Genomic DNA, 54,027 nt, shown 5'->3' with positions numbered 1-54,027 from the left:
CTTTCCGGCAAATAAAAGTAATAGATCAAAATTGGCGATTACCGTCAACCCCACCGATGTCATCAATACAAAAAACCTGTGTAAGATCACACTATTTTTAAATCAGAAATACGGTGCGGAATGACGGTTCCATTTCAACTAGAAACAGAAAACGGATAAAGGAGGTGCCGTCTGGTGCAACCCACTGATGAACTTTCAGCAGTGCTTGCGGCTTAGCCTGAATACCGGTTTCTTCCCATAATTCGCGTTCCGCCGCTTGTAACAATGTTTCACCAGCCTCAAGATGACCAGCGGGTTGATTCCATACTGCTTTGCCATTAATTGTCTCTTCAACTACCAGGAATTTATTCTGGGCATGGACAACACAGGCAACTGTGATGTGGGGGCTAAACAAAATTGATCTCCTTCCATTCACCGGGTTTCATCTTGCCTAATTGTAAGTTTCCCATACTAGAACGAATCAGCCGAAGTGTAGGAAAACCGATATGTGCTGTCATTCTGCGCACTTGACGATTTCGGCCTTCATAAAGTGTTATTTTTAACCAGCTTACCGGAATATTTTTACGTTCACGAATCGGTGGATGGCGATTCCAGAGCCATGTCGGTTCATGAACTAACTCGACACCTGCGGGTAGGGTAGGCCCATCTTTTAATATGATGCCATTGCGTAACTTATTGAGAGAGATTTCATCTGGAACGCCTTCAACTTGCACATAATAAACTTTGGCTGTTTTTTTATTCGGTTGGGTTAGCTGTGCTTGAAGTTTACCGTCATTCGTCAGAATTAATAATCCTTCACTGTCACGATCTAAACGCCCGGCAGCATACACATTAGGGAACGGGATAAAATCTTTTAACGTTGTTCTGCCCATTTCATCAGTGAATTGGGGTAAAACATCATAGGGTTTGTTAAATATCAACACTCGACGAGGTACTGTTGGTTTTTTGACAGAATGCGATATTTTTCTTTGGCTGAATCGGTTAAGTTTGTGTTTTTTAATAGCGAAATTTGTCATCATAGATCACTGAATAAAATGGAAGGGGTATTATACATTAGTCTGCTATCAATTGGCGTTCGCAGAATATTCAAGTAGTATTGACACGTCCCTTACAAAAAATTAACAAGGTATTACGCTTACTTGAAAGGAGAGGTTAATGGAAAGCAAAGTAGTTATTCCGGCGGAAGGTAAAAAAATAACAGTCGACGCTAAAGGTAAACTGATTGTTCCGAATAACCCGGTCATCCCTTATATCGAAGGGGATGGGATTGGTGTCGATGTTACCCCTGCAATGTTGAAAGTTGTTGATGCAGCGGTTCAGAAAGCTTATCAGGGTGAGCGTAAAATTTCCTGGATGGAAATCTACACCGGTGAAAAATCGACTCATGTATACGGTAAAGATGTTTGGTTGCCGGATGAAACGTTGGATCTGATCCGTGAATATCGCGTCGCCATTAAAGGTCCTCTGACAACGCCGGTTGGTGGCGGTATTCGTTCTCTGAACGTAGCATTGCGCCAGCAATTAGATCTGTATGTCTGCCTTCGTCCTATTCGTTATTACCAGGGAACGCCAAGCCCGGTCAAACAACCTGAATTGACCGATATGGTTATTTTCCGTGAAAACGCGGAAGATATTTACGCCGGTATTGAATGGAAAGCGGGGTCTGCCGAAGCGGATAAAGTGATTAAATTCCTGCAAGAAGAGATGGGCGTCAATAAAATCCGTTTCCCACAGCAATGTGGTATCGGTGTGAAACCCTGTTCTGAAGAGGGTACTAAACGCTTAGTTCGTGCTGCCATCGAATACGCAATTGATAATGACCGTGAATCTGTCACTCTGGTTCACAAAGGCAACATTATGAAGTTCACCGAAGGTGCTTTCAAAGACTGGGGTTATCAGCTTGCTCGTGAAGAGTTCGGTGGTGAACTGTTGGATGGCGGTCCTTGGGTGAAAATTAAAAATCCGAAAAACGGTAAAGAGATCATTGTCAAAGATGTTATCGCAGATGCGTTTCTACAACAGATTCTGTTGCGCCCTGCCGAATATGATGTTATCGCCTGTATGAACCTGAATGGTGACTATATTTCTGATGCACTAGCTGCTCAGGTTGGTGGTATTGGTATCGCTCCGGGAGCAAACATCGGTGATGAATGTGCTCTGTTTGAAGCAACTCATGGTACAGCACCTAAATATGCCGGTCAGGATAAGGTGAATCCAGGTTCTGTGATTCTTTCCGCTGAAATGATGCTGCGTCACATGGGGTGGACAGAAGCCGCAGATCTGATCGTTAAAGGTATGGAAGGCGCGATTGCCGCGAAGACTGTGACTTATGATTTCGAACGTCTGATGGAAGGTGCTAAGTTGCTGAAATGTAGCGAATTTGGTGACGCGATTATCCAGCATATGTAATCTTATCATCTTGCAAAAACTTCACGGTAGCTAATGCTTCCGTGAGGTTTTCTAACTGCTATAGAGGGTCACTTCACTACGGAGCTTTCTGTATAACTGCCATAAAGGCAATTTTATGTATTTTTTTTCCTAAATAGAGCTTTAGCTGGTTTTTTTATCCTATTTTCAGGTGGTTATCTGTCGTTTTTACCTTTTTATGCTTTATAGCCTTAATTGGAAAATCTCAAGTACTTAAAGGTATATACCCAATGGATTTCAAGATGGATCGCGACGGCAAGGGAGCGAATCCCCGGGAGCATAGAGAACTATGTGACCGGGGTGAGTGAGTGCAGCCAACAAAGAGGCAACTTGAAAGATGACGGGTATATATTGTTGTTTTATTAAGCGTAAAATTTTGCAAGTCATGTATGGCAGAGTGTATACTGAGGTTAATATTCGTTCTGTCTGATAGGGAGAGGGGGTAAAAGATGAGTAGCTCAGATGATAAAAAAATAGAGTTTAGTACGAGTGATGTACTGAATGCTCTCTTACATCGCGGGCAGAATATGCAACATCTTGCAACTCAGGAAAGTGTGGATAATCTGCGCCGTGAGACCGAGGTTAACTTTGCATCACTTGATAAACGCTTTGAATCTATTGATAAACGCTTTGAATCTATTGATAAGCGATTCGAATTAATAGATAGACGCTTCGAATCTATTGATAAACGTTTTGATGTTATGGATAAGCGTTTTGAATCCATAGATAAGCGTTTTGATAAACTTGAAGGTAAATTTGATCGACTTCAATGGTTTATTGTTGCTGCGGCGCTGGCGTTGCTATTCAAAGAATATATTTTTAAGGCGGTGGCTGTTATCCAGTAACTTGCAACCTCTTGCAAGCAAGTTACTGCTAACTCATTCTTCTATCCATTATTTCCTCCCTTTTTCATTGCCTTTTGCTACGGTGTTTTCCAGCTCATACTGAAATGGTCTGAGCTATGCTGAATTCCTTTGCTCGGATGATCAACTTTTGGGGCAGTGCAGAACCGCGCGAAAGCTCGTTTAAAGCTTGAATATAAGGCAGCGTGGAGGCATATCATGGATCCGTATTGGATCCTACTTCTCATTGGCTAAATGCTGCTCGTGCTAGTTCTCATCGAGTGCAATTCGCAATCTTCTAAATTTGTAGAGAATTGCGAACTTATGGCAAATATTTGGCCATTTTTTTCCAATAATCCGATGAGAGTTTTCATGCCAACCAAAGTAGGAGACTTAAGATTTCTATCTTGAGAAGGAGTTGGATGATTAGCTTGGTTTGATGAACGATAAGTAGATATGAGAAGTTAAAACTGGATAGTTAATTTAATAGCGTGTAAAAATCTTTATTATTGGTGTATTTAGGCAAAACCGCTAACGGGAGTTTGTTCTCCCGCTGGTTTTATAACTGTAAATAAAGTACTTACTGTATAATATTTGAAATATTATTATTTAGTTATTGTTTTTCCTTATTAAGAATTTTTTCATATTCCTCCCAAACGACAGATAATGGTGAACTTAAACAACAAATGGATATTGAACCTCCTGATGGAGGGTGATATTCATATTTAGATCTCCCACGATAGACTCTTATAGGTAAATTGTTATCAGTGGGATTCTTCCTTTTTCTTCTTAACATCATTCATAACCTCAACGTATATTGTTTAAATTATGCATTTAGAATAAAAGTGAGATATTTATACAATATTAACTTCATAAACATATTTTTTTTGTAAAAGATAACAAATGAAAATATTAGCAGTAGATAATAAAAGATCCAGTTTTATGTTGCATATGAGAGAAGTTTTTTCATATTTTTCACAATATAGTTTTAATATGAAATAATATTTTAATGGAATTAAAACATAATGTTAATATAATGTAAAGTAAAAGTTGGTTTTAACTATGTATAGTTGGGTTAAGCCTGTTGTTTTTATAGTCTAATGAGATGGCGATTTATCATGTAACTGTGTTGAGAGGATTTTGATGTTTATACCCGTTATCTTTCAAGTTGCCTCTTTGTTGGCTGCACTCGCTCACCCCGGTCACATAGTTCGCTATGCTCCCGGGGATTTACTTCCTTGCCGTCGCGATGCATCTTGAAATCCATAGGATATATAGGTATTCAATGAGTTATTGTAACAAAATGATAGGCGTGATTTGGGTTAAACTGTCTCTAACTGACCATCACGGTAAATTGTCAAAGTTAAGCCTTGCGTTTTTGTGATTTATCCAAGACATCTGTGCTTGTAGTATCCGGTCTTAGGGAAATTTAAAGTGGTAATATCATTGTAATGATTTTAGTTTGCAGTGTACCCGATTTTACTTAGAATTCTGTTGCTCATTCAGCAAATTTTCTACAAATTTTGTTAAAGGTTTGGCCTATCTGGCAGGTAATCAAAGTACTGCTCGATCTTTTATAAAAAAGGATCTTATTATCTCGGTTTTATTGTTGTTTTATTTTAATCCGCTTGTGGAAATATTAGACAATCATCTTATAGAGAATAAAATAATGAGAACGATTAGATATATATTTGAATATATTCAGAGAATAGATAAATAAGCAGAAATGTATTCGTTATAATAAAATAAAGAAGTAGTGAACATTCGTTAAAAACTTTTTAATGTTAATGATAACTTAACACAAATAGCTAAGAGAAAAATATCATTTGTTCTTGTGACTGAGGAAGCCTACAGATAAATGTCAGATATAGGTTGAGATGTTTATTCGTTTTTTGCATGTTATGTTATTTATTGGGATGATATTTTCTACATTGAGTATACGTGTTGGTATTTCATTGTGATCCGATAAGAGAGTTTTTTTATCTTTTTGATTTTTAATGTTTTATGTGATAAATGTCACTATGCGAAATTTTCTAAATTAATGAGGTTTTTTTTGTTAAAGCTGATAATCTGCTCACAAAATTAATCACAATATCTTATTTTTGAATTTTTTTTCTTGATATTAATGGGTTGTTGATTTAATTAACAAGCGGTTCATTGGTAGAACTTCTTTTACTTGTGTGAGGGCTAGAGTAACGGGTTTCATATATGCAGTTGTTGTGAGTCACAGCTTGTTGTGAATCACTGATAGGAGGCATAGCCAAAAGTGTATGAAGTGACTGACGGGCAATAGTCGATTGAATGACATATCTATTAACTATCAGTCAAAAACAGTACACCAAACATTCATTTAATCTGATGGATAATGTAAAAAGGTCAGTAAACATTACACATTAATTTCAAACTTGTGTTACATTCATAGCGTTTTTCTGACCAGTATCTCTGTGTTTTTTTATACAGCATTGTGTTACTTGTTAATTATAAAGGCATATTAAGCGCAATGAATTCTGCCGGATACGATTTTATGGTCAGACTGGGTTTACTAATTTAAGGGGAAAAATATCTTGACGGAACTAATTAGCTTTTTTAACAGTATCCTTTGGGGCTCCGTATTGATTTATCTTCTTCTTGGGGCTGGTATTTACTTCACTATACGCACAGGTTTTATACAGATTCGTCATTTTGGGCACATGTTTTCAGTATTGAAAAACAGTAAAAAATCTGACAGTGCGGGTATTTCATCATTCCAGGCTCTGTGTACCAGCTTAGCTGCACGGGTTGGTACCGGTAACCTTACTGGTGTGGCAATCGCCTTAACGGCTGGTGGGCCTGGTGCCATTTTTTGGATGTGGATGGTTGCTCTGATTGGAATGGCAACCTCTTTTATTGAGAGTACACTTGCCCAGCTGTACAAGACAAAAGACGATAAGGGGAATTACCGCGGTGGTCCGGCCTACTATATGGAAAAGGGGCTTGGAGTACGCTGGATGGGCGTTATGTTCTCCATATTTCTTATTATTGCTTTTGGTCTGGTATTTAATGCTGTTCAGGCAAATTCCATTGTTCAGGCTGCTGCTTTTGCATTTAATTTTGATCCTTTGTATGTCGGCATCGGTTTGGTGATTCTTAGCGGGGCCATTATTTTTGGTGGCTTGCGCTCTATTGCTCGGGTTGCAGAATTAGTTGTCCCTTTTATGGCGATAGCTTATCTGATTTTGGCGTTCTGGGTCGTCGGGCATAACTTTGAACGAATGCCGGAAGTGTTTGCATTGATTTTCAAAAGCGCATTCGGTTTGCAGGAAGCAGTTGCAGGAACCGTTGGTTATGGTGTTGCTCAGGCGATGACACAAGGTGTTCAACGCGGGTTGTTTTCAAATGAAGCCGGGATGGGGTCAGCACCCAATGCTGCTGCTTCTGCTTCTCCATATCCTCCTCATCCAGCATCTCAGGGTTATGTGCAAATGCTAGGTGTTTTTATGGATACTCTGGTTATCTGTAGCGCTACTGCTGTTATCATCCTGTCATCGGGTGTGCTTGATGGCAATATTTCAGGAATAAGTGGAATAGAATTGACTCAGCGGGCATTGTCTTCCGCTGTCGGTGATTGGGGATCTGAATTTATTGCACTGGCTATCTTCTTTTTCGCATTCACATCAATCATTGCGAATTATGCTTATGCTGAAAGCAATATCGTATTCCTTGAACGTAATCATACTGCGGGCTTGATGATCTTACGTCTGGCGGCGTTGGGTATGGTAATGTTTGGTGCGTTGGCTGAATTGCCTTTAGTTTGGAAAATGGCTGATTTGTCTATGGCATTGATGGCAATTACCAATCTGACCGCTATCTTGTTGCTTTCTGGCGTCGCATTTAAACTCGCAAAAGATTACAACCAACAGAGACGTGTCGGTAAGTTACCGACATTTGATATTAATCAGTATCCTGAAATTCAGAAAAAGGTCGAAGTCGGTATTTGGGAAGAAACGGCAAATCTTGCTAAATCGAACCAAGCGGCTGGTCACAAGTGAAATGCTAGAACAAAGTATATACCCTATGGATTTCAAGATGGATCGCGACGGCAAGGGAGAGAATCCCCGGGAGCATAGGTAACTATGTGACCGGGGTGAGCGAGTGCAGCCAACAAAGAGGCAACTTGAAAGATGACGGGTATAGTTAGTACTATTTAACAACATAGCGGCTAATAGCCTTTCACGTTTCATTTGTTATTTTTGCCTTATTTCCATCTAAGTTATGGGAATAAGGCATCTTCATTTGTGCTTTATGTCAAGAACAAAACCGATAGTTTTATGAAAAAATCATGTAAAACATAAATTTTATTTTGTATTCATTTGATTTCTTTGTGTTATTATATTGCTTTCAATTAATAGGTGGGACAGGGAAATGATGAAGAAGATCATATTGGTTGGCTTATTTATGCTATTGGCGGGGTGTTCCAACCTGGAAGATCGGGGCGCTTATAAAGTTGATAGCTCTTTTCCTTCGCAAGGTCAAAATGACAGAGTAAGGTTTTTGGTGTTCCATTATACCGCTGTTGATGATAAAGATTCTTTACGTATACTCACTCAGGGTGGTGTTAGTGCTCATTATTTGATCCCATCGTTACCGAATTATGTGAGAGGAAAGCCTGTTATTCTACAACTGGTTCCTGAAGATAAGAGGGCATGGCATGCTGGTGTTAGTGGATGGAATGGTCGGAAAGACTTGAATGACACTTCGATTGGCATTGAAATTGTTAATAAAGGATTTACGGAAATGCTACTTGAGAAAGAGTGGTATCCGTTTAATGAGCAACAGATCGATCTATTAACGCGTTTGGCGAAAGATATTATTCAACGTTATGGCATTGAACCTATTAATGTCGTTGGTCACAGTGATATTGCACCTTTGAGAAAGTATGATCCAGGCAAACTTTTCCCTTGGAAGAATTTGGCAGAGCAAGGTATTGGTGCATGGCCTGAAGATGCAACCGTTGAAAAATATATGGCTGGCAGAAAATGGCATGATGGTGCTTCTGTTGAGTTAATCCAGAAGACATTGGCTAAATATGGCTACACCATTCCACAAACGGGTGTGCTTGATGAAGATACCCGTAAGACCATCAGTGCATTCCAGATGCATTTCAGGCCAGATGACATCAGTGGTAATCCTGATGCACAAACTGAATCAATAGCTCTGGCTCTGGTTGAGAAATATAAAAAATAGTTTTCACTATCTTGTGAGATCGTGCCATAGAAAGAACTTTATTGGAGTGACTTTTATGGCATGGTTTTTCTCATAAACTCTATAAATTTTCATGATCTATTCTTCGAACTTTTCTTCACTTTGTTTTAACTGTAGTAACAGCCTTACCTCGGCAGTTGTTGATCATATCTTTCCAACTGTTGCTATTTTAACGCACGATTGCTTTCGATATATACCCAATGGATTTCAAGATGCATCGCGACGGCAAAGGAGTGAATCCCCGGGAGATGTTACCGGGATGAGCGAGTGCAGCCAACAAAGAGGCAACTTGAAAGATAACGGGTATAGTAGATTGTGGTGAGAAATAGCAATAGAAGTAAGGTGATGGCTAAGTAATAAAATATCCAATGTATATAAATAATCGTCGCTTTATTTTATAATGACTATTACTATTTTAAGTAATAGTCAGATTAAATGAAATTTTTGCGATATGGAGAAAATATTACTCTTTATTATGATTTTTTCCTCCTGGCAGAATAAATGCAAGAATAATCCCAATTAGGCTGATAAAGGGTGAATACATTATTATTTTGTCGGGAAAATAGTTTGGTAACACACTGCACAGGTAAATAAAAATAGAGATTAGCCAGCCATATAACCCCACGTCATTGAATCTGTAAGCTGTTTTTATGATTAAATAGTAAACCGTAGCGAAGGAGCACATTGCCCATAGGCCAATAGAGATCATATACAACCACACTGATAACTCATATTTCATGTGGGTGGCATAATTGTTTTCTGCTAGGTAACCAGAGAGAAAGATTAATATTCCGAAAATAATCGCTATTTTAATAAAACTAATAATATAATCTTTTCTACTCAATTTTTGGCTGAAATAGCTTTTTATTGAACCAGCTAGAGAATCGTTCATAAATAATAGTCAGGTAAATAATAATGGATCAGATAATAACTGATCTAATGATAGTATGAACAGAAAAATATCAGTCAGATTTTAGATGAAAATATTTTAAACGTAATTCTATGATTAAATATGTGGAAATAGGGTGATGATTGTTAGATTATATGATATAGCCGTTATCTTTCAAGTTGCCTCTTTGTTGGCTGCACTCACTTATCCCGGTCACTCCGGTCACATAGTTATCTATGCTCCCGGGGATTCGCTCCCTTGCCGTCGCGATGCACCTTGAAATCCATAGGGTATAGTTTGTGTTCTTTATGATCTTTTCGGCGCTAAAACCATTCTTTGAGGACTTGACAAATGATTATTCGCTTATCTAAGACTTTGATGATTTTTGCAATAGCTTTGTTTGCGACATTAGCGGCTTTTGGCAATATCACAGACTATGCTACTAATTTCGCATTTGTACAGCACGTATTTATGATGGATACCATTTTCCCAGATACGACTATTACCTATCGTGCAATTCATTCACCAGTGCTACATCACATTGGCTATATTATGATTATTTCTTTAGAAAGTTTAATGGCAGTGTTATGTTGGATTGGCGGTATCTATTTACTGGCGAATTTAAAATCTAATGCTGCCATTTTTAATAAAAAGAAAGCTGTTGCAATAGCGGGTCTGACCTTGGGATTCTTGACTTGGCAGGTGGCATTTATGTCAATTGGTGGTGAATGGTTTGGGATGTGGATGTCTAAACAGTGGAATGGTGTATCTAGTGCTTTCCATTTTTTTATCACTATCATTCTGGTACTGATTTATTTGATTCAGTATGACAGAGAACTAGAATAAGAATAAATATGGGGATAGATGTGAAAGCAAGGATAGAACAACACAAAGCGACCCTGTACGGAATATTGGCGATTGTATTGTGGAGTACAATCGTTGGGTTGATAAGAAGTGTGAGTGAAGATTTTGGGCCTGTAGGTGGCGCAGCGCTGATTTATACAGTTGGATCGATTTTTCTGATTCTGCTAATCGGCTTCCCAAAAATTAGCGCCTTTCCCAGAATCTATTTGTGGCTTGGGAGTCTATTGTTTGTCAGTTATGAAATCTGTTTATCGCTTGCATTAGGTTTTGCCAATAATCGTGCTCAAGCAATTGAATTGGGTATGGTTAACTACCTGTGGCCAGGTTTTACTGTTTTACTTGCCGTGATTATTAATAAGCAGAATGTGAACTGGTGGTTATATCCTGGTTTATTATTGTCTATTCTGGGGATCGGTTGGGTGATGAGTGGTAATAATGGCTGGTCACTCAGACAGATGGTAGGAAATATCCAGAGCAATCCATTAAGTTATGGTTTGGCTTTTGCGGGGGCAATTATTTGGGCGGTGTATTGTAACATTACAAAAATAATGGCGGCAGGTAAGAATGGCATGTCGTTGTTTTTTATCCTGACGGCTTTCGCATTATGGGTGCAATATTTCTTCACATCACCTCCTGAAATGGCGATAAGTCTGCGTAGTGTCAGCATATTATTGTTTGCTGGCGCGGTTATGGGGGTGGCGAATGCCGCCTGGACCGTTGCGATCATCAGAGGACATGTTGCATTATTGGCTACACTATCTTATTTCACGCCGATTATATCGACGGCTTTTTCATCATTGCTTCTTAGCACCGCACTCTCTTTTTCATTCTGGCAAGGGGTGCTAATGGTTACCATAGGATCAATTATCTGTTGGTTAGCGACTAAAGCCAGATGATACCTGTTAAGTGAAGGTATCAAGGATGAGTGTGAGATGGCGTCCTTTGTGGCAACGCCATCGTTGTTTCTTCCTAAATATTTGAGGGGGCATTTAAGGTTCTCTGGTTACCGTGTCACGAACAGTTAGTCGTGAAATGAAGAGGTAATTTAACTTCGAGCTCAATCTCTGGATTCTGCCGGAAATCATAGGGAGTTATGCCATACTCTTTGCGGAACATATAAGTGAAATGAGACTGAGAGCCAAAGCCGAAATCTAAGGCGATATCAAAAATAGGCAAAGCGCTGTTTCTTAAAAGATGAACAGCGCCGGCCAGGCGTCGCTGGCGGATATATTTACCAAGAGAAATTCCGGTGACTTCCTTGAATATTTTCTGCATGTGCCAAAGCGAGTAACCGGAGTAAGTTGCCAGTTCTTCCAGATGGATTACCCGGCCAAGGTGATTCTCAATCCATTTGCTGAGAGCACATACAAGTGCTAAGTGATTATCCTGTGGCATTAACAATTTTGTTCTGGTTGAAAGTGAAAGGAAGTATACACAACTTTTTCTAAAGATGACAAAGCCTTGACATAACGATTTAAATTGTAACTGAATGTGACAATTGATTTTTTTGTTATAATGAATAGAATCCACATGGTTAGTATTTGTTTAAATGCGTTCTGATTACATTGTTAGCATGCATACTGTTGCCGGTTCGATTTTTTCACAATGAAAGCACAGGATGAATATTTTTCTTGTTTCATTGTTGTAAAATATCATTTTTCAACTTTATTCTTAACGTATTGCGTTCTGACCGAACTTGAAGGAAATAGAATTGGACATAAAAAAAACCATTGCAATCTTAGTATTACTTGGAATATGTCTGTTCTTGTACCTGTTAGCTTTGGATAGCTATTGTGATCAGGGGGAACAGTTTGATTCAGGTATTTGTTCTGTGACTCGATATCTGCCTTTCTGATTAGTTGTTGATACTCATCAGCCATTTTCCCATCATATATCTGTGCTAACATATATCTTCGATATCCACCCTTTAAAGCTAGTGTTTTGTTTGCTTTGAATAAAGCAGATAAGGGGAAGCGGTTGTTTTCCCACTAATAACAAGATAGAAGTTGTATCAAGAGGACAAGATGGCAGGACAATCGCAGCGGTCAACACTTAAACGCGGTTTAAAAAACCGGCATATTCAACTTATTGCTTTGGGGGGGTCTGTCGGGACTGGGTTGTTTCTCGGTATTGCACAAACTATAAAAATGGCAGGTCCCTCCGTAATTTTAGGATACGCTATCGCAGGCTTTATTGCATTTCTGATTATGCGTCAGCTAGGAGAGATGGTAGTCGAGGAGCCAGTAGCGGGGTCGTTTAGTCATTTTGCGTATAAATATTGGGGCGATTTTCCCGGGTTTTTATCAGGCTGGAATTATTGGGCGATGTTTACTCTGGTCGGAATGGCTGAATTAACGGCTGTGGGAATGTACATCCACTATTGGTGGCCTGATATTCCAACCTGGGTTTCTGCAACCGTCTTCTTTGTTTTAATCAATACGGTAAATTTAATTAATGTCCGGTTATATGGTGAAACAGAATTTTGGTTTTCCATCATTAAAGTGACCGCAATTATCTGTATGATTGTTTTTGGTTCTTACCTGTTAGTCAGCGGAAATGGCGGGCCTCAGGCCAGCATTACTAACCTTTGGCAGCATGGTGGCTTTATGCCTAATGGGATCTTCAGCCTTATTATGGCAATGGCTGTAATCATGTTCTCTTTTGGTGGATTGGAACTGGTGGGTATTACCGCAGCAGAAGCGGAAAATCCACGTATCAGCATTCCTAAGGCCACCAATCAGGTGGTATACAGAATATTGATTTTCTATATTGGTTCTCTGACTGTGTTATTGTCGCTTTATCCGTGGGGCAATGTCGTTGAAGGTGAAAGCCCATTTGTTATGATTTTTCATAACCTGGATAGTTTCTGGGTGGCTAACATTCTGAATATTGTTGTCCTAACAGCCGCATTGTCCGTTTATAACAGCGGTGTGTATTGCAACAGTCGGATGCTGTATGGTTTAGCAAAACAAGGCAATGCTCCTGGAATGTTGACAAAAGTTAATGAAAGTGGTGTTCCTATCAGAGCCATTGTCATGTCTGCTTTGGCAACATCCATTGGCGTATTGATTAATTATGTGATGCCGGGTAAAGCATTTGAGTTATTAATGGCGTTAGTGGTAACAACGTTGGTGATTAATTGGGTCATGATCTGTATGGCGCATTTAAAATTCCGGGCAGAAAAAGTTAAACAGGGGATAGAGCCGTCATTTAAGGCGTTTTGGTATCCATTTGGTAATTATCTGTGTCTGGTTTTCCTTGCTTTTATACTTGTCATTATTTTGATGATGGATAGCATCCGTATTTCAGTTATCTTGATGCCATTCTGGGTGGGGGTGTTATGGATCGGGTTTTTAATGTCCCATTCTCGCCGTAATAAAATGAAAACAGAGGATCAGGGATAATATCTATACCCTATGGATTTCAAGATGCATCGCGACGGCAAGGGAGTGCAGCCAACAAAGAGGCAACTTGAAAGATAACGGGTATACTTGGATTATCACTATAAAAATACCAGGCTGATGTCACGCAGCCTGGTATTTTTTATCCGGTTACCACTGCCAACGTAACCAGGCGAAGAGTACATTACCGTTGTTATATGTGCCGGGAATATACGTTCCTTGAAACGATAACCGATCATATTCTATGGAGAATAACGGTAATGGGAGTGGAATAGGGACATAATAATAATCATGACGAGCTGTAACGCTCAGAGTGAAACCAATTCCCATTCGGAAACCATCTAAATCACCGGGTATCCACATCTTCTGAAATCCATAGCCAACGATGGGTTCCAAACGGTTATGAGAATCCATAAAAGCCATTGCATAAAGGGAATGCCAATCGTTGTCTTCGTCGTAACGATATTTACCATAGCCGAAACCCCAGGGCCGCTCATTATATTTATCGGTTTTCTCTTTATCGTAGGTATGTCTGTTATGCCAAGTAATTACCGGCAGATAAAGTTCATTGTTGGGTGCATCCCAGGTGAGAGCGACATTATTGTTGAATTTTTCCCATAAACTGCTTGAATTGTTGCCATAACTGATCGGAGTGTGAGATTCAGTGGTTGCTAATGATTTGTTAGCAGTATCTGCCGTTGTTGCAAACACTGTCCCTGATGAGACTAAAAGAGTGGCTGATAGGGTACAGGCTGCGGTTAAATCAAATTTCATTATTTATTGCTCCAATTTCCCGACAACATAAATTGGGAAGATCCTTTGTATCACGTAAAATATGACAAACGTCTAAATTCAGGAATTCTACTCTTGCTATTTTCAATAAAAGTTAAACGAAAAATTAATATTAAGATGTAATAGGTATTAACTGGGTATATTTAATACTAATATTTTAGTTAACTAATATTGGGAATGTGTTGATTTTTTCTTTCACTCAAACAGTAGAGATTGGTCTCTATGACCGTACTATAGATATAAAAAATCTAATAATAAGACAGGCAAAATAAATTAGGATTATTTATGTTATCTGGGGTTTTGTTGAGTGGATAAACTGTAAGCTAATTAGGATAACCTTGGTTTTTCAAATTTTTGCAGCTATGTTAAACAATAATTGTTGTTAAGAATTTTAAATATGTGCGTTAGCTCCATAGCTGATAAAAAATGGCTTGCCATCATATTAAGAATATGTGATAAATCGTTCGGGTAAACGAGGTATGGTTCTGTTATACAGCTCTGTTAATAGCAGCAACTTGCTCTAGTTTTTATGTTGCGCCGAACGGCGAATTAGAATTAAGTGATCCGAAGGAAATTCTTAAAATGGCAAAAATCACTGGTACTGTAAAGTGGTTCAACGAATCTAAAGGTTTTGGTTTTATTACTCCGGCTGATGGTAGCAAAGATGTGTTTGTACATTTTAGCGCTATTCAGAGCGAGGGTTTCAAGACTCTGGCCGAAGGTCAAAAAGTTGAGTTTGAAATTCAGGACGGTCAGAAAGGTCCTTCTGCGGCAAACGTTACTACAGCATAACTTCTTTTTGTCAATCATTTTGGATTGACGAAGTAAATTTGTTGTCTGTTTGATTTTTTATTGGCAACAATGATATACCGATATCACCCTGTTAGTTATCTGATAGGGTGTTTTTGTTTTGACTCGGGGTGCTCTTCACAGAGCTGAGATGAACCCGTAATACCTGATCTGGATAATGCCAGCGTAGGGAAGTCGAGGTGTCTTTTCCTGATATACCCTATGGATTTCAAGATGCATCGCGCGGCAAGGGAGTGAATCCCCGGGAGCATAGGTAACTATGTGACCGGGGTGAGCGAGTGCCGCCAACAAAGAGGCAACTTGAAAGATAACGGATATACTTGCTTTCCTTTTGCTGGTTGGAAGGGGTACCTATGATGAGAATCAATTCACTGACAATTGCCGGTACTGATCCTAGTGGCGGTGCTGGCATTCAAGCCGACTTAAAAACTTTCTCCGCACTTGGTGCTTATGGCACAACAGTAATGACCGCGCTTGTTGCGCAAAACACCTGTGGTGTGCAATCTGTTTATGATATCGATCCTACTTTTGTTGCGGCACAGCTTGAATCTGTGTTGTCAGATATCAGAATTGATAGCGCTAAGATAGGCATGTTATCCAATGCGGCCAATGTTGCCGTCGTTGCCGACACAATAAGCCGTTATGCCGTTCCTTATGTTGTATTGGATACGGTAATGATTGCGAAAAGTGGCGATCCGTTGTTGGCGCCGGAAGCGGTTTCCGAGGTTGTTGAACGATTGTTACCGAAGGTTTCGTTGATTACCCCAAATTTGCCGGAAGCCGCAGCGATATTGAAATGCTCTGTAGCAAAAACCGAAATGGACATGCAAAAACAAGGGCGTGAACTATTATCGCTAGGATGCGAAGCCGTTTTACTGAAAGGCGGGCACCTTACAGAACATGAAAGCCCTGATTGGCTATTTACTGTTGAGGGAGAATGGCGTTTTACTGCGCCCAGAATCAATACTCGTCATACTCATGGAACAGGATGTACGCTCTCCGCTGCACTGGCTGCTTTGCGTCCGCGTTATTCGAATTGGCAGACAACACTGCCTGTTGCCAAAGCATACCTCCAGGCGGCGTTAGAACAGGCGGACTCGTTAGATGTAGGAAAAGGAATCGGGCCTGTGCACCATTTTCATCAGTGGTGGTGAGAGTAGCTGATTGGTGTTTTCAGGATTTGGTGAGAAAGTGATAATGAATTAGGTGATTATGCTGTGAGAACAGGATAACTCAACGTTGGTAGCGACTTACTATCTATACCCTATGGATTTCAAGATGCATCGCGACGGCAAGGGAGCGAATTCCCGGGAGCATAGATAACTATGTGACCGGGGTGAGCGAGTGCAGCCAACAAAGAGGCAACTTGAAAGATAACGGGTATATTCATTATCACCGGCGACAAGCTTTATTTACGCGATAGTCACTTGCTTATCCAGATAGACATCTTGAACCGCATTAATCAGCTCAATACCCTCTTTCATGGATTTTTTGAAAGCTTTACGGCCGAGGATTAACCCCATGCCGCCTGCGCGTTTATTAATGACGGCAGTACGAACGGAGTCACTTAAATCATTATTACCGGATGCACCACCTGAGTTAATCATACCGGCGCGACCCATGTAGCAGTTAGCTATCTGATAACGGACCAGATCGATAGGATGATCGGTAGTCAAATTAGTGTAAACACGTTTATCGGTATGACCAAAGCCAATCGCCGTATAGCCGCTGTTATTTTCGGCCATTTTTTGTTTAACGATATCGGCACCGATAGTGGCTGCTAAATGGTTAGCCTGGCCTGTGAGGTCTGCACTGGAGTGATAATCTACCCCCTCTTTTTTGAAGGCAGAATTACGTAGGTAGGCCCACAATACCGTTACCATGCCCAATTCATGCGCCCGTTTAAAGGCGGCTGAAATTTCCTCAATTTGACGCCGTGATTCGATAGAGCCAAAGTAAATTGTTGCTCCAACGGCAACAGCACCCATCTCGAATGCTTGTTCAACACTAGCATATAAAGTTTGATCATATTGAGCGGGATAGCTCAGTGTTTCATTGTGGTTCAGTTTAACCAGAAATGGGATCTTATGAGCATAACGACGAGAAACAGCGGATAACACGCCATAAGTAGAGGCAACACAGTTACAGCCGGCTTCAATAGCCAGTTCAACGATATTTTTTGGATCGAAATAGAGCGGGTTTGCTGCAAAAGAAGCGGCAGCAGAATGTTCTACACCTTGATCCACCGGCAAAATAGACAAATAACCCGTACCTGCAAGGCGACCATGATTTAACAATGTTTGCATGGAGCGCAGAACCGTATTGGGTCGGTTATTGTCGATCATTACGCGATCAACAAAGTCGGCGCCTGGCAGATAAAGATTTTCACTCGGAATGGTATTGCAACGATGTTGCAATAAACTGTCCGCATCTTTGCCTAACAACTTAGCGATATCAGTCATGTCTTACTCCAGTTATGAAAAGATGCTATCGATTGTCATTTATCCTTTTTAGGATAACAAGTTATATTGGGAGGGAAGTGGTAGTGGATCGCTTCAGGTAGGATTTTAAAGAGAATTTTATTACCAGGAAAGTGGCTATTTAGTGTAAGAGTGACATAACCATTCTTTAGATGATTGATATGGGTGTGAAATAGTTAGCTATGCTCCCGGGGATTCACTCCCTTGCCGTCGTGATGCATCTTGAAATCCATAGGGTATATACCCGTTATCTTTCAAGTTGCCTCTTTGTTGGCTGCACTCGCTCACCCCAGTCACATAGTTATCTATGCTCCCGGGGATTCACTCCCTTGCCGTCGCGATGCATCTTGAAATCCATAGGGTATATATATGGATATTTTTCTTTCAATTATGATCAGATTGTCTGAATTACTTTAAATTCATATAAGTAACGGTTATTATTTGTAATAAATAACCTATTGATTAATATTGAATTATAATATTATTTCTATAACTTAATTAACCGATAAATAAGAATGTTATTTATAGCTTTCTCTTGTCTATCGTTAAACTGATTATTTTATTATATGAGTTTTTTGTAAAGATTTAATATGTTTTTATATCGTTTAAATAAGTTTTATACCCGTTATCTTTCAAGTTGCCTCTTTGTTGGTTGCACTCACTCACCCCGGTCACATAGTTATCTATGCTCCCGGGGATTCGCTCCCTTGCCGTCGCGATGCATCTTGAAATCCATGGGGTATATAAGGCTGAGTATTCATATTTTTTGAACGCTATTAGATATAAATTTTATTGATTTTAATTATTTATGTGAATAATTTTTTATTTTGTCAATTTATTTATAACTATGTTGCGCCATTATATGGTAAATAGCCATTTTTGACGTCAATATTCTTAAATCTATATAATCCTGTAAGCAACAGTCAATATAGTTATTTATTCTTTCGTAAAAGTGATAATAATACAAAATAATAATTATACTAAATTTTTAGTTTTGATTGTATTCATCAATCAATTAGCTGATTGATGAATACATCAATATAGTTTGATTTTTTCACGGATGAAAAATTTCTCATGTTTCTATTGCGAATAGTGATATTTTGGTTTTCTTCCATTTACCAAAAGTAATTTATTATTACGTTTTCTCTTTAGTAACTTGTTTGCAAACGATTTTTTATAAAGTCATTGGACCTGTTGATGTAAGCTGAGTTTGATAGATGAAAGTTGACTGTTTATTACTGTTATTTGCTAAGCTGATTTTTCTTGATGTTATTGTTAGATGATATTTTTCACGCTGATCCGGTGTAAAAATGCGTTTCTATTGTCTTTTGGTTTACTAAGCAGCTCCTATTGCGGGATTAAACTTCATTTCTATGAGGGGGTAACAGGTACTGCGCTGTCGTTTATCAGCTTTGGGGTGATTTGGCTATTTTACCCTTATTTATATTGTGGATATATGAAACAAAAGCCGTTTTTTTGGGTTATTAAGTCGATATAGTCAGGTAAATGTTGAACTAATAGTTTTAACAATAAGTAAATTGTAATTATCTGTTTTCATAATCTTTACCTGATTAATTCTATCAAATTGTATAATATTTGGTCTAAATATGATGGATTTCCTGAATTATTAAACAGTGGAAAATTTTAATTACATTTCTTTAGATAGTGTGATATTTCAATAAGTAGAAATATTTTCTTATTAATATTCAGGGTATCAGAAACACATGAATATAAACATTCATTGATTTAATAGTTAAATTTATCTATTTAATTAATCGTGTGAATGAATTCTGTAACTTGTTGATTTTATTTCCCGGAGCGAAAAAGAAAAGGCCAGCTCAAGGGAGATTGAGCCGGCCAAGGAGGTGGTTCCTAGTCTTACTGTAAAACTTTTTTAATTTTTTATTTTTCACCAACAATACTACGGTAAATAAAATAGTATTGATGTGATCTGTTTCTAAAAAAAGAAATATATCATCGTGAAGAGGGGATATTGATGATTATTTGTCTGAGTCTCGGTTCGTTTGAGGATATTGAGAATTAATACCATTTAGATTACGTATTAATAAGGCGTAATTAATATCAATTTGTTTAGGAATTGGTAAATAGGCAATATACCCATCCCCAGGCGCAACTTCCATTGGTTGGCCTTTTTTATCCTGCATTGCTTCCAGTGTAAACTGGATATTGCCTGATGGTGTCATTAATTCGAGACGGTCTCCGATCATGAATTTATTCTTGACAGCAACTTCAGCCAATCCGTTGACTCGCTCACCTGTAAATTCACCAACAAATTGTTGGGTATCGGATATCGAGTAACCGTATTCATAAGTCTGATAGGCATCATGGGTATGACGGCGCAAAAATCCTTCGGTATAGCCGCGATGAGCAAGTCCTTCTAACGTTGTTAGCAGCGTTGGATCAAAAGGTTTCCCTGTAACGGCATCATCAATGGCTCGGCGGTAAACTTGTGCTGTGCGAGCGCAGTAATAGAAGGATTTTGTTCGTCCTTCGATTTTCAGAGAGTGGACGCCCATTTTAGTTAATCGCTCAACATGTTCAACTGCACGTAAGTCCTTGGAATTCATGATGTAAGTACCATGTTCATCTTCGAAAGCTGACATATATTCACCAGGGCGTTTTGCTTCTTCGAACGTAAATACTTTATCTGTTGGAGTGCCTTTTCCCAATGTTGGTTCGATACTTTTTGTCGGTATCGGTTCATGCATATGCACAATATTACCGATATCATCTTCTTTGCCTTCTTGGACATGATATTCCCAACGGCAGGCATTAGTGCAGGTTCCCTGATTGGGATCTCGTTTATTAATATAGCCGGATAATAGGCAACGACCGGAATAAGCCATACACAACGCGCCATGTACGAAAACTTCCAGTTCCATATCGGGAACTTGCTGGCGAATCTCGTTAATTTCATCCAGTGAAAGTTCACGGGAAAGAATGACCCGAGTTAGTCCCATTTGTTGCCAGAATTTTACTGTCGCCCAGTTAACCGCGTTAGCTTGAACGGAAAGATGAATTTCCATTTCAGGAAAAGCTTCACGAACCATCATAATCAGTCCGGGATCAGACATAATGAGGGCATCAGGTCCCATATCAATGACAGGCTTTAGATCACGGATAAAAGTTTTCAATTTGGCATTGTGAGGAGCAATATTAACCACAACGTAAAAACGCTTACCAAGTTCATGAGCTTCTTTAATGCCGAGTGCCAGATTTTCGTGATTAAATTCATTATTGCGAACACGCAGGCTGTAACGTGGTTGACCAGCATATACGGCATCTGCGCCATAGGCAAAAGCATAGCGCATATTTTTCAGTGAACCGGCAGGGGAAAGTAATTCTGGAGTAAACATGGTTAAAAAATTCTCGGTTTGAGTTGAGATGAATTTTCACTATAAAAAGTAAGGATAAGGCCGGGGATTCTAACGCTTAATTTGTTGGGGATACAAATTTATTAGCACGAAACGTTCTGTTCTGTTGATCGATGAAGAGCGCCTTATCAATTGACGATAGTTTTCAACTGATAAGGTGCGGTTTATCATGAAAAAATATTATTCTGACTTTGTCAGATCTCGAACATTGACGCTAGAGCCATGTTTAATTGCAGATTGAATGCCTTTTTTGACTGCCACTTCGTTATCGTAAGACTCGCTGATGCCGATAACTTGGTAGTTTCTCGCTTTCAGCACGAAATAGGACTTGCCAGATTTGTTTTCTCTGATTTCGAAGTTTTTTTCTGCCGGTGAATTTGCTTGGACAGAACGAATTCCTTTATTCGCTGCTGCCTTGGTAGTATACATTTCACTGGTAAGGATAACTTCACCGTTCGATGCTTTTAAATTGAAGTAATACTGCTTGTTTTTTGTTCTCTTAAGATCATAATGACCTACAGCCATAAGAAATTCCTCCAATTAAAGGTAAGTATTTTTAATATAGCTGAATTTCTGACCGGTGAAAGGTTGAAAGAAATTTAATTCAGTTAAAGTGTGACAGTTATAACAAACGGCATATATCCGCTTCCCATCGGTAACCAAGTCCATAAATAGAACGAATGAATGTTTTACTGTTATCCAATTGTTCCAGTTTACGGCGTAAATTTTTAATGTGGCTATCAATGGTACGGTCTGTCACGATTCGGTGATCGTCATATAGATTATTCAATAGCTTATCGCGGGAAAATACTTGCCCAGGGCGACTTGCCATCGTTTTTAATAACCGGAATTCAACTGGGGTCAAATCCAATATTTTATCGCGGTAACGCGCTTGAAAACAGGCTTCGTCAATTTGTAGATCGCTTTGCTTGACAATATCTTGTGGTCGGTAACAGCGACGAAGAATTGTTTTAACTCGCGCGACAATTTCACGCGGGCTGTAAGGTTTACAAATATAATCATCTGCCCCGATTTCCAATCCAAGTAAACGGTCAATTTCTTCCGTCTTGGCGGTGACCATAATAATCGGTACGTCAGAGAAGCGGCGAATTTCCCGACAAATAGAGATGCCATCACAACCTGGAAGCATTAAATCCAGCAAAATAATATCTGGATTGTGTTGCTGTACATGGGAGACCGCTTCATCACCTCGCAGTAGCCATTGGGTTTCGTAATCAGCCGCCCGCAAGTAATCAACCAGCAATTGCCCAAGCTTTGGCTCATCTTCAACAATCAAAACAGTATAATGCCCAAATTCTGTACTCATAACGTTTCGTCGTCGAGGGATTCAGTTAGCGGCAATTCTACGATAATTCTCAGGCCGCCTAAAGGTGAGGGTTCGGCATGGATCGTACCGTTATGTGCTTCAACGATGTTATTGCAAATGGCTAACCCAAGTCCTGATCCACCACTGGCACGGTTTCGTGAGGATTCACTGCGGTAGAATCGTTCAAAAACCTGTTGGCATTGCTCTGGTGACAAGCCGGGCTTGCTGTCCTCCCAATTCAGAATGAAGTGGTTATCGTCAGAACAACCTTTAATGATCAATTTTCCATTATCAGCGGTATAGCGAAGACTATTTTCCAGTAAATTATGAAATAGCTGAGTCAATCTGCTTGGGTCAGCAAACACCATAATAATTTCAGGAAGTTTAACATCCACTTGGATTTGTTTATCAAGGAAACGTCCATGATAAGATGCGATAGCAACCTGAATTAACTCACTGATGTTGATAAATTCTTTCCGGTATGCCAGCGCCCCGCGATCGGATAGAGATAGCTGGTGTAGATCATCAACCAGTTTGGTCAATGTGGTAATTTCAGCCAATAACGAATTGAGTGTTTCTGGCGTTGGTTTGTGAACACCATCCTGTAACGCTTCTAATTCACCACGCAATATAGAAAGGGGAGTGCGCAGTTCATGAGAAATATCCGCCATATAATCGCGACGCATCTGCTCGTTTTTTTCCAGGGTACTGGCGAGCTGGTTAAAATTGTGGGCAAGCTGACCAATTTCATCTTTACTTGATGGTGTGACTCGGGCACTGAAATCACCGGCTGCCAGTTTATGCGTCCCTTCAACCAAACGTTTAACGGGTTTTAACATACCGCGGGATAATAATAGCGTGGCTATCATTGCTAGCAAGGTAGATAAACCGGCAATTATCCAGCTTGTCAGTTGTTGTTGGCGATCAAAACTGATATCCGCTTGACGGGTAATTTTATCTGATGTGCTAACAATGACCCAGCCAACGACTTGATGATGATAGATGATCGGTTTGCGATAAGTCTCTGACGGGATTTTACCTTCGTGACCGACCAGCGGTTTCATGTCACTGTCCACCACCCAAAATTGAGTTCGCCAACCGCGAGGTGGTGGACCTTGATGGCTTTCACTGGTTTGCTCAATGGAGCGGATGATTTGAAAAATTACCCGGTCATTCCTTTTTAAGAATTTCCAGCTGCCATATTGTTGATATTGTTCGGCCAGTGCTTCGGCTAACATGGCAGTACGTAACTGGATATTTTGTTTTATATAACCAATAAAACCATACTGGAAGCTGCTTCTTACGCCCCAGTGCATGGTGATGAGTACTAGCATGCAAGTGGCGAAAATGGCCATAAACAGTTTACCACTGATGCTAAGTTTCATGATTGCTCCATAATTTGCCTGGTGGTACGCCGTTGTTGCCATTTTTCCCTTAGTCGATCAAAACAGAGATAGACAACCGGTGTGGTATACAGTGTTAAAAGCTGGCTCATAACCAAACCACCCACAATGGTTATTCCTAAGGGTTGGCGTAATTCCGTACCGTCGCCACTACTCAAAACCAGTGGCAGGGCACCAAACAAGGCGGCCAGAGTGGTCATCAGAATCGGACGGAAACGTAACAGGCTGGCTTGGAATATCGCATCACGGGCGTGAATATTATCGTTACGTTGAGCTTCAATAGCAAAGTCCACCATAATAATGGCGTTCTTTTTCACGATACCAATCAATAACATGATGCCTATTAATGCTATCAGGCTGAATGGTGTGTCAAACAGTTCCAATGCCAGCAGGGCACCAATACCGGCGGAAGGCAGGGTAGAGAGAATAGTCAATGGATGGATATAACTTTCATACAGGATCCCTAGCACCAGATAGACGGTAATAATGGCAGCCAGAATCAAGAATAATTGTGATTTCAGGGTTTCCTGGAAAATCTGGGCGGTGCCTGCAAAAGTGCCACGAACCGTTGAAGGTACGCCAAGTTCGGTTATGGTTCTTTCAATCGCATTGATAGCATCAGAGAGGGTATAGCCTTCGGATATATTGAAAGCAATGGTTGAAGCAGCAGAAAGCCCCTGATGATTTACACTGAGTGGCGCGTTAGCCGGTTGCCAGTGAGCAAAATAGGAGAGCGGAATGGCTTTTCCTTGATTGTTAATCACAAACATTTTTTCCAGTGCGCTGACATCCTGTGTATATTCTGGTGCAACTTCCATCACCACCTTGTACTGATTAAGTGATTGATAAATAGTGGATATTTGTCGCTGACCAAAAGCATTATTTAGCAAATTATTGGCTTCACTGACATTAATGCCCAGACGAGACATGGTATCGCGGTCATAGATTATTGCCATTTCAGCTCCTTTATCCTCCTTATCTGAATTCACGTCGACCAGTTGTGGCAATTGCCCTAATGCTTTACGTATAACAGGCTCCCATTTGCGAAGATCATTCAAATCATCTGCCAGCAATGTGAATTGATAGCTGGCATTAGCCTGGCGGCCGCCAGCCCTGATATCCTGTACCGGAATGAGAAATAGATTTGCTCCCGGCTCATTAGCAAGTTTAATTCTCAGGCGTGAAATAACCTGTTCAGCGCTTTCTGAACGCTCTTTCAATGGTTTCAGAGAGATAAACATAAAGCCATTATTTACCCGTCCACCACCGGTAAAACCGATAACGCTGTCTACCGTAGGATCTGCATTGATTGTCTGCATGAAATTTTTCATTTTTTCACGCATAGATTGGAAAGAGATACTTTGATCTGCCCGAACAAACCCTAGCAACCGACCGGTATCCTGCTCTGGGAAGAAAGTTTTAGGGATATTGATATAGAGCCAAACATTTAGGGCAATGATGCCAGCCAAAATTAACAATACCCAACGGCTATGATTAAGAACCCACATCAGGGAGCGTCCGTAAATTTGCTGAATTTTCAGTAGAACTTTACCGAATCCTCGTATTTTCTTCTGTGCTTTGGGGCGCTGAGATTTTAGTAAATGAGCGCACATCATTGGCGTTAGTGTTAGAGAAACTAATAGTGAGATGCTGATTGATGTGGTTAGGGTAATGGCAAATTCACGGAACAGCCGACCAACCAATCCATCCATGAGCAGAAGGGGGATAAAGACTGCTACCAGCGAAATACTCATCGAGAGGACCGTAAAACCCACTTCCCGGACACCCTGTAGGGCCGCTTGCATAGGTTTTATGCCTGCTTCAAGGTGGCGGGAAATATTCTCCAGTACCACAATCGCATCATCTACCACAAATCCTGTGGCAACCGTTAGCGCCATTAAGGAAAGATTGTTCAAACTGAAACCGCACAGATACATAGCGGTAAATGTGCCAATGAGTGAAACAGGTACCGCAATGGCAGGGATCAATGTTGCGCGACCAGAACGCAAGAACAGGAATACCACCAGAATGACCAGCCCGATAGCAATCACCAATGCTCGTTCTACTTCCACTATTGAAGCACGAATAGTTGGTGTGCGGTCTTGAGCAACTTTAAGTTGAATACTGGCAGGAATAGATTCACGTAATGCAGGTAATTGTTCACGGATACGGTTTACTGTGGCGATAATATTCGCGCCAGCCTCACGGCGAATGATCAACAAAATAGCTGGTTTACCGCCAGACATTCCGGCTGCTCTGACATTCTGAACAGAATCTTTTACATTTGCTACATCCTGCAATCGCACTGGTGAATTGTTGTTGTAGTGAACGATGATCGGGCGATAGTTTTCGGCTGTTTTTAACTCATCATTCGTTTGAATTTGCCAGTGTTGCTGATCGGAATCCACATATCCTTGTGGGCGGCGAACATTGGCATTGCTGATAGCTTTGCGTACCGCATCCAGCGAAACCCCCTGATGAAACAGGGCGCCAGGATTCAATTCAACTCTGACTGCGGGTAATGAACTTCCGCCAACAGAGACTTCACTGACACCTTCAACTTGGGCGATTTTCTGAGCCAGTTGTGTAGACGCAAAATCATAAAGCTGCCCCTGATTATAGGTATCGGAAGTCAATGTGAGGATCATGATTGGGGCATCAGACGGGTTGACTTTGTAATAATGCGGCCTGCTCGGCATACCGGAAGGCAACAGACTTTGAGCGGCATTCAGCGCTGCCTGTACATCCCGTGCTGCACTGTTAATATCACGATTGAGATCAAATTCAAGCGTGATATTGGTATTGCCAAGGGAGCTACTGGACGTCATTTCATTGACTCCGGCAATTCGTCCTAAGGCGTGCTCCAGTGGAGTCGCAACCGATGAGGCCATTGTTTCCGGCGAGGCGCCCGGTAATGAGGCGTAAACGGAGATCACCGGAAAATCCACTTGTGGTAAAGGAGAAACCGGCAACAGGGTAAATCCCAATACCCCACATAGGGTTATGGCTAAACTCAATAGCGTGGTGGCAACAGGGCGTTGGATAAATAAGGCAAAAAATTTCACCGCGGCTCCTGATGATCAATAGATGAGGTGTTTGAAACTGAGAGCTGGCGATTGCGGCGATAGTGGGCCAGACGGTCAAACAGTAAATAGATCACTGGCGTAGTAAACAGTGTCAGGATCTGGCTCATAATCAATCCACCTACCATACAGATACCCAGAGGACGACGTAATTCAGCGCCTACACCGGTGCTAAGCATCAAGGGGAGTGCTCCAAGTAATGCGGCCATTGTGGTCATCAGAATCGGACGGAAGCGCAATAAGCACGCTTGATAAATGGCTTCGTAAGGCGATAATCCCTGTTCACGCTCCGCTGACAGCGCAAAATCGATCATCATGATGGCGTTTTTCTTCACAATACCTATCAACAAGATAATGCCGATGATCGCAATGACATCCAGTTCATGACCTGCCATCATCAGCGCTAATAGTGCACCCACTCCTGCTGTCGGTAATGTGGAGAGGATTGTCACCGGATGGATGAAGCTTTCATACAGTATGCCTAGCACGATATACATGGCGATAATGGCCGCCGCGATTAGCCACAATGTATTGCCCAGCGCGCTTTCAAATGCCAGTGTTGTTCCCTGGAATTGTGTGGAAATGTCTTTGGGCATTTTGATCAATTGTGCGGTATCACGAACAGCATTGACCGCCTGTTCGAGAGAAGCATCCTCGGCAACGTTGAAAGAAAATGTTGCTGAGGGAAATTGAGCCAGATGATTGATTGCCAGTGGGCCAAATCTTTGTTCAATAGTTGCAATAGTTCTGAGAGGTACGACATGGCCGTCAGTTCCGTTAAGGCGGATGTTATCAAATGCTGCCAGCCCTGGAGTCGATGTCACATCATGTTCCAAGATGATCCGATACTGATTAGCCTGCGTATAAATGGTTGAAATCAGCCGCTGGCCGAACGCGTTATAGAGTGCGTTATCTATAGCGGCCATTGAGATGCCCAATCGGCTGGCAATGTCTCGGTCTACTTTAACGTAGGCGATCAGCCCCTGATCTTGCCAGTCACTGCTGATATCAACTAGCTCTGCTCTCTGCTTTAGTTCAGCCAGCAATTTTGGCACCCAGATACTCAGTTCATCCAGAGAGGTTGCCTGCAAAGTGAATTGGTATTGGGTACGGGTAACCTGAGTGTCAATCGTCAAATCCTGCATCGGTTGCAGATAGAGCTTTATGCCGGGTATAGCGGCAACTTTTTCCTGCAAACGCGGAATAATGTCAACGATTCTGTCATCACGCTGATTGAGTGGTTTTAGTGTGATTTGCAGTCGCCCGTTATTCAATGTTGGGTTACTGCCATCAACGCCTACAAAAGTGGTGACATTTTCTACTGCCGGGTCTTGCAGTAATAAGGATGAAACCTGCTGTTGTTTATTCACCATTGCAGCAAAGGAAATGGATTGCGGCGCTTCCAGTGTTCCCTGAATCAGCCCATTATCCTGTGATGGAAAAAATCCTTTTGGAATCATCAGATAGAGCAGGGCAGTTAGCACCAATGTGCTTAGGGCGATGCTAAAGGTGATCCACGGATGGTTCAGTGCTCTTTTTAGCCATACAGCATAACCGGCAATCATTTGTTCAAAAAAGCGTTCACTGGCTTGTTCAAAACGATTGTGTTTTGTCTGTGATTCCGGTTTCAATATTCGAGCGCACATCATGGGGGTTAATGTCAGTGAGACAATAGCTGAAATCAGAATTGCCACGGCCAAGGTAATTGCAAACTCACGAAACAGGCGGCCAACGATATCGCCCATAAAAAGCAGCGGGATCAGTACCGCAATCAAAGAGAAAGTCAGGGAGATAATGGTAAAACCGATTTCACCCGCACCTTTTAATGCTGCTGTCATCGGTTTCTCGCCTTGTTCTATATAACGGGAGATATTTTCAATGACCACAATGGCATCGTCTACGACAAAACCGGTGGCAATGGTGAGCGCCATTAGCGTCAGATTATTGACGGAGAAACCGCAGAAATACATCACTGCGAATGTACCGATCAGTGAAAGAGGAACGGCGATACTGGGGATAAGTGTTGCGATACCGTTACGTAAAAACAGATAAATCACCATAACAACCAGTGCAATTGCCAGTAACAGCTCAAACTGAACATCTTTCACTGAGGCACGAATGGTTGTCGTGCGGTCGGTCAGGATTTTCATATCGACGAACTTTGGCAAGCTGCTGATAAGTTCCGGCAACATCTGACGAATGTTATCCGTAGTTTCAATCACATTGGCGCCTGGCTGGCGCTGAACATTAATCACAATGGCTTGTTTGTTATTTGACCATGCACCTAGTTTGGTGTTTTCAGCGCCTTGTTCAATGGTTGCGACATCTTGTAACCGTACTGGTGAGCCGTTTTTATAGGCAATGATCAAGTTGCGGTAATCATTTACTGACTTCATCTGATCGTTGGCCGAAAGCGTGACAGAGCGAGTCGGGCCATCAAGGCTACCTTTGGCGGAGTTAACGTTAGCATTGTTGATAGCGGTGCGGATCGTTTCGCTATCCAATCCCTGTGCAGCGACCGCTTGGGCGTTTAGCTTCACTCTGACGGCTGGTCGCTGGCCGCCGGCGAGTGTCACCAATCCTACACCGTTGACCTGTGAAATTTTCTGTGCAATACGGGTTTCCACCATATCCTGAATCTGTGTCATCGGCATTGCATCGGAGGTGACTGCTAGCATTAGAATCGGTGGATCAGCGGGATTAACTTTGCTGTAGATAGGGGGATAAGGCAGGTCATTCGGCAATAAATTACTGGCTGCATTGATAGCCGCCTGCACTTCCTGTTCGGCGACATCTAACGGCAAAGTTAGCTGGAATTGTAATGTGATAACGGAAGCCCCGCCGGAACTTTGAGATGCCATCTGTTTAAGGCCAGACATCTGTCCGAGTTGGCGCTCCAGTGGTGCGGTGACTGCCGAAGTCATCACATCGGGGCTTGCACCGGGGTAGAGTGTGACCACCTGAATGGTGGGATAGTCCACTTCTGGTAATGCAGACACGGGCAACATGCGATAGCCGATAATACCTGCCAGTAGGATTGCTGCCATAAACAGCGTGGTGGCAACAGGTCGCAAGATGAACAGGCGTGATGGTCCGCCTCCTGGGATTGGGGAGCTTACCTGCATCAGGAATTCTCCGTTTTATCGTGTTTTTGTGGCTGAGGCATATTTGCCATCGGTGTGACAATATCCACCTTAGCGCCATCTGTCAGGCGATCGATACCATCAGTGACCACTTTATCACCTGCTGCTAAGCCGGTACTGATAACAACGCGTTTTGTATCCTGCAATTTGACCGTGACCAGATGTTTGCTGACTTTATTCTCTTTACCTAACATCCAGACAAAATTCCCTTCATTACCCATTTGCAGGGCAGCATTTGGGATCACCACTGCGTTTTCCAGTGTATCGACTTTAATACGGACATTAACAAACTGATTTGGGAATAAGATGCTATCTTGATTGGAAAAACGGGCTTTCAGCTTAATTGTGCCGGTAGCGGCATCAATTTGATTATCAATGCTCAACAGTTTTCCTTCGGCAAGTTGTTGCTGGTTATTGCGATCCCAGGCACTAACAGCGACGTTATGATTCGTTTTCTGAGCTTGTAAAACAGCATTGATATCGTTTTCAGGGAGTGAAAATAGCACATCTACTGGATCGGTTTGGGTAATAACCACGATAGGAGAGCTGTTACCACTGGAAATAAAATTTCCTACATCGATCTGCTTCAAGCCCACTTTACCGGAAATGGGAGCGGTAATACGGCTGTAAGTGAGTTGAAGTTTTGCGCTATCAATTGCTGCTTGATCAACTTTCAGACTGGCTTCGTGTTGGCGGACAAGTGCACGTTGATTATCCATTTCTTGTTGGGAAATCAGGTGAGTGTTTGCCAATTTTTGGTAGCGATTGAGATCCTGACGGGCATTCGCCAATATTGCTTCATCTTTAGCAAGCTGGCCTTTGGCTTGTGCTAGTTGAACCTGAAAAGGGCGTGGATCAATTTCTGCCAGTAAATCCCCTTGTTTAATTTGTTGTCCTTCCTGAAAGTGCAAAGCGATAAGCTGACCTTCAACCCGGCTGGTTACCGTGGCAGTATTGGCGGCCTGAATGGTGCCAAGCCCGGCCAGAAAGCGAGGGACTGCCTGCTCTTTTGCTGTGGCAACCTGTACAGGGGGTAAAGGGGAATGTCTTAAACCAGAGGATTGATCAGATGGGCTAGATTGTTGAGGGGTTTTAAGTTGGTACCAGAAAAATATAGCGGCAGCAATGGCAATAGCGGCCAGTGCTGCACGGAAAAGGAGGGTACGGTGTTTATTATTTTGATTCATTTCTTCGACATTCTCTCAAACGCAAGGCCAAGGTATTGCTTGATTATGTCCGACTGAAATATCGGTTTAATCACATGCTATTAGTTTAGACAGTGAGGATAGGCTAAAAAATGGAGAAAATGTGGAAAATATGTCAAGGAAGCGCTTTTTAAGGCAAATTAAGGCGTTTTTTGTCAGTTTTTTCGAGCCGGCTCCAGAAATTATGCAAATGATGCTGCCTCTGTTATACCCAATGGATTTCAAGATGCATCGCGACGGCAAGGGAGTGAATCCCCGGGAGCATAGCAAATTATGTGACTGGGGCTATTTAGCACATATTTCTGCGAATTGTTTATTGGTGGTACATTGTGAAATAGAGCACATATTGGTTATCTATCTCTGTGCACATTGTTTTTTTAATTCTGGAAAAAGGTCATGTGACTTTTTTTTGGCGGAACTTATAGACTAATGTAAGGAATATGATAAAGGGAAATAGGCTATGAGACATTTCATTATTGATACAGATACGGCTTCCGATGATGCAGTTGCATTACTGATGGCGCTCCGTGAACCCTCAGTTTTTATTGAAGGTATTACTATTGTTTCAGGTAATTGTGCTGTTACTCAGTGCAGGAAAAATGCATTGGTTAGTATTGAAAAAGCAGGAACATATATTCCTCCGGTATATGAAGGGATGAGTAAACCATTATTTAGAGAGCACTATGCTTCATATCATATTCATGGAAAAGATGGTATGGGTAATATGAATTTACCCGAGTCTTCGTTAATAGTAGAAGATAAACATGCAGTAGATGCAATTGTTGATATCGTGAAAAAATTTCCTGGTGAGATAGAGATAATCGCTTTGGGGCCATTAACAAATATAGCAATGGCTGTCTTAAAAGAGCCGGATTTATATAAATTTGTTAAAGTGATTTATATTATGGGAGGTTCTGGATTGAAGCCAGGTAATATTACGCCATTAGCTGAATTCAATATCTATTCTGATGCTGAAGCAGCACATATAGTATTGAATTCTGGATTGCCTCTTATGTTTTGTGGATGGGAGTTAGGTATGGAGGAGGCTTTTATTAATGAATTCGATATGGATAAATTAAATTCTTTAGGTGATCTTGGTCAGTTTGCAGTGAGCTGTAATAGAACATTGATTGAATTCAATGCGGGAAGAACGAATAGAAAAGGATTTGATCTGCCTGATCCTATAACAATGGCTATTGCTTTATATCCGAATGAAGTGATTGAGGATAAATTAGAGGTGTATGGTTATGTTGAATATCAAAGCGCACGTTCATATGGGCATTTAGTGATTGATTCAACCGATCTTCTCAATCATCCTCATAATATGAGTGTGGTGACTAAAATCAAGGGTAAGGTATTTAAGAATAAACTATTTACATTATTATCGTAATTTTAGTCATATAGGCGAATAAAAGATGAATTTTAATCCTGATTTACTGAGAAAGGTAGAATTACATACGCATCTTGATTGTGGGTTGAGTTATCATTTCGTTAAAAAGCTTATTCCTGATATTACCCATAAGTCATTTTGTGAAAAATATATTGCCCCTGAAAAATGTCATGATTTAGGTGATTTTTTAAATAAAATCATTCCTTCACTGGATTTACTACAAAAAAGGGACGTAATAGCTGATGCTGTAGAAGATCTTTTTATACAATTAAAAAGCGATAATGTAGTTTATGCTGAAATTAGATTTGCACCTTTACTTCATCTTCTCTTAGGATTAAATGAGCGCGATATTGTAGAAATTGTTTTGGAGGCAATGAAAAATTCTTCAGTCAAATATGGTATAGCAGCAGGTTTAATATTATGTACATTGCGGCATTTTTCAGAAGATCAAAGTTTGAAAACCGCATATCTTGTCAATGAATATTCTAATTACGGTGTTGTTGCTCTCGATCTTGCTGCCGATGAGGCAAGATATCCACTTAATGCGCATTTGAATGCGTTTAGAATAGTGTTAGAAAATGGTGGAAATGTTATTGCGCATGCAGGAGAAGCGAAAGGGGCTGAAAGTGTGCGCGAGACTATCAATAAATTAAATATTTCTCGTATAGGTCATGGTGTCAGAAGTGTTGAAGATCGAGATGTTATTGGTCTCCTTATAGAGAGAAATATACATTTAGAAATATGCCCGACGTGTAATATTATTTGCGATATTTATGATATCTATGAAAACCATCCAGTTAATTTTTTAAAAGAGATTGGTGTCAATATTGGGATTAATACGGATGCCCGGACAGTGGCAAATATCACCTTGTGTGAAGAATATTTGAAGATTAATCGATACTTTGGTTGGCAATATAGTGATTTTATTGAAACAAATTTGAATGCATTACAGGCTTCATTTTCTAGTAATGAATTGAAAAGTCGATTGGAAAAGGAAATAATGAAATTGTCGTAGTGAAAAATTGCATTCTATTTATCTTTTTATATAATTGGAAAAATTATATTAAATCTGTATTAGATATGTATCGGGATAAAGAGAATAAATTGAAATATTATATTGATAAATATCATCTAGATAGCATTTTTCCAGCAGAGTTTATGACAAAGTTAGATGTGGTTGAAGTGAAGAAAAATAGCTATCTTACACATCAGTCATCAATTTTTACTCATCTCTATATTTTAGTTGAGGGTAAACTAAAGGTTGAGTTTTATAATATTAATGGAAAATTTTCTGTTTTTGCCTTTGCTACTCCTCTTTTTCTTATTGGAGATTTAGAACTTTTTCATTCCCAAGGCGATAACATAATTAATACTGTCTTTGCTCAGGAGCGATCAGTACTGCTATCAATTCCGTTAGAGACGGTAAGAATATTTGGATTAACAGATGCTGTATTTCTTCAATTTGTTTGTAAACAACTCAGTAATAAGCTTTTTGAGTCTTCTTTGTTTCGAACGGGAATGTTTTTAACTGTTGAGGATAAGTTAAAGCGATTTCTTTACTATCATTCGAAAAGAAATGGAACTGTGTTGGTATTAGAGAAAAGGGAAGATTTAGCATCTGTTTTAGGTGTTTCAGTCAGGCAATTAAATAGAGCTATTAAGAGTTTAAATGAAAAAGGAATAATTGTATCAAAGAATAAGAGAGTTGAAATTATTGATTATGATTTTTTAAAAAAGGATATTGAGTTTCAATTTGATGCCAAGTGATGGAAATAAAAAATTCTATTTTTTATTTCCAAATAGCTGCATTATTAACAGAATAAACAATGCAGCAATCAATATAATGGTTAAATTACGATATGAAATTAAAGTAACCCGATTCTGAAAAATCTTTGCCAGATTCTTTGAAACGCTCTTTCGGTAGTGGATAACCCAAAGAGAGATATTTTTCAGCGAAATATAATGAACTTTGATGGGTTAACCCGATAGAATTAAGGTTGTCAACCATGCTTCTCGGTAGATTGCATTTAATATCTTTAACGTAATCAACGATAGTATTTTTTACACCACTGCCATCTGGCATTCTTATTTTTGGCCTGTCAATGATATATTCGGGTATTTTTCCTCTGAATGCTTCGCGTAAAATATGTTTTTCTATCCCATTATTGAGTTTGTAAGAAAAATCCAAGCTTAAAACATAAGGCACTAGTGCTGAATCCATAAAGGGAACTCTTGCTTCAACAGTATTTCTCATGCTTGCCCGATCAACTCTTTGTAAATCAGTCCTATAAAGATTATTTAATCGATATAGGGAGAGGTGATGGGGGTCGGGGTATGTTTTAAATAAATCGTAACCAGCAAAAATTTCATCACTACCTTCTCCACATAAAGCAATTTTAAAGCCAAGGCGGTTAGCAATATAATAGCCAAAGTGAGCAATAGTTGAATCAATCGCATCGATTTGTTCGAAAAATTCACCATAATAGATAGCATCTTGGATATTATTGATTAATTCTTCCTGAGTAAATGTATATATAATATGCTTTATATTATTCTCAGAACAATATCTTTGGGCAATTTCAATGTCTTTTGAACCCGGTAATCCAAATGAAATCGCCGTAATATCGTGGTGATATTTTTTTGCAAGATAAAGTACGATGGTACTGTCTATGCCGCCGCTAAACATAATTGACACAGGTAGGTCTGTGTCAACTCGCTTTCTGACGGCATTATCTAACAGTGAATAGACTTTTTCTTTTGCCTGTTCGAAGTTATCGCTGCTTGCTGGGATAGTTGTGTCGTAGCTAATATATTTCTCACTAGTAAATCCGTCGAAAATTGAACCGGGTTCAACAGGTTTAATTTCTGAGTTAAACTCGATCAATGATTTTATTTCTGATGCTACATACCAGTTACCCTCTTTTTGGGTGTAATAGAGAGGTTTTATACCGACGTGATCTCTGCCTAATAAGAATTTATTATTCTTATTATCAAATAGAATAAAACTAAACATGCCATCTAATTTTTTAATAAATGACTTGCCATAGCAAATGTAGGCAATTAGGGCAACTTCTGCATCGCCACCATTTTTAAATTGATAACCTTGTTTAATTAATTCATTTCGAAGAGATTTGTAATTATAAATTTGACCATTCAGAACAAGATGAAGATCATGTTCCTGATTTGATATGGGTTGATAGGCTGAATCGCGTTCGACAATAGCAAGCCTGTTGGTTGCGATTGAAAAGTTATTTCTGACAATCTTCTCATTAAATCGAGATGGATCGCCCCGATGTGCTATTTTTGACATTATCGTCTGTAGCTTATTCTCAATATCATCAATAAGCCTATTTTCTGTATTAAAAACACCACCAATTCCACACATAGTGAATTCCTTCGGTTAAGAGTTATCAATGATATTTAAACGTCTTCTGGTATAGGGCCAGAATATTTTAATTCGTTCACATTGGCGCCTAATGTGGATATTTCGGCGAAATATTCTGGATAGGTCTGACCAACATGATATGGCTCACTGATAATGAGGGGCTCATCACAATGTAAACCTATTGTTGTGAGTGCCATGATTAATCCATGATCGTAATGACCATCAACAATAATGCCGCCTTTATATCCATATGGATTGCCATAAATAATTAATTGGTCTAGCTTCTCTTCTGATCTAATCCCTATTTTGTCTAATTCCCGTCGAAAATCAGAAATTCTGTCTGATTCTTTATAGCGGATATGTTCAATGTTATAGAAAACGCTTTTACCGTCGGCAAACGCAGCTAATGCAGCAAGTGCTGGTACCGCATCTGGTGCCAGTGAACCATCGAAATCCTGCGCTTTTAGGATTCCGCCAGATCGAATATTGAGACAATCATCCCTGATGAAGCTGATTTTCGTTCCACTGTTAATTAAATAATCCACCACCGCGCCATTACCTAATTCTTCCTCAAAGAAACCGTTTAGGGTGACATCAGAATTCAGTGAGGTACAAAGTGCAAGGATTGCCGCCGTGCTGGCTGGATCAGCGCCGACGCTAAATTCTGATGGAATAAATCGATTTTTTCCTGTCGTAAAGAAATTGCGGAATTTATCATCATATTCGATATTAATGCCCGCTTTGCGCAAATTATTAATTGTCGTGTGAACCATCGATGGTGCGGTAATTGTATCGATGACTTTTATTTGCAGGTCTCGTTCACTAATGGCACCTAAGTAAAGTAGTCCACTCAGGAATTGAGAGCTCTTTCTGCATGAAATTTCAGTGTAACTACCGATGTTTCTATCTGATTTCATGCTTATCGGCAAAAGTGAATCAGGCCCAACAGAGGTGCACTGAATATTGAGTAATTTTAATGCATTGACCATTTCTGATTGTGATCGTGTACCCAGGGAGTAACTGTATTCTGTAATAAATTCAGTATCAGGTAAATAACCGGCTACTCCCATTAATAGCCTTAATACAACGCCAGAATTACCTGGGTTAAAGATGATTTTTTTATCAATTTTTCTGATATCTATGCCTTCTACGATTGTCCTTGTAATATCACTATTAAATGATGCCCCTAAACGGGAACAGTTTAATTTCATTGCTGTTGTATTGTTCCCTGATGCCATGTTATTTATTTTACTTGTACCTTCCGTTAATGATGCAGTCAGAATGGCGCGAGTTGAAGAACTTTTGGAGGCAGGTAAGGTTATTGAGCCATTTAATGATTTTGTTTTGTTTATTTCGATAAATGGCGGATGATTATTACCATAATAATTCATATTTTTGTCTCGCTTTTATACTGTTAGCTAACTTATTTTAGCTCCGAGAGAACTTAAGGATTGGATAAATCCAGGAAAACCATCATCTAATTTATGTATATGATTAACCGTTGTTCGTTCTCTTGCCCCTAGTGATGCAATAATATTGGATGCGCAAATCCGATGATCATAATAACTGAATATTTCGACGCCTCCGTTTAATGGTCCGTTACCGTTGATCCTTATTTTGTTGAAAGCCCCAGTATCATCAAAAATTAAATAACTTTTCCCGCCCATCATGCGTATATTTTCGTTGATAATAAATGCGCGTTGACATTTATGATTGTTTATAGCATTAAGACCGGAAAATGTAATATTTCCATTGCCATTAATCGCTGCCGCGATAATGTTAGTAGCAACGGAAGGAAGTTCATTTAAGTAGATTTCATCTGTAATGGTGTTATGTTCCTCCTCCAGGCTGATATTAAGTTGATTCTTAATTGGGTTATATTTTAAATTCATACCAAATTTTTTATATATGTCAAATAATACTCTTTCGTTAATGGTATTCCCCAAATAATAACTTCTGATGGTGACTTTGCTTGGTCGATTAATACTTAATATTGACGAAGCAATGTAGCTTAGTGATGTGAAATCAGAGGGGATGCTAATAGTAATATCCCTTGGTTGATATTCAGTTGAAATAAATGTGCTGCCTATTCGAGTGATTTGACTTCCCAATAACGCCATCATGTTAATTGTTATATCGACATATCCATTCTTAGTTTCGCCATTGTTGTTAATGATAATACTTTTCCCTTTCATAAATGGTGAAACAAGAAGAGAGAATGATAGGAATTGAGTACTCTTATTGAAGTTTAATGGCGATTGTGATGGATATATTCTTCTGGAAATAATGACAATATTTTCTTCTCGCTTTTCTGCAAATACATTCAGGTATGAAAAAAATGATTCATCATACAGACTTTCTCTGTTAAACAGTGAATCATTGCATTTTATATAAACTTCCTTTTCTGTTAGTGACGCTAAAGCGACACTGATTCTAAATAACATGCCAGAACCATTAGCATTAATGATCCCATTACAATGATAGATTGGATGTGCTCCTTTCAATATGATGTGGTTTTCACTTCTGTCCAGAATTTGCAGACCAAATTGTTGTAAAGCAATAAGGAGATCTTCGGTTTCGGTACACCACGATATATTATTTACGGTTGTTGTTTCTTCATTCAATAGTGCTAATAGTAGCGCTCTTTGGATATGAGGCTTAGATGATGGTATGACTATTTCCCCGTTAAGAGTGGAGCCGGGGAGCACGCTAATTTTATTCATGCCAAGCCTCCAGGTAGATCAATTACCATTGGTATTATTCTTTAATTTAACTATTTGCTATCGATAGCAATAGTTGTAATTTCAACGTAATGTTCTGGCTTTACCATCGATTTAACGGCAATAGTCGTATTGACCGGGCGTATATCGCCAAATTTCTCATTAAATGCTCGACAATAATCATCAAAATGTTGGAAATCTGTTAAATGTGTTACTGTGCTGACAACGTCAGTCAGTTCTGCATCAAGCTCTTTTAAATATTTCTCAATTTTTTCTATGATAAATAGAGTTTGCTCGTAAGCATTTTCCCCCATAACATTTCCATCACCATCTGAAGCGACACATCCTGCAATAAATATCTGATTGCCAACTCTTTTTCCTCTTGAGTATCCCATTTTATTTTCCCACGGAGAGGGGCTGAATACTGTTTTTCTAATTTCATGAGATGACATAAATACTCCTATAAATGAAAATATATAAGAAGAAGATTTGGGAACAATAAATTAATTTAAACAATTTATTCCGTTAACTAAAAAATATCCGTAAATCAATGTAGTATTAATAAAAGTATATAAAGTCTGATATGTCAAATAAAGTTGATTATTAAATTAGAATAATTGGGTGTTTTTTTATTTTAAAAATGAATAACTATTTTATTTTTGGCGAAAAAATTATTTTTATGAAAAAATTCTTTTTATTATTTAATTGGTTATGTATTAAATAGCTGAATCTGGTTGTATTCTGGCGGTTTTTTTATTTGAAAGTCATCTTAGTTGGAACTATACATGATGATTAGGTTGTCTTAATTTTAATGAAACTTTTTATTATTAAGTAAAATTAGATGATTTCAGGAATGAAGAAAGCGTCATAAATTAATAAATATCAACTAACGATGGGGTCGATATGCGTGTTTTTATTTTTATTGAAGCAAGACCGGTTGAATGCTCGGCAATTGATTATATTAGAGATTTGGGATTTTCTCCTGTGTTATTGACTTCAATGGAATCAATGAATAAAGGATTATATGATGATTTAAGAAAGGAATTATTTGATAATATTTATTATGTTGATACGAGAAATAGTACAGATATCATTAATTTAATTAAAGATAACCGTATTCCTGTTGCTGCAATTTTAGGTTGCTATGATGATTTTATGATTGTGGCGTCTGAAGTAGCGTTAGAATTCGGTTTACCTCACCCGGATATAGATGGTTTGAGGAATGCATTTAGTAAGAAGAATGTCAGGGATATCTTAGCACAACATGGTTATGAGCAACCTGCTTACGAGGTTTTTTCTTATAATAATATTCCAGAAAATCCTAAGGTTCCTTTTCCGTTTGTGGTTAAGCCACTTCGTGATGCAGGGGCTTATGGGGTATCACTTTGTAAATCTCAAGATGATTACCACCATGTGGTTTTAGAAATTTCATCTAATGGCACAATGTCAATGCTCGGTAAAGTTAATGAAGAGTTCTTGATAGAAGAGTTCCTGCAAGGAAATTTTTATGGGGCAGAATTAATTTATAGTCATGATGAATGGCATTTACTTGGTATCAATAGAATTTTCGTTTCTCCTGATGATGACCTGTGTATGATCGGCTTATCTCATCCTGCTGAACTGTCTGAATTTGAGTTTGCAATGGCTTGTAAGTTTGTTAAGGAGTGGGTAGCCGCTTTGGGATTACGGGGTGGTGCAATAAATGTAGAATTTGTTTATACCTCTCGTGGGCCCGTATTAGTTGAAATCAATTTGCGCATAGCGGGTGCTAGAGCGGCTCAACAGATCTTCATGACTTCTGGGATTAATATGGTCAAATACTTAGTCGATTTTGTTTGTGGTATCGAAAGTTCTATATCACCAGCGTCGGAAATCGTTTATCCATTTGTCGCTGATGCATTTGTTTTTTATCGTGGTGAGGGGGTTGTCAATGATATCAGAATAGATGCTGATATCCCTTATTTCATTTCCGCAGGGTTTAAAAAAACGCCTTTTACTATTTTATCGAAAAGTAAAAATTCATCAAAAAATAAAAACTTTGGTTCTATTGTCGGTTATGTTCTGGCTTATGGTAATAGTTGTGAGGAAGCGATGGAAAATGCGACACGTATTGCTAACCGCGTACAGTTAAAAACAAATTAATAAGAGATTATCATTATGGCTATTCTGATGGGGTTGATTTCAGCATTGTGTTGGGGAAGTACTGATTTTTTGGCAGGGCAAGTCGCAAGAAAATTCGGCGTTGCTAAATCTTTATTCTACAGTCAGCTATTTGGTTTTTTTGTTTTATCGTTGTTGCTGTTTTTTTATTTTGAGATGTCGTTTGTTAATGCAAGCTTTTTTCAACTGACCATCTGTGTTGTTGCTTCGGTTTGCAATTTAATGGCAATGGTGTTTCTGCTTAAAGCATTATCAATCGGCAAAGCCTCGATTGTCGCGCCGATTGTTTCGCTTTATGGTGCCGTTACCACGATTTTGTCACTGATAAATGGGAAACCAATGACCGCTTTGGTTTTGTTTAGTCTATTTATTTGTGTTGTTGGGGCTTGTCTAACCAGTATACCGAAATCAAAAGATGGACAACGAGAATCATCTGGTTCAATTTTCTTTGCACTTTTGTCTTCACTGATGTTTGGTTTAGGCTTCTGGTTGCAAGGGGAATTTGCTGTTAGAGATCTGGGTGTTATCAATGCATTATGGGTTTACTATTTAACCGCTGTGGTTGTTTTATTTCTCACTCTATTAAAAAAAGGAAATTTATCATTACCGCCGATTTCAATTATTGCTCTGGTTTTTTCAATTAGTTTCTTTAGTCTGATCGGGTTTGCTTCATTAGCTTACGGTTCTGCAACGGGACATGTTGCTGTTGTTACTGTTCTGAGTTCATTGGCAAGTGGAATCACCGCTTTATTAGGCTTTTTTATTCGTGGAGAACGGTTAAGTCGAATTCAGTGGATTGGTATTGTGATAATAATAGCGGGTGTCGTTCTTTTGAAATTATGACATTTATAATAGCTTGTTTCCCCGAAGAATTCGGGGGAACAGTGAGGTAATGATATTGATTAATGATAATCTGCAATAAGTTGATTATTTCATTTGATGATTTTCACCTTTCTCTATTATGACCTTTTTATTTTGTTGATGATGTTCTAATGCCGCTATGGATGAGTAAATGAAACGGCCAAATAAAATCAGAAAGCTGATAAGTAAAACCAATTTAATTATCTGAGATCGCTTCTTTTTTTTCATGGTTTGGTATCTTTATATTGATTCCTCGGCTATTTCTAATTGCCAACCCGTAACGTTATGCCAGTAACCTTGCTCTTTTTCCAGATCAAGCTGCATCAGGGTGTTTTCTGATAAATAATTGTAAGGCAGGTAGAGCGCCCAATGGCTATCATCAGTAACCAGTCTGAGTGATTCAGGAATGGTTGTGGATTGGCGTTGATTATTGAGTAAAGTTGCCAGACGTAGGATTTGAATTAATGGTAGATACTGTTTTTTCTTGAATAAATTGAATCTTGGCAAATCATCCAGTTTTATTGTCTTACGATGACAGCGAACCAAGGTTGCCAGCAGTAATTGCTGTTCCTGATTAAAGCCGGGTAAGTTGGTGTTTTGCAGAATATAGGCAGAGTGTCGCTGTAATCCGCTTAAGTTAATACTTAATCCAACTTCGTGTAACATTGCCGCCCAGTGTAAAATCGCTTCGAGTTGAGGTTGCACTAGTTTAGGGTTCTGGATTGCCCACTGTTGGTAAAGTGTTTCAGTCGTATTAAGTACACGCTTTGCCTGTTCTCTGTCGATATTATAGTGTTCAGCCAGGCTTTTTGCGGTTCTCTGGCGGATATCTTGATGACGGAAACGGCCTTCCATTTCATATAAAACGCCTTCACGTAGCGCACCATCTGAGAGTTGTAATGCTTTTATATGCAGGGTATCGAATATACCGCATAAGATTGCTAAACCAGGAATAAAGAAGTGTTTACGATCATCCGATAGTCCGGGTAAGTCGAAGGTTTTTAATTTCTTGAATTTGAGTATTTCTTTGACCAACATCTCCAGCCGTTCAGGGGTGATTAATCCGTCCTTTTCCCCCATTGCGACCAGTACTTCATACACCGCTTTAATGGTCCCGGATGCCCCAAGTGCTGAATTCCAGCCAGTGATGCGGTACTGCCATGAGAGATTTTCCAATTTTTGTGCAGCTTCAAGCCGCGCTCGGCGGAATTTTTCTGCGCTAATTTCGTCATCGGGAAAGAATTGGTGGGCGAAACTAATGCATCCCATTCGGCGGCTTTCTACTAATAATGGTTCAAAATTTTCACCAATTACCAGTTCAGTGGAGCCGCCGCCAATATCAATCACCAGTTTACGGTTTTTTTCTGGTTGTGTATGTTCTACCCCCATATAGATCAGACGAGCTTCTTCATGGCCGGAAATAATTTCAATCGGGTAGGGGATAACGTCTTTAGCGCGTTTGATAAATTCTTTGGCATTGCTGGCTTCACGTAAGCTGTGAGTGCCCACCAGACAAACGTTATCAGCAGGAAAGCCTTGTAACCGTTCAGCAAATAAAGCCAGACAGGCAAGACCGCGTGTTATTGCTTCTTCGCTTAATAGATTGTTGTTATCAAGACCGTCGGCAAGATGGACCCGTTGTTTTAAGCGACCTAAAATCTGAAATGCGTCGTTAACAATTCGGGCAATAATCATATGAAAACTGTTTGAACCCAGATCAATAGCCGCAATTTCTATTGGCCTGGGCGTCGGCTTGTCATGTGTTAGCGGCATAAATTAAGCTCTTGGTTCAGGTTGTTCGAGGGCTTTTATATAGTCATAAATAGCGAGTTGTGCCCGGATTTTCCGCTTATTACCCCGTGGCACATAACTATTGCTCAGCTCTTTATCGACGTAACGGGCTTTTACCGTATCGTTGAATTGTAATTCGAGAATGTCCAGTACCCGTTGTTTCAATTGTGGATCAAGTAGGCAAACCGCAACTTCAATTCGGTAGTCGATATTACGGGTCATCCAGTCAGCAGACGAGAGAAAGACTTTTTCGTCTCCGTCATTAGTGAATACGTAAACCCGATCGTGTTCGAGAAAACGGTCAACGATACTGGTGATCTGAATATTTTCGCTAAATCCTGGCTGGTTGGGCACCAGTGAGCACATACCACGTATCAGTAGGCGTATTTTTACCCCTGCCTCCGAAGCGTCATATAGGCGGTCCACCAGCTCTTTATCAACCAGATTATTAATCTTTAACGTAATACCTGCGGGCTTATTCGCTCTGGCGTTGGCGATTTCCTGTGAAATAAGCTGGTTGAGCATTGCGCGGGAATTTTGCGGCGAAACCATCAGATTTTCAAATTTGACCGGGCGGTAGGGATTCTCAATAAAGTTGAATACCCGGCGCACTTCGTTAGTAATTTTGGGATTTGCTGTCAGCAAGGAGTAGTCGGTGTAGAGGCGAGCGGTTTTTTCATTAAAATTGCCGGTACCAATATGGGCATAGCGAACAATTTCTTCACCTTCCAGACGGGAAATAAAAAACAGTTTTGCGTGAATTTTTAGTCCCGGTGCTGAGAAAATAACATGTACACCCGCTTCGGTTAGCCGTTTGGCCCAATGAATATTGGCTTCTTCATCAAATCGAGCCTGTAATTCAACCACGACGGTCACTTTTTTACCGTTATGGGCAGCATGGATCATGGAATCAATAATGCGGGAGTCTTTTGCTACCCGATAAATATTGATCTTGATGGAAAGTACACTTGGGTCGAAAGAAGCCTGACGTAATAATTCCAGCACATGTTCAAAGGTGTGGTAGGGATAATAGAGCAGCACATCTTGTTCACGAATCGCATCAAAACCATTACGGAAATTATCAAACCAAGTGTGCCGTAATCTCGGTAAAGGTTTATTGAGTAAGTTTCTCTTCCCCTCATTGGGGAATTTAATGAAATCTTTAAAATTGTGATAGCGTCCGCCGGCAATCACCGAATCATTGTTTGACAAGCCAAGTTTGCTACGCAGTAACCCCACCATTTCATCTGGCATTTCTCGTTGATAAACGAATCTTACTGGTTCCGCTGTCAGCCGTTGTTTCAGCGTGGATGACATTAGTTCGAGCAAGCTTGATTCCATCTCTGTTGCTAAATCATATTCAGAATCACGGGTCATTTTCATTGAATAGGCGTTCAGTGAATCATAATCGAAAAAGCCTTTGAAAATTTCATCAAGACAATAACGCATAATATTGTCTAGCAGGATCATTGATTTGCGGCGGTGTGGCATTTCAGGCGGCAAGTTAACAAAACGTGGCACCTTATCTGACGGAATTTCCAATAGTGCATATTGAATATTCTGGCCGTGAACAATTTCAACTGCCAGATAAGTGTAGTCATCTTTTAGAAATTCAACCAGGTTGGTTTCTGGATTGATCAGAATTGGCGTAATGTGTGGCCGCAGATGTTGACGAAAATATTGACGTAACCAGATTTGTTGATTTGGTGAAATTTGTCGTTCATTGATGAGAAAAATTTGATTGCGAGCTATTTCTAGTAGCAATTCATTATAGAGCACATCAAATTCTTGATCGGTTTTAGCCACTTTAGCTTGAATTTTTTTCAACACATTTCGAGCGCTGGTGGCTGATCCTCGTTCTTCATTGATTAATATTCGCCGTTTCACATCAGCAAAACGGACTTTGTAAAATTCATCCAGATTATTGGAGTAAATACCAAGGAACCGCATCCGTTCTATTAATGGATTGCTCTTATCCGCTGCTTCTTGAAGCACACGTTCGTTGAATGATAACCAACTCAGTTCTTTCTCGGTATAGAGCCTGTCTTGGGACATTGTTACTCCAGGTGTTGAGGTAAAAGTATTGAAACTTTGAATACGACGGGGCGTCGTTTGTCGCTATCTTATCTTCAGTAGCTGTTGACTCATTTTTTCATCTTCCTTAGATGCAAAATATTGATGTTGGAAAACGCACATGCGAATGGCTGTACGGTAACTGCCATTAATAAAGAATTCGTCTATTAATTCGCCCTCAGTATAGAAACCTAGTTTATTATAGATGTGAATGGCTTTAACATTCTCTTTATCAACAATCAGGTAGAGTTTATACAGATTAAGTACGGAAAATGCATATTCCATTGCCAGTTTTGCCGCTTTGGTTGCATGGCCTTGGCCCTGATAGGCGGGATCGATAATAATCTGAAATTCTGACCGGCGGTGGATATAGTCGATTTCGACTAATTCAACCAAACCCACTTTGGCGTCAGAACTTGCGATAATAAACCGGCGCTCGCTCTGGTCGTGAATATGTTTGTCATAGAGATCGCACAGTTCAACGAAAGCTTCATAAGGTTCTTCGAACCAGTAACGCATGACGCTAGCATTGTTATCTAATTGATGGATAAAAGGCAGATCTTCCCGCTCAAGGGGGCGTAACCTAACAGGTGGAGTATGAGAACCACCAGACATTTGACACCTCAGTGTTTTTAATAAAAAAGGAGCATATACCCGTCATCTTTCAAGTTGCCTCTTTGTTGGCTGCACTCGCTCACCCCGGTCACATAGTTACCTATGCTCCCGGGGATTCTCTCCCTTGCCGTCGCGATGCATCTTGAAATCCATAGGGTATAATTAATAATAGTTCGCAGTGCTGGATATGTTACCACAGCACTGTAATTAGTCGTTAATAATAGATTATTCTGCGGCATAGCCTTCTGGAGGGAGGATCTTTCCATCCAGATACGCTTTGCCATTAACCATATTTAGGCGCCCTTCGATAAACCAGTTGATAACTAATGGATAGATGTTGTGTTCCTGAGTCTGAACCCGTTTAACAACCTCATTTTCCTGATCTCCGGCAAAAATAGGAACTTTAGCTTGCAAGATCACCGGGCCGCCATCCAACTCTTCTGTTACAAAATGGACGGAAGTGCCGTGTTCTGTATCTCCATTTGCTATCGCTTTGCGGTGAGTATGCAGACCAGGATATTTGGGTAACAGAGAAGGATGAATATTTAACAGCCGGCCAAGATAGTGCTGAACAAAATCTGGCGTCAGAATACGCATATAACCCGCGAGGACCAGCAAGTCTGGTTGATACTGATCAATCACGTGTTTTAGCGCTTCATCATAAGCCTGACGATCTACATAGTTTTTCGGGCTAATGACATGGGTGGGAATATCTGCCTGTTTAGCGCGTAACAGACCGTAAGCATTTGCGGTATTACTCAATACCGCGCAAACCTGCCCATTGATTCTGTTCTGCTGGCAGGCGTCAATCACCGCCTGGAGATTGCTGCCGCTGCCAGAGATGAGTACAACGATATTTTTCATTTAATGATAACCTGTTGTTCACCCTCTTTCAGTGTCGCGATAGTGCCGATTTGCCAGGCTTTTTCACCGGCAGCAGTGAGTAATTCAATCGCGTGTTCAACGGCTGTTGGTGGTAATGCAATCACCATTCCAACACCACAGTTGAATGTACGGTACATTTCATGACGGCTGACATTGCCTGTCTGTTGCAGCCAGTTAAATATGGCCGGCCATTGCCAACTGGATTCGTTAATCTGTGCTTGGGTATTTTCAGGCAGAACACGCGGAATATTTTCCCAGAAACCGCCACCGGTTAGATGAGCAATAGCGTGAATATCAACCTGTTCAATCAAGGATAAAAGGGATTTCACATAAATTTTTGTCGGGGCGAGTAGGTGATCTGCCAATGATTTACCTTCAAGCTCTGTTGCTTCTGGATCGGTGTTGTTGACGGCCAGAATTTTGCGTATCAGAGAATAGCCGTTTGAGTGAGGGCCACTGGCGGCGAGGGCAATCAAGGCATCACCCGCCTGAACTTTACTGCCATCAATGATTTCTGATTTTTCAACCACGCCGACGCAGAAGCCGGCAACATCATAATCTTCACCGTGGTACATCCCCGGCATTTCTGCGGTTTCACCACCAACCAGAGCACAGCCGGATAATTGACAGCCTTCTGCGATACCGCTGATAACGCTGGCAGCCGTATCAACATCCAGTTTCCCGGTTGCATAGTAATCAAGGAAAAACAGGGGTTCTGCACCTTGAACAACCAGGTCATTGACACACATTGCAACTAAGTCAATGCCGATAGTGTCATGACGTTTGAGATCCATTGCCAGACGCAACTTGGTGCCGACACCATCAGTACCAGAAACCAGAATTGGCTCGCGGTATTTTTGTGGTAATGCACATAAAGCGCCAAACCCACCTAAACCGCCCATAACTTCTGGACGACGGGTCTGTTTTACAACACCTTTAATGCGGTTGACTAAGGCATTACCGGCGTCGATATCGACACCGGCATCTTTATAACTGAGAGAGGTTTTGTTGGTCACTCGAAGCCCCCAAGGCGGTTGCGTTTGATAAATTAAGACAGAATAGTAGCAATTCTAACAGTCTAAGCAAACGTTTGCGAGACTCTTGTTTCGGATTTCTGTTCTCGGTAATTAGGGCTATGTTTGATGAAAATCAACGGATTGGTGGTGGTGTTATGGGTAAAAGGCGGTATAATCTCGCCGTTTTTTTGTCTGCTGGCGACATGACATACAGTAGGAGAGGTCCATGAAGATCGTTGAGGTGAATCACCCACTTGTTAAACATAAACTCGGCCTGATGCGAGCGCATGATATCAGCACCAAACGCTTTCGTGAACTGGCCGCAGAAATTGGAAGCCTTCTGACTTATGAAGCAACCGCTGATTTAGAAACAGAAAAAGTCACTATTGATGGCTGGTGTGGTCCGGTGGTAGTTGAGCAGATTAAAGGTAAAAAAATAACTGTCGTACCTATTTTGCGTGCGGGATTGGGGATGATGGATGGTGTATTGGAGAATGTTCCCAGTGCCCGGATCAGCGTCGTAGGGGTTTATCGTAATGAAGAAACCTTAGAACCTGTCCCTTATTTTCAGAAATTGGCTTCCAATATTGATGAACGTATGGCGCTGTTGGTTGACCCCATGTTGGCAACCGGTGGTTCCATGATTGCAACTATCGATTTACTGAAAAAAGCAGGCTGCCAGTCGATTAAAGTGCTAGTTTTGGTGGCTGCTCCTGAAGGTATTGCCGCGCTGGAAAAAGCCCATCCTGATGTGGAACTGTATACAGCTTCTATTGATGAGAGACTCAATGAACAGGGATACATTGTGCCTGGCTTGGGGGATGCAGGCGATAAAATATTTGGTACGAAATAATAAGTTAGCCGACTTTTGAGTCGGCTTTTTTTGGTTCTGACGCGATAATATTAAGAGGATAAATAAGATGACCCGTCGCACTATTGGAGTAGATGAGCGGCCTCCTTTTTTACAGACCATTCCACTCAGCTTCCAACATCTTTTTGCTATGTTTGGTGCGACGGTATTGGTGCCGATTTTGTTTAAAATCAACCCGGCGACAGTTCTGCTATTTAATGGTATCGGTACATTGTTGTATCTGGTGATTTGCAAAGGAAAGGTTCCGGCGTATTTGGGATCGAGCTTTGCTTTTATTTCACCGGTCTTATTGTTGTTGCCTCTGGGATATGAATTAGCCTTGGGTGGTTTTATTATATGTGGCGTGTTGTTTTGTCTGGTTTCACTGATGGTTAAGGTGGCAGGGCGAAGTTGGATTAATGCGCTGTTTCCACCTGCGGCAATGGGGGCGATTGTTGCTGTTATCGGTCTGGAACTTGCCGGTGTTGCGGCTGATATGGCGGGTTTGCGTCCGGCGGAAAGTGCCGATGTTGATTCAACAACATTGACCATTTCTCTGGTAACACTGGCGGTAACCGTTCTTGGTTCAGTTATGTTCCGTGGATTCTTGGCTATCATCCCGATTCTCATTGGCGTGTTGGTAGGTTATGCGTTGGCGTTCCTAATGGGCGTAGTTGATCTGACGCCGGTACGTGAAGCGCCGTGGTTTGCATTGCCAACTTTTTATACACCACGTTTTGAATGGTTCGCTATTATGACTATCTTGCCTGCGGCGCTGGTTGTCATAGCTGAACATGTTGGTCATTTAGTTGTGACGGCGAATATTGTGAAGAAAGATTTGCTAAAAGAGCCGGGTTTGCACCGTTCTATGTTTGCAAATGGTTTTTCAACCGTGATTTCCGGTTTCTTTGGTTCAACGCCAAATACGACTTATGGCGAGAATATTGGTGTCATGGCAATTACCAAAGTTTACAGCACCTGGGTTATTGGCGGTGCCGCGGTGCTGGCGATTTTGCTCTCCTGCGTCGGTAAATTGGCGGCAGCAATTCAGGCCGTACCAGTTCCGGTCATGGGAGGTGTCTCGCTGTTGCTTTATGGCGTTATTGGCGCATCAGGTATTCGAGTGCTGATTGATTCAAAAGTAGATTACAACAAAGCACAAAATCTTATCCTGACTTCCGTGATTCTTATCATCGGCGTCAGTGGGGCGAAAATTAATATCGGTGTTGCTGAACTTAAAGGCATGGCGCTGGCAACGATCGTAGGTATCAGTATGAGTTTGATTTTCCGTCTGGTCACGGTTTTCCGTCCCGAAGAACGATATATTGAATCTTCCGTTGAATCTGTTAAGCACGGTAAATAATAGGGCAATAAACTTGGGCTGATTTGCCCGCTTTGAGTAGTTTTCATTATGAAAAGGTGGGGATGATGGTCATTATTTTATTCGTAAGAGAGGCAGGAAAGCAAATGTTCGCCACCAATGAGAAGAATGAGTTTTAGCAGAACTTCATCGTGAAGTCCAGGTTCTGACTCAGTGATGAATTTCACTTTGCATTGCCGCCAATCTAGAGTTTGGATCAAAGTTGTTGCTACTATGCAAGGTTGTTCCAGATTAGTGACAGGTACTTCTGTAGGTGCTCCTCTTATACTGGTGCTAATAGGACAACAGATAACTAATCCAGTTAGTCGGTTATAGGTTTCATGCGATAATATGAGTGTTGGGCGATATTTGCCAATTTCTTTGCCTTTTGTTGGTTCGAAATCAAGCCAGCAAATATCTCCACGTTTAAGAACAAACATCAGTAATTGAGTTCCTTGTGATTCGGAGCTGCCAGTTCATCAGCATGCGCAGTATAAGCGGATAAGCCATTTAATAAATCAGACTCGGTTAATCGTTTCTTGACGGCTTTTTGAATAATTAATCCTTCTTCACTGATATTAATGTTTACGATATCACCTGCTTCAAAATTAGGTATCTTTTTCAGATTTCCCGATAATCGCAGAGCAATACTGTTTCCCCATTTTTGCAAAACTGCTTGAGTGCGCATATCTATGCCTCCATAAATGTCTCTTCATGTCTAGTAAGTAACATTATAACCGTATGAGTATCTACTAAGTAGATACAAAAGGAAGTCATTATCTAGGGTATCAGATTTGTTTATTGTGGAGTAAAAAAGGAGCGAAAAGCTCCCTTTAAAGTTTATCGGACTACGTACCAGTTTCGTTTTCCATTGAGATACTGAATAGTACCCTCTCTTTCGGATTTTTTTAGGGCGCTGTAAGCAGATCTCATTCGTTCAGCTTTTTTAGCTACCGCTTTTTCGAGTTCAAGCTTTTCTTTTTCAGCTTGTTCGATATGTATGACATAACCCCTCCCGTTTGGATCTAACTTATCTATCATGGTAAAGCCGTTTTGTGTCACAAATCGATTAATATACCGCTTATAGACCCTGTTCAGTCGCTTATCCGCAGCTAGTAAAATGTATCCACTAGGGCTGACCGCATTATAGTGCTCATTAATCAGCCTTTCAACTGTGTACATAATCTCTATCATCTGATTATGGTTATTTGTAGGATGCCTCTCAAATAGCGTGTTATTGTTTATACCCGTCATCTTTCAAGTTGCCTCTTTGTTGGCTGCACTCGCTCACCCCGGTCACATAGTTTGCTATGCTCCCGGGGATTCACTCCCTTGCCGTCGCGATGCATCTTGAAATCAATAGGGTATAAATTGTTTTTTGCATCAAATGAAACTTCAAAAAAATTATTTATATCGAAGCTGTAATTTTCAGGCAAAACGACAGAAGAATCTCTCTTTGAAATAATCTCCATTATAATCAAGGTATATTCCACGCCAGATACCTCAAAATCTGCGATATGGGCTTCGCCATATCCCAGGTTTTCTATTTTAAAAGGCATAGAATTTCTCAAAATTTAAATGTGTTGAAACTGTTATTTTCAATATTCTTCAATCAATTGATTTCAGCGCAGTATAATACAAAATCTCTTATTCAAACTTAATGTGAAAGATAAATGCGTGCGGCGCCGCAAAAAAAAGAGGTTACAAAGTTAGTTAGCGATATCTATTAGTCAGAAGTAACAGATATCGCTTTAATTTTATGCTTGTTCTGATTTCAAATTAACTAATCAGGTACCGCTTATTCATTGAAATTGCGGTAGATAATCACGGTTTATTGTTAATACGTCATCCAATAGTGGTGAAGCAATGTCTATATCGGCAACCAGTGGGTTGGTGATCAGTGCCAATAGTGCAGCATTGCGATCACCATGAATCGCTGCTTTGATCGTTAAGCGTTCATAGGTTTTTATCTGTTGTGTCAGAGCATACATACTGTCAGGTAGGCGGCCGAACGTCAGCGGGTGGGCGCCTTCTGCATTAATAATACAGTTGGTTTCAATGACAGCATCGTCCGGTAAACCTCGAATAGCACCGTGATTTGTGGTATTGACTACCAATTGGCTATCGAGATTGTTATGAATGGCGCAAATCAGATCCAATGCAACCTCAGAATAGAATGCACCACCGCGGAAACTGAGTTGTTCTGGCTTGTGATCGAGTTCTGGATCAGCATACAGTTCAAATAGTTCCTGTTCTACTTTCATGACCTGTTCTGCTCGTGTGCCTTGTTCGAACGCAGCCTCGCGCTCTTCCTGTAACATATTGCGGGCTTGGTAGAAGTAGCGGTGATAAGGGCAGGGGATTGCGCCTAGAGCCTTGAGCAGTGGTGGAGGCCAGGGCGCCTCTTGAATATTATTCATGGTTAAGACTGCGCCATTGCATAGCATATCAAGTACCTGTTGAGTTTTATCCTGACCTGCAACCAGTACTTGATGTACCCAGACCATATGATTCAGCCCGGCAAAGCGTAACTGCACATCCTGATAAGGGCGTTGTAGCATATTAGCTATCATGTGGTGCATTGTGACCGGGACATTACATAGGCCGATAATTTTTGCTTTGCTATAGCGGGAAATCGCTTCGGTAACGATCCCGGCTGGATTGGTGAAGTTAATAATCCATGCGTCTGGTGCAAGTTTTTCAACTTTATGGGCAATATCCAGCAAAACGGGGATGGTACGTAATGCTTTGGCAAAGCCGCCTACGCCGGTAGTTTCCTGACCGATCAAGCCATATTTTAGCCCCAGACGCTCGTCCGCAGCGCGAGCCGGAAGCTGGCCGACACGCAGTTGAGTTAAAATAAAATTGGCACCGCGAATGGCGTTATCTGGTGTGAAATGGACGCTGACAATAACGTGTTCCATGCCGTGACGAGCTAACATACGGCGAGTAAGCGCGGCGATAATTTCTACTTTCTGTTTTCCACCGTCAATGTCAACCAATGCCAGTTCAGATAGTGGAATATTTTTTTGGTGTTGAATAAGCCCTTCGACTAATTCAGGTGTGTAGCTGCTACCGCCACCAATAACGGCTATTTTGATTCGTTTCATACCTTTTCCTCTTGCGATGGTATTCGACGATAGAGTTCAATCATATCGCTGGCAAGATCTTGAATAACCATTGCGTTCATTAAATGATCTTGCGCATGGACGGTGATGAGATTGACAGGTAATTTACCGCAGCCTTCATCCAATCCGATGAGGGTAGTTTGAATCGTGTGTGCTTCTTTGATTGCCTGTTGGGATTCTGCCATCAGTGTTTGTGCTGTTTGAAAGTCACCGTTTCTGGCATGTTGTAATGCCATTAGTGCATGACTGCGTGCGCTTCCGGCATGAACCAGCAGTTCTACAATAGTTTTGTCTAAATCCATGTGTAAATCCTCCGAAAATTAGGGTTGGGATTGAGTTTCTACACCGGTGGATGCTGTGTTTTCTCGCTGTTTATCTTCTTCGTTGACCAACTGTTTTTCAAAAATTTTGAAGAAGGGATACCAGATAAAGAGGTCGATTATCGTGAGTATGATCACTAGCACTGCCGCACGATAATCCCAGGCGGCGGA

Annotated in this window: 45 protein-coding genes, 1 pseudogene and 1 riboswitch (1 of these 47 cut by a window edge); of the genes and pseudogenes, 17 read left to right on the top strand and 29 right to left on the bottom strand. The window is 40.4% G+C overall.

Features of this window, described 5'->3' with window-relative positions:
* Positions 1-130 precede the first annotated feature (130 nt).
* A pseudogene (locus tag AACQ83_RS11315) lies at positions 131-394 on the bottom strand (NUDIX domain-containing protein); the annotation flags it as partial.
* A complete protein-coding gene (rluE, locus tag AACQ83_RS11310) occupies positions 387-1,016 on the bottom strand; it encodes a 23S rRNA pseudouridine(2457) synthase RluE (protein WP_112877756.1) in 630 nt (209 codons plus the stop codon). The gene rluE and the pseudogene AACQ83_RS11315, both read right to left, overlap by 8 nt.
* A gap of 139 nt (positions 1,017-1,155) precedes the next feature.
* Between rluE and icd the strand changes: the two genes are divergently transcribed.
* The 4 genes from icd to AACQ83_RS11290 all read left to right on the top strand — a co-directional run bounded on the left by icd (position 1,156) and on the right by AACQ83_RS11290 (position 8,492).
* A complete protein-coding gene (gene icd / locus AACQ83_RS11305; protein ID WP_112877755.1) occupies positions 1,156-2,409 on the top strand; it encodes an NADP-dependent isocitrate dehydrogenase in 1,254 nt (417 codons plus the stop codon).
* 467 nt (positions 2,410-2,876) lie between these two features.
* Complete coding sequence (locus AACQ83_RS11300; RefSeq protein ID WP_112877754.1) at positions 2,877-3,272, top strand: hypothetical protein; 396 nt, start codon at positions 2,877-2,879, stop codon at positions 3,270-3,272.
* 2,561 nt (positions 3,273-5,833) lie between these two features.
* Positions 5,834-7,297, top strand: a complete 1,464-nt coding sequence (locus AACQ83_RS11295) for an alanine/glycine:cation symporter family protein (RefSeq protein WP_112877753.1) — start codon at positions 5,834-5,836, stop codon at positions 7,295-7,297.
* 376 nt (positions 7,298-7,673) lie between these two features.
* A complete protein-coding gene (locus AACQ83_RS11290) occupies positions 7,674-8,492 on the top strand; it encodes an N-acetylmuramoyl-L-alanine amidase (protein ID WP_112877768.1) in 819 nt (272 codons plus the stop codon).
* A gap of 481 nt (positions 8,493-8,973) precedes the next feature.
* Here the strand turns inward: AACQ83_RS11290 and AACQ83_RS11285 are convergent, their stop codons facing one another.
* Positions 8,974-9,402 (bottom strand): DUF805 domain-containing protein, encoded by a 429-nt coding sequence (locus AACQ83_RS11285; RefSeq protein ID WP_112877752.1) that lies wholly within the window; start codon positions 9,400-9,402, stop codon positions 8,974-8,976.
* A gap of 348 nt (positions 9,403-9,750) precedes the next feature.
* Between AACQ83_RS11285 and AACQ83_RS11280 the strand changes: the two genes are divergently transcribed.
* Positions 9,751-10,245, top strand: coding sequence for a DUF2165 family protein (locus AACQ83_RS11280; protein WP_112877751.1), 495 nt, complete (start codon positions 9,751-9,753; stop codon positions 10,243-10,245).
* 8 nt (positions 10,246-10,253) lie between these two features.
* Positions 10,254-11,159, top strand: coding sequence for an aromatic amino acid DMT transporter YddG (gene yddG / locus AACQ83_RS11275; protein WP_112877750.1), 906 nt, complete (start codon positions 10,254-10,256; stop codon positions 11,157-11,159).
* 115 nt (positions 11,160-11,274) lie between these two features.
* On the opposite strand, the gene AACQ83_RS11270 is transcribed toward yddG, so the two are convergent.
* The gene (locus AACQ83_RS11270; protein WP_112877749.1) at positions 11,275-11,658 is read right to left on the bottom strand and encodes a helix-turn-helix domain-containing protein; all 384 of its coding nucleotides are present in this window, start codon (positions 11,656-11,658) and stop codon (positions 11,275-11,277) included.
* Positions 11,659-11,974: 316 nt separating this feature from the next.
* Between AACQ83_RS11270 and AACQ83_RS11265 the strand changes: the two genes are divergently transcribed.
* Positions 11,975-12,118 (top strand): PhoP/PhoQ regulator MgrB, encoded by a 144-nt coding sequence (locus tag AACQ83_RS11265; RefSeq protein ID WP_112877748.1) that lies wholly within the window; start codon positions 11,975-11,977, stop codon positions 12,116-12,118.
* A gap of 169 nt (positions 12,119-12,287) precedes the next feature.
* Entirely contained in the window at positions 12,288-13,667 is a 1,380-nt protein-coding gene (locus AACQ83_RS11260) for an amino acid permease (protein ID WP_112877747.1), read from the top strand.
* A 147-nt stretch (positions 13,668-13,814) separates the two neighbouring features.
* Here the strand turns inward: AACQ83_RS11260 and pagP are convergent, their stop codons facing one another.
* A complete protein-coding gene (gene pagP / locus AACQ83_RS11255) occupies positions 13,815-14,438 on the bottom strand; it encodes a lipid IV(A) palmitoyltransferase PagP (protein WP_112877746.1) in 624 nt (207 codons plus the stop codon).
* A gap of 600 nt (positions 14,439-15,038) precedes the next feature.
* Here pagP and cspE point away from each other — a divergent pair.
* Both cspE and thiD read left to right on the top strand, forming a co-directional pair.
* Positions 15,039-15,248, top strand: a complete 210-nt coding sequence (gene cspE / locus AACQ83_RS11250) for a transcription antiterminator/RNA stability regulator CspE (RefSeq protein ID WP_036781809.1) — start codon at positions 15,039-15,041, stop codon at positions 15,246-15,248.
* 114 nt (positions 15,249-15,362) lie between these two features.
* A riboswitch (TPP riboswitch) is annotated at positions 15,363-15,455 on the top strand.
* 164 nt (positions 15,456-15,619) lie between these two features.
* Positions 15,620-16,420, top strand: a complete 801-nt coding sequence (thiD, locus tag AACQ83_RS11245) for a bifunctional hydroxymethylpyrimidine kinase/phosphomethylpyrimidine kinase (RefSeq protein WP_167405256.1) — start codon at positions 15,620-15,622, stop codon at positions 16,418-16,420.
* 258 nt (positions 16,421-16,678) lie between these two features.
* On the opposite strand, the gene fbaB is transcribed toward thiD, so the two are convergent.
* From fbaB to AACQ83_RS11205, 8 genes are all read right to left on the bottom strand, one after another.
* Positions 16,679-17,728: a class I fructose-bisphosphate aldolase gene (fbaB, locus tag AACQ83_RS11240; RefSeq protein WP_112877745.1), complete on the bottom strand. Its 1,050-nt coding sequence runs from the start codon at positions 17,726-17,728 to the stop codon at positions 16,679-16,681.
* A gap of 2,018 nt (positions 17,729-19,746) precedes the next feature.
* Positions 19,747-21,123, bottom strand: a complete 1,377-nt coding sequence (gene trhP, locus AACQ83_RS11235; protein WP_112877744.1) for a prephenate-dependent tRNA uridine(34) hydroxylase TrhP — start codon at positions 21,121-21,123, stop codon at positions 19,747-19,749.
* 198 nt (positions 21,124-21,321) lie between these two features.
* On the bottom strand, positions 21,322-21,666 hold the full coding sequence (locus AACQ83_RS11230; RefSeq protein ID WP_011146999.1) for a YegP family protein: 345 nt from the start codon (positions 21,664-21,666) through the stop codon (positions 21,322-21,324).
* A gap of 97 nt (positions 21,667-21,763) precedes the next feature.
* Positions 21,764-22,468, bottom strand: coding sequence for a two-component system response regulator BaeR (gene baeR, locus AACQ83_RS11225; protein WP_112877743.1), 705 nt, complete (start codon positions 22,466-22,468; stop codon positions 21,764-21,766).
* Positions 22,465-23,853 carry a two-component system sensor histidine kinase BaeS gene (baeS, locus tag AACQ83_RS11220; protein WP_112877742.1) on the bottom strand — a complete coding sequence of 463 codons (1,389 nt, stop codon included), beginning with the start codon at positions 23,851-23,853 and terminating at the stop codon, positions 22,465-22,467. The genes baeR and baeS overlap by 4 nt, the downstream gene beginning before the upstream one ends.
* The gene (mdtC, locus tag AACQ83_RS11215) at positions 23,850-26,936 is read right to left on the bottom strand and encodes a multidrug efflux RND transporter permease subunit MdtC (RefSeq protein WP_112877741.1); all 3,087 of its coding nucleotides are present in this window, start codon (positions 26,934-26,936) and stop codon (positions 23,850-23,852) included. Before mdtC ends, baeS begins: the two co-directional genes overlap by 4 nt.
* Positions 26,933-30,079, bottom strand: coding sequence for an MdtB/MuxB family multidrug efflux RND transporter permease subunit (locus AACQ83_RS11210; RefSeq protein WP_112877740.1), 3,147 nt, complete (start codon positions 30,077-30,079; stop codon positions 26,933-26,935). The genes mdtC and AACQ83_RS11210 overlap by 4 nt, the downstream gene beginning before the upstream one ends.
* A complete protein-coding gene (locus AACQ83_RS11205) occupies positions 30,079-31,284 on the bottom strand; it encodes an MdtA/MuxA family multidrug efflux RND transporter periplasmic adaptor subunit (protein WP_112877739.1) in 1,206 nt (401 codons plus the stop codon). Before AACQ83_RS11205 ends, AACQ83_RS11210 begins: the two co-directional genes overlap by 1 nt.
* A gap of 478 nt (positions 31,285-31,762) precedes the next feature.
* Between AACQ83_RS11205 and AACQ83_RS11200 the strand changes: the two genes are divergently transcribed.
* The 3 genes from AACQ83_RS11200 to AACQ83_RS11190 all read left to right on the top strand — a co-directional run bounded on the left by AACQ83_RS11200 (position 31,763) and on the right by AACQ83_RS11190 (position 34,459).
* Positions 31,763-32,692 (top strand): nucleoside hydrolase, encoded by a 930-nt coding sequence (locus tag AACQ83_RS11200; protein ID WP_112877737.1) that lies wholly within the window; start codon positions 31,763-31,765, stop codon positions 32,690-32,692.
* Between the two features lie 25 nt (positions 32,693-32,717).
* On the top strand, positions 32,718-33,707 hold the full coding sequence (add, locus tag AACQ83_RS11195) for an adenosine deaminase (RefSeq protein ID WP_112877736.1): 990 nt from the start codon (positions 32,718-32,720) through the stop codon (positions 33,705-33,707).
* A gap of 143 nt (positions 33,708-33,850) precedes the next feature.
* Positions 33,851-34,459: a Crp/Fnr family transcriptional regulator gene (locus tag AACQ83_RS11190; protein ID WP_240000776.1), complete on the top strand. Its 609-nt coding sequence runs from the start codon at positions 33,851-33,853 to the stop codon at positions 34,457-34,459.
* Between the two features lie 85 nt (positions 34,460-34,544).
* Here the strand turns inward: AACQ83_RS11190 and AACQ83_RS11185 are convergent, their stop codons facing one another.
* Genes AACQ83_RS11185 through AACQ83_RS11170 form a run of 4 tightly spaced genes read right to left on the bottom strand, consistent with a single transcriptional unit; the run spans position 34,545 to position 39,249 of the window.
* Positions 34,545-36,077 (bottom strand): asparagine synthetase B family protein, encoded by a 1,533-nt coding sequence (locus tag AACQ83_RS11185; protein WP_112877735.1) that lies wholly within the window; start codon positions 36,075-36,077, stop codon positions 34,545-34,547.
* A 35-nt stretch (positions 36,078-36,112) separates the two neighbouring features.
* Positions 36,113-37,468 carry a 3-phosphoshikimate 1-carboxyvinyltransferase gene (locus tag AACQ83_RS11180; RefSeq protein WP_112877734.1) on the bottom strand — a complete coding sequence of 452 codons (1,356 nt, stop codon included), beginning with the start codon at positions 37,466-37,468 and terminating at the stop codon, positions 36,113-36,115.
* Positions 37,469-37,495: 27 nt separating this feature from the next.
* Positions 37,496-38,800, bottom strand: a complete 1,305-nt coding sequence (locus AACQ83_RS11175; RefSeq protein WP_112877733.1) for a 3-phosphoshikimate 1-carboxyvinyltransferase — start codon at positions 38,798-38,800, stop codon at positions 37,496-37,498.
* Between the two features lie 50 nt (positions 38,801-38,850).
* Entirely contained in the window at positions 38,851-39,249 is a 399-nt protein-coding gene (locus tag AACQ83_RS11170; RefSeq protein ID WP_112877732.1) for a RidA family protein, read from the bottom strand.
* 451 nt (positions 39,250-39,700) lie between these two features.
* Between AACQ83_RS11170 and AACQ83_RS11165 the strand changes: the two genes are divergently transcribed.
* The gene (locus AACQ83_RS11165) at positions 39,701-40,939 is read left to right on the top strand and encodes an ATP-grasp domain-containing protein (protein WP_112877731.1); all 1,239 of its coding nucleotides are present in this window, start codon (positions 39,701-39,703) and stop codon (positions 40,937-40,939) included.
* A 15-nt stretch (positions 40,940-40,954) separates the two neighbouring features.
* On the top strand, positions 40,955-41,800 hold the full coding sequence (locus tag AACQ83_RS11160; protein WP_112877730.1) for a DMT family transporter: 846 nt from the start codon (positions 40,955-40,957) through the stop codon (positions 41,798-41,800).
* Between the two features lie 258 nt (positions 41,801-42,058).
* Here AACQ83_RS11160 and ppx read toward each other — a convergent pair whose 3' ends face one another.
* From ppx to purM, 5 genes are all read right to left on the bottom strand, one after another.
* Positions 42,059-43,591, bottom strand: coding sequence for an exopolyphosphatase (ppx, locus tag AACQ83_RS11155; protein ID WP_112877728.1), 1,533 nt, complete (start codon positions 43,589-43,591; stop codon positions 42,059-42,061).
* Positions 43,592-43,594: 3 nt separating this feature from the next.
* Complete coding sequence (ppk1, locus tag AACQ83_RS11150) at positions 43,595-45,664, bottom strand: polyphosphate kinase 1 (RefSeq protein WP_112877727.1); 2,070 nt, start codon at positions 45,662-45,664, stop codon at positions 43,595-43,597.
* A 63-nt stretch (positions 45,665-45,727) separates the two neighbouring features.
* Complete coding sequence (speG, locus tag AACQ83_RS11145; RefSeq protein ID WP_112877726.1) at positions 45,728-46,297, bottom strand: spermidine N1-acetyltransferase; 570 nt, start codon at positions 46,295-46,297, stop codon at positions 45,728-45,730.
* A gap of 225 nt (positions 46,298-46,522) precedes the next feature.
* Positions 46,523-47,161, bottom strand: coding sequence for a phosphoribosylglycinamide formyltransferase (purN, locus tag AACQ83_RS11140; protein WP_112877725.1), 639 nt, complete (start codon positions 47,159-47,161; stop codon positions 46,523-46,525).
* Positions 47,158-48,198: a phosphoribosylformylglycinamidine cyclo-ligase gene (gene purM / locus AACQ83_RS11135; RefSeq protein ID WP_112877724.1), complete on the bottom strand. Its 1,041-nt coding sequence runs from the start codon at positions 48,196-48,198 to the stop codon at positions 47,158-47,160. The genes purN and purM overlap by 4 nt, the downstream gene beginning before the upstream one ends.
* 226 nt (positions 48,199-48,424) lie before the next feature.
* Between purM and upp the strand changes: the two genes are divergently transcribed.
* Positions 48,425-49,051 (top strand): uracil phosphoribosyltransferase, encoded by a 627-nt coding sequence (upp, locus tag AACQ83_RS11130; protein ID WP_011146979.1) that lies wholly within the window; start codon positions 48,425-48,427, stop codon positions 49,049-49,051.
* A 67-nt stretch (positions 49,052-49,118) separates the two neighbouring features.
* Positions 49,119-50,411, top strand: coding sequence for a uracil permease (gene uraA / locus AACQ83_RS11125; RefSeq protein WP_112877723.1), 1,293 nt, complete (start codon positions 49,119-49,121; stop codon positions 50,409-50,411).
* A 77-nt stretch (positions 50,412-50,488) separates the two neighbouring features.
* On the opposite strand, the gene AACQ83_RS11120 is transcribed toward uraA, so the two are convergent.
* The 7 genes from AACQ83_RS11120 to AACQ83_RS11090 form a co-directional block, all read right to left on the bottom strand.
* Complete coding sequence (locus AACQ83_RS11120) at positions 50,489-50,848, bottom strand: type II toxin-antitoxin system PemK/MazF family toxin (RefSeq protein ID WP_112877722.1); 360 nt, start codon at positions 50,846-50,848, stop codon at positions 50,489-50,491.
* Positions 50,848-51,096: an AbrB/MazE/SpoVT family DNA-binding domain-containing protein gene (locus tag AACQ83_RS11115; protein ID WP_112877721.1), complete on the bottom strand. Its 249-nt coding sequence runs from the start codon at positions 51,094-51,096 to the stop codon at positions 50,848-50,850. The genes AACQ83_RS11120 and AACQ83_RS11115 overlap by 1 nt, the downstream gene beginning before the upstream one ends.
* A gap of 152 nt (positions 51,097-51,248) precedes the next feature.
* Complete coding sequence (locus AACQ83_RS11110) at positions 51,249-51,662, bottom strand: hypothetical protein (RefSeq protein ID WP_112877720.1); 414 nt, start codon at positions 51,660-51,662, stop codon at positions 51,249-51,251.
* Positions 51,659-51,967 (bottom strand): hypothetical protein, encoded by a 309-nt coding sequence (locus tag AACQ83_RS11105; RefSeq protein ID WP_146747895.1) that lies wholly within the window; start codon positions 51,965-51,967, stop codon positions 51,659-51,661. The genes AACQ83_RS11110 and AACQ83_RS11105 overlap by 4 nt, the downstream gene beginning before the upstream one ends.
* 243 nt (positions 51,968-52,210) lie before the next feature.
* Entirely contained in the window at positions 52,211-53,518 is a 1,308-nt protein-coding gene (locus AACQ83_RS11100; RefSeq protein WP_112877719.1) for a 6-phospho-beta-glucosidase, read from the bottom strand.
* Entirely contained in the window at positions 53,515-53,838 is a 324-nt protein-coding gene (locus AACQ83_RS11095) for a PTS lactose/cellobiose transporter subunit IIA (RefSeq protein WP_112877717.1), read from the bottom strand. The genes AACQ83_RS11100 and AACQ83_RS11095 overlap by 4 nt, the downstream gene beginning before the upstream one ends.
* 18 nt (positions 53,839-53,856) lie before the next feature.
* Positions 53,857-54,027, bottom strand: the end of a protein-coding gene (locus tag AACQ83_RS11090) for a PTS sugar transporter subunit IIC (protein ID WP_112877716.1). The gene runs 1,158 nt beyond the window's last position; 171 of the gene's 1,329 nt are visible here — the last part of the coding sequence; its start codon lies beyond the right edge, outside the window; the stop codon is at positions 53,857-53,859.

Source organism: Photorhabdus sp. S10-54 (assembly GCF_963878145.1).
Classification (GTDB): domain Bacteria; phylum Pseudomonadota; class Gammaproteobacteria; order Enterobacterales; family Enterobacteriaceae; genus Photorhabdus; species Photorhabdus kayaii.
The sequence above is the reverse complement of the archived record's forward strand: the minus strand, read 5'-3'. Positions and strand labels throughout refer to the sequence as shown.

What these genes read in the sequence shown, in the direction of transcription:
- rluE (WP_112877756.1), bottom strand. Translation starts at nt 1,016, where the DNA reads ATGACAAATTTCGCTATTAAAAAACACAAACTTAACCGATTCAGCCAA.
- icd (WP_112877755.1), top strand. Translation starts at nt 1,156, where the DNA reads ATGGAAAGCAAAGTAGTTATTCCGGCGGAAGGTAAAAAAATAACAGTC.
- AACQ83_RS11300 (WP_112877754.1), top strand. Translation starts at nt 2,877, where the DNA reads ATGAGTAGCTCAGATGATAAAAAAATAGAGTTTAGTACGAGTGATGTA.
- AACQ83_RS11290 (WP_112877768.1), top strand. Translation starts at nt 7,674, where the DNA reads ATGAAGAAGATCATATTGGTTGGCTTATTTATGCTATTGGCGGGGTGT.
- AACQ83_RS11285 (WP_112877752.1), bottom strand. Translation starts at nt 9,402, where the DNA reads ATGAACGATTCTCTAGCTGGTTCAATAAAAAGCTATTTCAGCCAAAAA.
- AACQ83_RS11280 (WP_112877751.1), top strand. Translation starts at nt 9,751, where the DNA reads ATGATTATTCGCTTATCTAAGACTTTGATGATTTTTGCAATAGCTTTG.
- yddG (WP_112877750.1), top strand. Translation starts at nt 10,254, where the DNA reads ATGGGGATAGATGTGAAAGCAAGGATAGAACAACACAAAGCGACCCTG.
- AACQ83_RS11270 (WP_112877749.1), bottom strand. Translation starts at nt 11,658, where the DNA reads ATGCCACAGGATAATCACTTAGCACTTGTATGTGCTCTCAGCAAATGG.
- AACQ83_RS11260 (WP_112877747.1), top strand. Translation starts at nt 12,288, where the DNA reads ATGGCAGGACAATCGCAGCGGTCAACACTTAAACGCGGTTTAAAAAAC.
- pagP (WP_112877746.1), bottom strand. Translation starts at nt 14,438, where the DNA reads ATGAAATTTGATTTAACCGCAGCCTGTACCCTATCAGCCACTCTTTTA.
- cspE (WP_036781809.1), top strand. Translation starts at nt 15,039, where the DNA reads ATGGCAAAAATCACTGGTACTGTAAAGTGGTTCAACGAATCTAAAGGT.
- thiD (WP_167405256.1), top strand. Translation starts at nt 15,620, where the DNA reads ATGATGAGAATCAATTCACTGACAATTGCCGGTACTGATCCTAGTGGC.
- fbaB (WP_112877745.1), bottom strand. Translation starts at nt 17,728, where the DNA reads ATGACTGATATCGCTAAGTTGTTAGGCAAAGATGCGGACAGTTTATTG.
- trhP (WP_112877744.1), bottom strand. Translation starts at nt 21,123, where the DNA reads ATGTTTACTCCAGAATTACTTTCCCCTGCCGGTTCACTGAAAAATATG.
- AACQ83_RS11230 (WP_011146999.1), bottom strand. Translation starts at nt 21,666, where the DNA reads ATGGCTGTAGGTCATTATGATCTTAAGAGAACAAAAAACAAGCAGTAT.
- baeR (WP_112877743.1), bottom strand. Translation starts at nt 22,468, where the DNA reads ATGAGTACAGAATTTGGGCATTATACTGTTTTGATTGTTGAAGATGAG.
- baeS (WP_112877742.1), bottom strand. Translation starts at nt 23,853, where the DNA reads ATGAAACTTAGCATCAGTGGTAAACTGTTTATGGCCATTTTCGCCACT.
- AACQ83_RS11210 (WP_112877740.1), bottom strand. Translation starts at nt 30,079, where the DNA reads ATGCAGGTAAGCTCCCCAATCCCAGGAGGCGGACCATCACGCCTGTTC.
- AACQ83_RS11205 (WP_112877739.1), bottom strand. Translation starts at nt 31,284, where the DNA reads ATGAATCAAAATAATAAACACCGTACCCTCCTTTTCCGTGCAGCACTG.
- AACQ83_RS11200 (WP_112877737.1), top strand. Translation starts at nt 31,763, where the DNA reads ATGAGACATTTCATTATTGATACAGATACGGCTTCCGATGATGCAGTT.
- add (WP_112877736.1), top strand. Translation starts at nt 32,718, where the DNA reads ATGAATTTTAATCCTGATTTACTGAGAAAGGTAGAATTACATACGCAT.
- AACQ83_RS11190 (WP_240000776.1), top strand. Translation starts at nt 33,851, where the DNA reads ATGACAAAGTTAGATGTGGTTGAAGTGAAGAAAAATAGCTATCTTACA.
- AACQ83_RS11185 (WP_112877735.1), bottom strand. Translation starts at nt 36,077, where the DNA reads ATGTGTGGAATTGGTGGTGTTTTTAATACAGAAAATAGGCTTATTGAT.
- AACQ83_RS11180 (WP_112877734.1), bottom strand. Translation starts at nt 37,468, where the DNA reads ATGAATTATTATGGTAATAATCATCCGCCATTTATCGAAATAAACAAA.
- AACQ83_RS11175 (WP_112877733.1), bottom strand. Translation starts at nt 38,800, where the DNA reads ATGAATAAAATTAGCGTGCTCCCCGGCTCCACTCTTAACGGGGAAATA.
- AACQ83_RS11170 (WP_112877732.1), bottom strand. Translation starts at nt 39,249, where the DNA reads ATGTCATCTCATGAAATTAGAAAAACAGTATTCAGCCCCTCTCCGTGG.
- AACQ83_RS11165 (WP_112877731.1), top strand. Translation starts at nt 39,701, where the DNA reads ATGCGTGTTTTTATTTTTATTGAAGCAAGACCGGTTGAATGCTCGGCA.
- AACQ83_RS11160 (WP_112877730.1), top strand. Translation starts at nt 40,955, where the DNA reads ATGGCTATTCTGATGGGGTTGATTTCAGCATTGTGTTGGGGAAGTACT.
- ppx (WP_112877728.1), bottom strand. Translation starts at nt 43,591, where the DNA reads ATGCCGCTAACACATGACAAGCCGACGCCCAGGCCAATAGAAATTGCG.
- ppk1 (WP_112877727.1), bottom strand. Translation starts at nt 45,664, where the DNA reads ATGTCCCAAGACAGGCTCTATACCGAGAAAGAACTGAGTTGGTTATCA.
- speG (WP_112877726.1), bottom strand. Translation starts at nt 46,297, where the DNA reads ATGTCTGGTGGTTCTCATACTCCACCTGTTAGGTTACGCCCCCTTGAG.
- purN (WP_112877725.1), bottom strand. Translation starts at nt 47,161, where the DNA reads ATGAAAAATATCGTTGTACTCATCTCTGGCAGCGGCAGCAATCTCCAG.
- upp (WP_011146979.1), top strand. Translation starts at nt 48,425, where the DNA reads ATGAAGATCGTTGAGGTGAATCACCCACTTGTTAAACATAAACTCGGC.
- uraA (WP_112877723.1), top strand. Translation starts at nt 49,119, where the DNA reads ATGACCCGTCGCACTATTGGAGTAGATGAGCGGCCTCCTTTTTTACAG.
- AACQ83_RS11120 (WP_112877722.1), bottom strand. Translation starts at nt 50,848, where the DNA reads ATGTTTGTTCTTAAACGTGGAGATATTTGCTGGCTTGATTTCGAACCA.
- AACQ83_RS11115 (WP_112877721.1), bottom strand. Translation starts at nt 51,096, where the DNA reads ATGCGCACTCAAGCAGTTTTGCAAAAATGGGGAAACAGTATTGCTCTG.
- AACQ83_RS11110 (WP_112877720.1), bottom strand. Translation starts at nt 51,662, where the DNA reads ATGACGGGTATAAACAATAACACGCTATTTGAGAGGCATCCTACAAAT.
- AACQ83_RS11105 (WP_146747895.1), bottom strand. Translation starts at nt 51,967, where the DNA reads ATGCCTTTTAAAATAGAAAACCTGGGATATGGCGAAGCCCATATCGCA.
- AACQ83_RS11100 (WP_112877719.1), bottom strand. Translation starts at nt 53,518, where the DNA reads ATGAAACGAATCAAAATAGCCGTTATTGGTGGCGGTAGCAGCTACACA.
- AACQ83_RS11095 (WP_112877717.1), bottom strand. Translation starts at nt 53,838, where the DNA reads ATGGATTTAGACAAAACTATTGTAGAACTGCTGGTTCATGCCGGAAGC.